The 57,671-nt window shown below is 51.1% G+C and carries 48 protein-coding genes, 1 tRNA gene and 1 riboswitch (2 of these 50 cut by a window edge); of the genes, 36 read left to right on the top strand and 13 right to left on the bottom strand.

The features are described 5' to 3' along the window. The 6 genes from ACESZP_RS09250 to ACESZP_RS09225 form a co-directional block, all read left to right on the top strand. Positions 1-2,301 carry the 3' portion of a YhgE/Pip family protein gene (locus tag ACESZP_RS09250; protein ID WP_499708841.1) on the top strand. The gene continues 543 nt to the left of window position 1, outside the view, so only the last 2,301 of its 2,844 coding nucleotides appear in the window; its start codon lies beyond the left edge, outside the window; its stop codon occupies positions 2,299-2,301. Beyond that, positions 2,298-4,499, top strand: coding sequence for a YhgE/Pip domain-containing protein (locus ACESZP_RS09245; RefSeq protein WP_499708840.1), 2,202 nt, complete (start codon positions 2,298-2,300; stop codon positions 4,497-4,499). The genes ACESZP_RS09250 and ACESZP_RS09245 overlap by 4 nt, the downstream gene beginning before the upstream one ends. A 173-nt stretch (positions 4,500-4,672) precedes the next feature. Beyond that, positions 4,673-5,341, top strand: coding sequence for an N-acetylmuramoyl-L-alanine amidase (locus tag ACESZP_RS09240; protein WP_499708846.1), 669 nt, complete (start codon positions 4,673-4,675; stop codon positions 5,339-5,341). Positions 5,342-5,489: 148 nt separating this feature from the next. Beyond that, a complete protein-coding gene (gene rpiB / locus ACESZP_RS09235; protein WP_178038516.1) occupies positions 5,490-5,924 on the top strand; it encodes a ribose 5-phosphate isomerase B in 435 nt (144 codons plus the stop codon). 31 nt (positions 5,925-5,955) lie between these two features. Further along, positions 5,956-6,585: a uracil phosphoribosyltransferase gene (upp, locus tag ACESZP_RS09230; RefSeq protein ID WP_440322620.1), complete on the top strand. Its 630-nt coding sequence runs from the start codon at positions 5,956-5,958 to the stop codon at positions 6,583-6,585. Between the two features lie 19 nt (positions 6,586-6,604). Beyond that, a complete protein-coding gene (locus ACESZP_RS09225) occupies positions 6,605-7,093 on the top strand; it encodes a deoxycytidylate deaminase (protein ID WP_178038518.1) in 489 nt (162 codons plus the stop codon). Between the two features lie 264 nt (positions 7,094-7,357). On the opposite strand, the gene ACESZP_RS09220 is transcribed toward ACESZP_RS09225, so the two are convergent. Both ACESZP_RS09220 and ACESZP_RS09215 read right to left on the bottom strand, forming a co-directional pair. Then, entirely contained in the window at positions 7,358-7,837 is a 480-nt protein-coding gene (locus ACESZP_RS09220; protein WP_499708839.1) for a ribonuclease FAU-1 family protein, read from the bottom strand. A 14-nt stretch (positions 7,838-7,851) separates the two neighbouring features. Next, entirely contained in the window at positions 7,852-8,775 is a 924-nt protein-coding gene (locus tag ACESZP_RS09215; protein WP_178038520.1) for an AraC family transcriptional regulator, read from the bottom strand. A gap of 198 nt (positions 8,776-8,973) precedes the next feature. Between ACESZP_RS09215 and ACESZP_RS09210 the strand changes: the two genes are divergently transcribed. From ACESZP_RS09210 to ACESZP_RS09190, 5 genes are all read left to right on the top strand, one after another. Further along, positions 8,974-10,776 carry an L-fucose isomerase gene (locus ACESZP_RS09210; protein WP_499708838.1) on the top strand — a complete coding sequence of 601 codons (1,803 nt, stop codon included), beginning with the start codon at positions 8,974-8,976 and terminating at the stop codon, positions 10,774-10,776. Between the two features lie 282 nt (positions 10,777-11,058). Then, a riboswitch (cyclic di-GMP riboswitch) is annotated at positions 11,059-11,142 on the top strand. Between the two features lie 461 nt (positions 11,143-11,603). Continuing rightward, positions 11,604-12,455 carry a tagatose-bisphosphate aldolase subunit GatY gene (gene gatY / locus ACESZP_RS09205; RefSeq protein ID WP_178038522.1) on the top strand — a complete coding sequence of 284 codons (852 nt, stop codon included), beginning with the start codon at positions 11,604-11,606 and terminating at the stop codon, positions 12,453-12,455. 81 nt (positions 12,456-12,536) lie between these two features. Then, complete coding sequence (locus ACESZP_RS09200; protein WP_499708837.1) at positions 12,537-14,318, top strand: hypothetical protein; 1,782 nt, start codon at positions 12,537-12,539, stop codon at positions 14,316-14,318. 245 nt (positions 14,319-14,563) lie between these two features. Next, positions 14,564-16,060 (top strand): HAMP domain-containing sensor histidine kinase, encoded by a 1,497-nt coding sequence (locus tag ACESZP_RS09195; protein ID WP_178038524.1) that lies wholly within the window; start codon positions 14,564-14,566, stop codon positions 16,058-16,060. Next, positions 16,057-16,746 (top strand): response regulator transcription factor, encoded by a 690-nt coding sequence (locus ACESZP_RS09190; RefSeq protein WP_440322624.1) that lies wholly within the window; start codon positions 16,057-16,059, stop codon positions 16,744-16,746. The genes ACESZP_RS09195 and ACESZP_RS09190 overlap by 4 nt, the downstream gene beginning before the upstream one ends. Positions 16,747-16,887: 141 nt before the next feature. Here ACESZP_RS09190 and ACESZP_RS09185 read toward each other — a convergent pair whose 3' ends face one another. From ACESZP_RS09185 to murC, 4 genes are all read right to left on the bottom strand, one after another. Next, the gene (locus ACESZP_RS09185) at positions 16,888-18,075 is read right to left on the bottom strand and encodes a ribose-phosphate pyrophosphokinase (protein WP_178039076.1); all 1,188 of its coding nucleotides are present in this window, start codon (positions 18,073-18,075) and stop codon (positions 16,888-16,890) included. Positions 18,076-18,094: 19 nt separating this feature from the next. Continuing rightward, positions 18,095-19,069: an ATP-binding protein gene (locus ACESZP_RS09180; protein ID WP_499708836.1), complete on the bottom strand. Its 975-nt coding sequence runs from the start codon at positions 19,067-19,069 to the stop codon at positions 18,095-18,097. Positions 19,070-19,083: 14 nt separating this feature from the next. Continuing rightward, positions 19,084-20,166: a DnaD domain protein gene (locus ACESZP_RS09175; RefSeq protein ID WP_499708835.1), complete on the bottom strand. Its 1,083-nt coding sequence runs from the start codon at positions 20,164-20,166 to the stop codon at positions 19,084-19,086. 338 nt (positions 20,167-20,504) lie between these two features. Further along, a complete protein-coding gene (gene murC, locus ACESZP_RS09170) occupies positions 20,505-21,884 on the bottom strand; it encodes a UDP-N-acetylmuramate--L-alanine ligase (protein ID WP_499708834.1) in 1,380 nt (459 codons plus the stop codon). Positions 21,885-22,364: 480 nt separating this feature from the next. Here murC and ACESZP_RS09165 point away from each other — a divergent pair, with 480 nt between their 5' ends. From ACESZP_RS09165 to ACESZP_RS09120, 10 genes are all read left to right on the top strand, one after another. Further along, complete coding sequence (locus ACESZP_RS09165) at positions 22,365-23,636, top strand: glucose-1-phosphate adenylyltransferase (RefSeq protein ID WP_178039080.1); 1,272 nt, start codon at positions 22,365-22,367, stop codon at positions 23,634-23,636. After that, complete coding sequence (gene glgD, locus ACESZP_RS09160) at positions 23,636-24,754, top strand: glucose-1-phosphate adenylyltransferase subunit GlgD (protein WP_178039081.1); 1,119 nt, start codon at positions 23,636-23,638, stop codon at positions 24,752-24,754. Before ACESZP_RS09165 ends, glgD begins: the two co-directional genes overlap by 1 nt. A 70-nt stretch (positions 24,755-24,824) precedes the next feature. Then, a complete protein-coding gene (gene spoVG / locus ACESZP_RS09155; protein ID WP_178039082.1) occupies positions 24,825-25,100 on the top strand; it encodes a septation regulator SpoVG in 276 nt (91 codons plus the stop codon). Positions 25,101-25,261: 161 nt separating this feature from the next. Next, on the top strand, positions 25,262-25,501 hold the full coding sequence (locus ACESZP_RS09150; RefSeq protein WP_499708833.1) for a hypothetical protein: 240 nt from the start codon (positions 25,262-25,264) through the stop codon (positions 25,499-25,501). A gap of 18 nt (positions 25,502-25,519) precedes the next feature. Beyond that, entirely contained in the window at positions 25,520-26,095 is a 576-nt protein-coding gene (gene pth / locus ACESZP_RS09145) for an aminoacyl-tRNA hydrolase (RefSeq protein ID WP_499708832.1), read from the top strand. Between the two features lie 43 nt (positions 26,096-26,138). Then, entirely contained in the window at positions 26,139-29,492 is a 3,354-nt protein-coding gene (gene mfd / locus ACESZP_RS09140) for a transcription-repair coupling factor (RefSeq protein ID WP_499708831.1), read from the top strand. Continuing rightward, complete coding sequence (locus ACESZP_RS09135) at positions 29,489-30,544, top strand: hypothetical protein (protein WP_499708830.1); 1,056 nt, start codon at positions 29,489-29,491, stop codon at positions 30,542-30,544. The genes mfd and ACESZP_RS09135 overlap by 4 nt, the downstream gene beginning before the upstream one ends. Positions 30,545-30,826: 282 nt before the next feature. Further along, positions 30,827-31,888 carry a hypothetical protein gene (locus ACESZP_RS09130; RefSeq protein ID WP_440322989.1) on the top strand — a complete coding sequence of 354 codons (1,062 nt, stop codon included), beginning with the start codon at positions 30,827-30,829 and terminating at the stop codon, positions 31,886-31,888. A gap of 7 nt (positions 31,889-31,895) precedes the next feature. Continuing rightward, positions 31,896-32,432, top strand: a complete 537-nt coding sequence (locus ACESZP_RS09125; protein WP_178039315.1) for a DUF3877 family protein — start codon at positions 31,896-31,898, stop codon at positions 32,430-32,432. 136 nt (positions 32,433-32,568) lie between these two features. Continuing rightward, a complete protein-coding gene (locus ACESZP_RS09120) occupies positions 32,569-34,548 on the top strand; it encodes a glycoside hydrolase family 25 protein (protein WP_499708829.1) in 1,980 nt (659 codons plus the stop codon). An 81-nt stretch (positions 34,549-34,629) separates the two neighbouring features. Here the strand turns inward: ACESZP_RS09120 and ACESZP_RS09115 are convergent, their stop codons facing one another. Beyond that, positions 34,630-35,817 (bottom strand): acetate/propionate family kinase, encoded by a 1,188-nt coding sequence (locus ACESZP_RS09115; RefSeq protein WP_440322991.1) that lies wholly within the window; start codon positions 35,815-35,817, stop codon positions 34,630-34,632. 201 nt (positions 35,818-36,018) lie between these two features. Here ACESZP_RS09115 and ACESZP_RS09110 point away from each other — a divergent pair, with 201 nt between their 5' ends. Beyond that, on the top strand, positions 36,019-36,990 hold the full coding sequence (locus ACESZP_RS09110; protein ID WP_499708828.1) for a 2-hydroxyacid dehydrogenase: 972 nt from the start codon (positions 36,019-36,021) through the stop codon (positions 36,988-36,990). Between the two features lie 68 nt (positions 36,991-37,058). Here the strand turns inward: ACESZP_RS09110 and ACESZP_RS09105 are convergent, their stop codons facing one another. Then, a complete protein-coding gene (locus ACESZP_RS09105; RefSeq protein ID WP_499708827.1) occupies positions 37,059-39,584 on the bottom strand; it encodes an ATP-binding protein in 2,526 nt (841 codons plus the stop codon). Between the two features lie 225 nt (positions 39,585-39,809). On the opposite strand from ACESZP_RS09105, the gene spoVT reads away from it, so the two are divergent. The 9 genes from spoVT (at position 39,810) to malQ (ending at position 47,984) form a co-directional block, all read left to right on the top strand. Further along, positions 39,810-40,358, top strand: coding sequence for a stage V sporulation protein T (gene spoVT / locus ACESZP_RS09100; RefSeq protein WP_499708826.1), 549 nt, complete (start codon positions 39,810-39,812; stop codon positions 40,356-40,358). 80 nt (positions 40,359-40,438) lie between these two features. Further along, positions 40,439-40,708 (top strand): hypothetical protein, encoded by a 270-nt coding sequence (locus ACESZP_RS09095; RefSeq protein WP_349164350.1) that lies wholly within the window; start codon positions 40,439-40,441, stop codon positions 40,706-40,708. Positions 40,709-40,899: 191 nt separating this feature from the next. Continuing rightward, positions 40,900-42,246 carry an ABC transporter substrate-binding protein gene (locus ACESZP_RS09090; protein WP_499708825.1) on the top strand — a complete coding sequence of 449 codons (1,347 nt, stop codon included), beginning with the start codon at positions 40,900-40,902 and terminating at the stop codon, positions 42,244-42,246. 90 nt (positions 42,247-42,336) lie between these two features. Then, a complete protein-coding gene (locus ACESZP_RS09085; RefSeq protein ID WP_158362550.1) occupies positions 42,337-43,188 on the top strand; it encodes a carbohydrate ABC transporter permease in 852 nt (283 codons plus the stop codon). Position 43,189: 1 nt separating this feature from the next. Then, complete coding sequence (locus ACESZP_RS09080; RefSeq protein WP_186873767.1) at positions 43,190-44,032, top strand: carbohydrate ABC transporter permease; 843 nt, start codon at positions 43,190-43,192, stop codon at positions 44,030-44,032. A gap of 8 nt (positions 44,033-44,040) precedes the next feature. After that, positions 44,041-45,051, top strand: coding sequence for a LacI family DNA-binding transcriptional regulator (locus ACESZP_RS09075; protein ID WP_499708824.1), 1,011 nt, complete (start codon positions 44,041-44,043; stop codon positions 45,049-45,051). A gap of 88 nt (positions 45,052-45,139) precedes the next feature. Beyond that, positions 45,140-46,237, top strand: coding sequence for an ABC transporter ATP-binding protein (locus ACESZP_RS09070; protein ID WP_499708823.1), 1,098 nt, complete (start codon positions 45,140-45,142; stop codon positions 46,235-46,237). Positions 46,238-46,271: 34 nt separating this feature from the next. Beyond that, positions 46,272-46,511, top strand: coding sequence for an HPr family phosphocarrier protein (locus tag ACESZP_RS09065; RefSeq protein ID WP_158362543.1), 240 nt, complete (start codon positions 46,272-46,274; stop codon positions 46,509-46,511). Positions 46,512-46,517: 6 nt separating this feature from the next. Next, the gene (gene malQ / locus ACESZP_RS09060) at positions 46,518-47,984 is read left to right on the top strand and encodes a 4-alpha-glucanotransferase (protein WP_499708822.1); all 1,467 of its coding nucleotides are present in this window, start codon (positions 46,518-46,520) and stop codon (positions 47,982-47,984) included. Between the two features lie 123 nt (positions 47,985-48,107). On the opposite strand, the gene ACESZP_RS09055 is transcribed toward malQ, so the two are convergent. Both ACESZP_RS09055 and ACESZP_RS09050 read right to left on the bottom strand, forming a co-directional pair. Beyond that, the gene (locus ACESZP_RS09055; protein ID WP_499708821.1) at positions 48,108-49,241 is read right to left on the bottom strand and encodes a type II toxin-antitoxin system HipA family toxin; all 1,134 of its coding nucleotides are present in this window, start codon (positions 49,239-49,241) and stop codon (positions 48,108-48,110) included. Further along, entirely contained in the window at positions 49,228-49,506 is a 279-nt protein-coding gene (locus tag ACESZP_RS09050) for a helix-turn-helix domain-containing protein (protein WP_178039996.1), read from the bottom strand. Before ACESZP_RS09050 ends, ACESZP_RS09055 begins: the two co-directional genes overlap by 14 nt. A gap of 81 nt (positions 49,507-49,587) precedes the next feature. On the opposite strand from ACESZP_RS09050, the gene ACESZP_RS09045 reads away from it, so the two are divergent. Continuing rightward, complete coding sequence (locus ACESZP_RS09045; protein WP_499708820.1) at positions 49,588-49,737, top strand: hypothetical protein; 150 nt, start codon at positions 49,588-49,590, stop codon at positions 49,735-49,737. Between the two features lie 36 nt (positions 49,738-49,773). Here ACESZP_RS09045 and ACESZP_RS09040 read toward each other — a convergent pair whose 3' ends face one another. Together ACESZP_RS09040 and ACESZP_RS09035 are read right to left on the bottom strand one after the other, a co-directional pair. After that, positions 49,774-51,147, bottom strand: a complete 1,374-nt coding sequence (locus ACESZP_RS09040) for a sodium-dependent transporter (RefSeq protein WP_499708819.1) — start codon at positions 51,145-51,147, stop codon at positions 49,774-49,776. A gap of 158 nt (positions 51,148-51,305) precedes the next feature. Next, positions 51,306-52,733 (bottom strand): aspartate ammonia-lyase, encoded by a 1,428-nt coding sequence (locus ACESZP_RS09035; RefSeq protein ID WP_499708818.1) that lies wholly within the window; start codon positions 52,731-52,733, stop codon positions 51,306-51,308. A 162-nt stretch (positions 52,734-52,895) separates the two neighbouring features. Between ACESZP_RS09035 and ACESZP_RS09030 the strand changes: the two genes are divergently transcribed. Then, complete coding sequence (locus ACESZP_RS09030) at positions 52,896-53,852, top strand: LysR family transcriptional regulator (protein ID WP_499708817.1); 957 nt, start codon at positions 52,896-52,898, stop codon at positions 53,850-53,852. 40 nt (positions 53,853-53,892) lie between these two features. Here ACESZP_RS09030 and ACESZP_RS09025 read toward each other — a convergent pair whose 3' ends face one another. Next, positions 53,893-55,347 carry a nicotinate phosphoribosyltransferase gene (locus tag ACESZP_RS09025; protein ID WP_499708816.1) on the bottom strand — a complete coding sequence of 485 codons (1,455 nt, stop codon included), beginning with the start codon at positions 55,345-55,347 and terminating at the stop codon, positions 53,893-53,895. Positions 55,348-55,601: 254 nt separating this feature from the next. Between ACESZP_RS09025 and ACESZP_RS09020 the strand changes: the two genes are divergently transcribed. The 3 genes from ACESZP_RS09020 to ACESZP_RS09010 form a co-directional block, all read left to right on the top strand. After that, a complete protein-coding gene (locus tag ACESZP_RS09020; protein ID WP_499708815.1) occupies positions 55,602-56,780 on the top strand; it encodes a cation diffusion facilitator family transporter in 1,179 nt (392 codons plus the stop codon). A 130-nt stretch (positions 56,781-56,910) separates the two neighbouring features. Continuing rightward, positions 56,911-56,982: transfer RNA gene (locus tag ACESZP_RS09015), tRNA-Gln, on the top strand. 130 nt (positions 56,983-57,112) lie between these two features. Next, positions 57,113-57,671, top strand: partial view of a TetR/AcrR family transcriptional regulator gene (locus ACESZP_RS09010; RefSeq protein ID WP_499708814.1) — the 5' portion only. 20 nt of this gene lie beyond the right edge of the window; only the first 559 of its 579 coding nucleotides appear in the window; its start codon is at positions 57,113-57,115; the stop codon falls past the right edge of the window.

The raw sequence follows: 57,671 nt of genomic DNA, 5'->3' as shown, positions 1-57,671 counted from the left end.
TCTCTGGCGGATGATCTGGAGACCACCAACGACAATATTCTCAGTATGATTTCCGATGCGAGAGACAATTTCCGGGAGTACCGGCAGGTGCTGGAGGATTTCCAGTCAACCATCAGCCAGGGGACGACGCAGATTCAGCACGGCAAGACGACCCTGACGAAAGCAGTAAAAGCGGCGAATGCAGGAAGCAGCGCATTGCAGGACGCGAAGGATCTGCTGAAAAGCAGCCGGAAGAATGTAAGGGCCTTTGGAAGCACGTTTGATCAGAGCCTCAGTGATGGGGAAACTTATCTGAATAATGTCTATACCACAGCTTCCGTAAAACTGGCCGGACTGGAGTCTACAGCCAATCAGGCGGTAACGGCAGTGAGTACCGGTAAGAGCCTTGCGGAAAATATGAGCAAGGATGGACAGAGCGCGGTGACACAGCTGCAGGGCGTTCTGACGCAGATGCAGGGTTTGAGGAAAAAAGGCGAGGATAAACTTGCACTCGGCAAAGCGGGACTGCAACAGATTGAAGCTGGACTGGAAGAAGCGGAAGCCGGACTGAAGCAATATGAAGCAGGTATTGCAGCGTGCGAGCAGCAGTTGGCTACCCTTGAAGAAGGAACTCCGGAGTACGAAGCAACGAAGGCATATAAGGAGCAGTTGGAAGGCGAAAAAGCAGTTGTAGAAGCGAAAAAAGCAGCTGGCGAAAAGAAAAAAGAAGAAGTATCTAAACAGGTGGAGGAGGGTCAAAAACAGCTCGATACCCTAAATAATGCGATCACCACGATTTCTGAAGTCCTGATTCCGACTCTCCAGAACGAACTGATTCCCAAGAGCGACGCCATGGCGGCCCAGCTTACCGAGCTGGACTCCAAGACCGGAAAACTCCAGACTATTATGTCAACTATCAGTACATCTAAGACTCAGATGGATACAATTCTGACTCAGGGAAAAACTACCCTGCGCAATTTCCGTTCCAGCCTGAATGGAAATCTGATGCCGGGTCTTCATTCCGCATTGGATACCGTATCCGGTGTCAGCAGCGATCTGAAGTCGGCCCTGGAGGATGCTTCCGCTACGGCGGATCAGATGCAGGGCGTTATGGATCAGCTGAGCAAAAGCCTGACAGAGGGATCTGAGGCACTGGGCAAGACCGGCGATACTCTGGCAAACCTGGATGAGCGGCTGGCAGGTATCCAGAACGATCTGGAGACACTGCGGGCGTCTGACGCATACAAGGACATTCTGGATCTGCAGGATGTGGATCCGGACGCAGTATCCAAATTTATGACTTCACCGATCGAGCTGAATACAACGACCTTCTATGAGGTAGAGGATTACGGCTCCGGTATGACCCCGTTCTATACCAATCTGGCCCTGTGGGTTGGCGGCATGGTTCTGATTGCGTTGTTGAAACAGGAGGTGGACGAGGACGAGAAGGTGAAGAAATTCACCCTGAACCAGGCTTATTTCGGACGCCAGATTCTTTTCATTATTCTGTCGGTGGTACAGTCCCTGATTATCTGTCTGGGCGATCTGTATCTTTTAAAGGTACAGTGTGTCCATCCGGGACTCTTTATCCTGACGGGAGTCATAGCGGGTCTTATTTATCTGAGCCTGATTTACGCCATTACGGCGGCATTTAAGCACATTGGCCGCGCCATCTTCGTATTTCTGGTTATCATCCAGATTCCGGGCTCCACAGGAACCTTCCCGGTGGAAATGATGGGTGGCTTCTACAAAGCCATTTACCGGCTGATGCCCTTCACTTACAGCAATACAGCGATGCGTGAGTGCATCGGTGGCATGTATTATAATACCTGGCTGAAAAATATCGGAATCCTGGCGGCATACTTACTGCTCTCCCTGTTTATCGGACTGGTGCTGCGGCCATTGCTCCTGAATCTGAACGCTCTGTTTGACCGGAAGCTGGCAGAGGCAGATCTGATTATCTATGAGGAAAATGATAAGACGACAGATCTGACGCCGGAGCTGGTGGCGAGGGCGCTTCAGAGCGACAGCGAGGCAAGAGAGGAATATACTGAACGCGCGCGGCGCTTTGAGAAGAACTATAAGAGACGGAAACGCTTCGGCTTTCTGGCTATGGCGATTGTGCCGTTGATTTTCCTGGTACTGATGTTCAGTGTAGAATCCAAGCTGGTATTCCTGGTGCTGTGGATCTGCGCACTGATTGGCCTGTCCATGTATCTGATCTGGCTGGAATATCACCATGAACGGATGCAGAAGCAGCTGAAACTGATGGGTCTCTCTGACGGAGAGCTTCTGGCAGCGATAAAGGAGGAGCAGGCATGAGAAACATCATACAGATTTTTTTGAGAGATATACGTAAAATAAAAGGAAATACCATTGCCATGATTATCATGGTGGGTATTCTGGTGGTGCCCACGCTGTATGCCTGGTTCAATATCGGCGGAAGCTGGGATCCGTATGAAAATACCTCAGATATTAAAATCGCGGTGGCCAGCGATGATGCAGGCTACCAGGGAGAACTTCTGCCGCTGGATATCAATCTGGGCGATCGGGTGTTGACCTATTTCCATGAAAATGACGAAATGGACTGGGTATTCACGGACAGCGAGGAAGCGGTCGAGGGAACCAAGTCCGGGAAATATTACGCGGCCATCGTAGTGCCGGAAAGCTTCAGCGAGGATATGATGACGCTGTTCTCGGTGAATAAGAATCTGAAAAATCCGGAGCTTCTGTACTATGCGAATGGTAAGAAGAACGCCATTGCTTCCATCGTGACGGAGAAAAAGGCAGACGCGGTACAGGGAGAGGTCAGCGAGAAATTTGTGAAGGCAATTTCCAAGGCGGCGTTAGAAGCCATGAAAACCGTGGTAAATGTGGCTGATGAGGCGGACCAGTCGGATCTGGTGGATAACCTGATCGACAATCTGGACGATATTTCTGCGGATCTGGTGGCGGCAGCAGGAACCGTGGATGCATTTGAGAGTATGGCATCCGCGACACAGACCATGCTGAGTACCACATCCACATTTCTGAAAGACACCCAGAACCGCACGGATGGCGATCTGGATTCCCTGGGCAATATCGAGGGAAGCATTAACGATGTGAAAAGTGCCATGGACGGAACGACAGACCAACTGAATGAGGCGCTGAAATCCAGCGCTGCTCTGTATAAGCAGATGGCGACAGCTGTGCAGCAGGGAATTCAGGCGGCAGCCGCCTCCAATGACATGACACAGCTTAAGAACACGTTGACAGGTCTGGACGCACAACTGGAGGCGTCGATTACATCCTACAGTGATTCCGCCACAAAGCTGACGGATGCAGCCAACAGCCTGGTATCAGCGGTAGGAACCGACGCGGGTCTCAATGCAGTGGCGGGTGACCTGAATAATACCATTATTTTGATGAAGAGTCTGCGCTCAGCGATTGCGCAGGTATCTACATCCGTAGGCAGCATGACCACCGATGCGGCAGCTGCCCAGAAAGAGCTGGACGCTTTGGTGACAAAAATGGTGAATAGCGCAGCCACCGTCCAGAAAGACTACGAGGACAACGTCAAAGGCGCTCTGGACGACCTGGCGGATTCCGTAGGAAATGCGGATTCCAAGGTTTCCTCTCTTCTGGATTCCATGGATGAGGGATTGGATGGCGTCTACAAGCTTTCTGATTCTACCGAGTCGGATCTGGCAAAGCTGGAGCGGACATTGAAGACTTCCGGAGTTATCCTGAATAAGGGCGCAGAGGATCTCACCGATCTGGCTGACCGCTTGCGTAACGAGAAGGATCGTGACAGCCTGGACACCATAGATTCTCTGCTGGACGAGGATCTGGATGTGGTGGGCAGCTTTATCTCCACGCCGGTGGAACTGACTACAGAGCATGTCTATGAGGTGGAGAACTACGGCTCTGCCATGGCTCCCTTCTACACCACCCTGGCCATCTGGGTGGGCGGCGTGGTCATGGCGGCTATGCTGAAGGCAGGCGTGAAGGAGAAAGAGCTTATCGGTCTTACAAAGGTAAGGAATTATCAGAAATATCTGGGTAGATACCTGCTGTTCCTGATTCTGGGACTTCTGCAGGCGACTCTGATTTGCCTGGGCGACCTGTATTTCCTGGGAATCCAGTGTAAGAGTCCGGTGCTCTTCATGCTGGCAGGCTGGGTGACGAGTCTGGTTTATGTAAACCTGATTTACACCCTGTGCATTTCCTTTGGCGACATCGGAAAGGCAGTCAGCGTTATCCTGATGGTTCTGCAGGTGGCAGGAACAGGCGGAAACTTCCCCATCGACTTGGCGCCGGCTTTCTTCCGGAAGCTGTACAACGCCCTGCCTTTTGTATACAGCATGAATGCCATGCGTGAGTGTGTGGCAGGCTTCTACGGCAACTACTACTGGGAACAGTTGGGTACCCTGCTCCTGTACCTGATTCCGTCACTGCTTCTCGGACTGGTTTTGAGACTGCCGATTATCAAGTGGAACGAGCATTTTGAAGAGAAGCTGGAGAGTACGAAGCTGTTTTAATGAGAGATAGAGCAGTTATGTGGCAAGAATGAACTGAATCCGTCATATATTCTAAAAACAGAATATATGGCGGATTTTTTATGGGTTTTTTTGAAAAAATACAGGATAGGAAAGGAAGGGCGGCAAGGCTGGGAGGGGTATTTCAGGGCCGGGAGCACAGGCTGGGAATCCTGATGGCGGCGCTGGTTCTTACGGCAGCCGCAGTGTGCGGGCGAAGCGGCGGCCTGCGGGAGGCAGTGTCAAAACAGGTTGCAGGAACGGATTCCCGGCTGGTGATTATCGACGCAGGTCATGGCGGCGACGATCCGGGAAAAATCGGCGTGGACGGCGTGCAGGAGAAGGACCTGAATCTGAAAATGGCGCTGGCCCTGCGGGATTTGCTGGAGCAGCAGGATGTGGCGGTGCTGATGACCAGAGAAGACGCAGGCGGCCTCTACGACGAGCGAACATCCAATAAAAAGGTACAGGATATGCGGCGGCGATGTGAGTTGATCAACAAAAAAAAACCGGCCTGCGTGGTCAGTATTCATCAGAACAGCTACCATGAAGAAAGCATTCACGGTGCGCAGGTATTCTATTACAAGACTTCAAAGGAGAGTGAGGATTTGGCGAAGATTCTTCAAAAAGAACTGGTGCGCGTGGCGGAACCTGCGAACCACCGGCAGGCCAAGGCCAATGACACTTATTATCTTCTGAAAAAGACGGAGGCACCGACAGTCATCGTGGAATGCGGGTTCTTAAGCAACTGGGAGGAGTGCGCGAAGCTCCGGAATGAGGACTATCAGGCGAAGCTTGTATGGGCCATTCAGATGGGAATTTTGAAATATCTGAATAAAAAATGATGGGGAAATAAGTTTACATAATATGGAATAAATCATATGAACAATTCGTTGCTATTCCGGTAAAAAAATGCTATAATTTACCCAGAACTATGGACTGATAGTGAAATCAGTCTGAAAAAACGAGAAGATGTCATAGGAGGACAAACAAATGATAGCATTAGGCTGCGATCACGGCGGATACGATCTGATGCAGGAAGTGATTGCCTATCTGGACAAAAATGGTCTGGAATACAAGAACTTCGGCTGTGACAACGCAAAGGACGCTGTGGATTATCCGGATTACGCAAAGGTGGTGGCAGAATCCATCCTGAGCGGAGAGTGCGACAAGGGAATTCTGATCTGTGGAACCGGCATCGGCATCTCCATTACCGCCAACCGTTATAAAGGAATCCGTGCGGCGCTGTGTACCGACTGTTTCTGCGCAGAGGCAACCAGACAGCACAATGACGCCAATATTCTGGCCATGGGTGGCCGCGTGGTTGGGCCGGGACTGGCGATTAAGATCGTGGATACGTTCCTGAACACTCCGTTCTCCGGAGCAGAGCGCCACGCCAGAAGAATCAGTAAAATCGAGCACGAATAAAATTATCATGTAGAAAAGGGAGACAAAAGAAATGTCAAAAGTAGTAGTAATGGATCACCCGCTGATTGCCCATAAAATCGGTATTATCCGCAGAAAAGAGACCGGTACCAGAGAGTTCCGTGATATGGTAAGTGAAATCGGAGCACTGATTACCTACGAGGCTACGAAGGATCTGAAGCTGCAGGACGTGGAGATTGAGACTCCGATTTGCAAGACCACCGTAAAAGAGCTGGCAGGAAAGAAGCTGGCGGTTATCCCGATTCTGCGCGCGGGCCTCGGTATGGTAGAAGGCGTTCTGACCATGATCCCGTCCGCAAAGGTAGGTCATATCGGTCTGTACAGAAATGAGGAAACTCTGGAGCCGGTAGAATACTACTGCAAGATTCCGAAGGATTGCAGCGAGAGAGATGTATTTGTGGTAGACCCCATGCTGGCTACCGGCGGCTCTGCCATCGCGGCGATCCAGATGCTGAAAAACCGTGGCGTAAAGAATATGCGTTTCCTGTGTGTTATCGCGGCTCCGGAAGGCGTAAAGAAGCTGCAGGAGGCACATCCGGACGTGGATATCTACATCGGTGCCCTTGACGAGCATCTGAACGAGAACGGATACATCGTTCCGGGTCTGGGCGACGCAGGCGACAGAATTTTTGGAACCAAGTAAATTACCGGAGGTAAGAGGCATGGGAGACAAGCGGAAGGATTACATCAGCTGGGATGAATATTTCATGGGCGTGGCGCTGCTTTCCGGGATGCGGTCCAAGGATCCCGGTACCCAGGTTGGCGCCTGCATCGTAAGCCAGGATAACAAGATTCTGTCCATGGGCTATAACGGATTCCCCAAGGGCTGCGACGATGACGATTTCCCCTGGGCGCGGACGGCGGAGACGGCCAATGAGACCAAGTACCCCTTTGTGACCCATGCGGAACTGAATGCTATTCTCAATTACCGTGGCGGCAGCCTGGAGGGCGCAAAGATTTATGTGGCCCTGTTTCCCTGCAATGAATGTGCCAAGGCCATCATTCAGGCAGGCCTGAAGACCGTCGTCTATGCCTGCGACAAATACGCGGACACCGCCGCTGTGCTGGCGTCCAAGCGTATGTTCCGGGCAGCGGGCGTGGAGCTGGTGCCCTATCGCCATACAGGACGGCAGATTACGCTGGAAGTGTAAAGAGAGTATTATAGAAAATAAGAAAACGTCGATATGTAAGAGGCTATTTTAGCTATCAAAGGCAGATTCAGAATCTGGTATTTGATAACGGGACAAAACTCTTATATATCGGCGTTTTAATTTTGCTCTATAGGAAATACCGTGTCACATTAAAGCACGAAAGACATGCTTCCTATAGAGCAAAAAAACCTCCGGGGGATGCGCACTCTTTTTTATGTCTAAAAATAATGTTGACAATAGAATGTCAGAGAAGGCTCTGGGGTTTTAGTCCTCCGGCCAATACCCCTCCAGCGCAGGCAGCAGCGCCCCATCATAAATCAGCCGCAGCAGCGCGTCCAGTTTTCGGAGAGAATCCAGAAGCTGATCCGATGTAATCAGCTTCTTCTCCACCGCCTCGGCCAGCTCATCCAGATCCACCACCTTGATGAGCCCGGAAGGATAAATCAGCACATCCGCCAGCAGATCCGTGAAGGTGAAGGTATCCGTGTCCGCGTCATACTCTGTGGCAATGATATCGCAGTACCAGCAGATTAGCTTCCCCTGATGGTCAATGAAACGACTGACTTTCCAGCCTTCCTTCAGCAGAAAACAGGACGAGCCGTGATGCAGCTCCTTTTTGGGCTTAATGGTGGTCCAGCGGGTCACCAGCAGCCGGTCGCTGCGGTGGATGACCACGTCCTTTTCCAGACGCAGGGTTTCCAGAGGGATCAGACGTTTGCGAATCAGGGTGGGATGTTGTACCATGGCGGGGCCTCCTTTTACTGATGGTTTTTTACAAGCGTAAGGGAATCGTTTTCTACATACTCCTTTTCCGCGGAGCGGCGGTTGTAATAGGTTCTCTTATATACATCCGGATCCGCCACCAGCAGGAACTCCGAGGGCGTGTATCCGGTGATTTCCTTGAACACCCGATTGAAGGTGCGGATATTGTTGAAGCCGCAGGACAGGGCTACGTCCGTGATCTTTTTACCGGTGTTCCGAAGCTGTGAAGCAGCCCGTTCTACTCGGACCAGGTTCAGATAAGTGACGAAATTGATGCCCATGAGCTTCTTAAAAGTCTTGGAGAAATGGCTGTTGCTGAAATTCATCCGGGAGGCAGCGAATTCCAGAGTAATATTGTCGGCATAATGTTCGTCCATATAGGACAGCAGATCCTGCAGATCCCCCAGCATCCGGGAGCGCCGGTCATCGGGAAGCTGCTCGGCGTCGGTCCGGGGATGACAGCGTTTTAAGAGCGCCCAGAAGGCCTGAATGGAAGAACTGACCACTTCCTGGTAAAATGGCTTTTTCTGTTCCAGCTCCCGGGAAACCGTGTCGATGAGATCTGTAAGCTGCCCGGAGAGTCCGAAGGTGTCCAGCTCTGCTTTGGTGATGAGCGGATGCATAAAACCCGGATTCTGAAAAAGTGGACCGAGAATGGATGTATCAAAGATAAGAAAATCCAGCACATTGTCCATCCCATGGGAATCGCTGTAATGGATCATCCCGCTCTCACAGACGGTCAGATCCCCGGCGTGCGCCAGAAAGGTCTGATCGGTAATGCTTAAAAGACAGGAGCCCGAGCGCACGTAGATCAGCTCAATTTCCTTATGCCAGTGGGCCAGAAATCCCACATTTTCATAACGGGAATGCCAGACCATATAGTCAGAGTCATAGTTTCGCACTTCATGGAAAGCTTTCATAATAAAAAATCTCCTGCCACGTAAAAATTCGGTCGAAAGTGATAAAAGACGTTCCTTTTATATAGAAGAAGTATAACAACTAGCACAAAAAATGTCCATATCATAACAGAAATTTACGTGCATTTTTTTATAAAATGTTATATAATGTGATCATCAGAAACGTGAAAATCTATTTTTATAAAATGGAGGGTTTAAAAAGTGGCAAAATCTAGATTAATTGGCGATTATCCTGTAATCGGTATCCGTCCGACTATCGACGGAAGAAGAGGAGCTCTTGATGTAAGAGGATCCCTGGAAGAGCAGACCATGGGTATGGCAAAAGCAGCGGCAAAGCTGTTTGAGGAGAATATCCGTTATTCCAACGGTGAGCCGGTAAAGGTGGTTATCGCAGACACCACCATCGGTCGTGTAGGCGAGGCAGCTGCCTGCGCAGACAAGTTCCGTAAAGCAGGCGTAGACATCACCCTGACCGTTACTCCCTGCTGGTGCTACGGCTCCGAGACCATGGACACCGACCCGTTGACCATCAAGGGCGTATGGGGACTGAACGCTACCGAGAGACCGGGCGCTGTATACCTGGCTTCCGTACTGGCTACCCATGCACAGAAGGGACTTCCGGCATTCGGTATCTACGGACATGACGTTCAGGATGCTGACGATGAGACCATCCCGGAGGACGTAAAGGCAAAGCTTCTCCGCTTCGGCCGCGCCGCAGTAGCAGCAGCAAGCATGAGAGGAAAATCCTACCTGCAGATTGGTTCCGTTACCATGGGTATCGGCGGATCCATCATCAGCCCGGAATTCATCGAGGAATATCTGGGAATGCGTGTGGAGTCTGTAGACGAGGTTGAAATTATCCGTCGTATGACAGAGGGTATCTACGATCATGAAGAGTTTGAGAAGGCTCTGAAGTGGGCGAAGGAGACCTGTACTATCGGCTTTGACAAGAACCCGCCTGAGCTTCAGATGACTGAGGAGCAGAAGGAAGAGCAGTTCGAGTTTGTTGTAAAAATGGCAGTTATCATCAAAGAACTGATGAACGGCTGTGATAACCTGGATCCGAAGTTCTCCGAGGAAGCTATCGGACACAACGCTCTGGCAGCAGGCTTCCAGGGACAGAGACAGTGGACAGACTTCTACCCGAACGGAGACTTCGCAGAGGCGATGCTGAACACCTCCTTCGACTGGGAAGGCGCAAGAGAGCCGTACATCCTGGCTACCGAGAACGACGTATTGAACGGACTGGGCATGCTGTTCATGAAGCTTCTGACTGGCCGCGCTCAGATGTTCGCGGACGTTCGTACCTACTGGAGCGGCGACGCAGTAAAGAGAGTTACCGGTTATGATCTGGAAGGCAAGGCAAAAGAGTCTGACGGCTTTATCCATCTGATTAACTCTGGCGCATGCTGTCTGGATGCCTGCGGCGAAGTAAAGGATGAGAATGGCAACGGCACCATGAAGCAGTGGTGGGATGTAACCGAAGAGGATCAGAAGAAGATTATGGAAGCAACCACCTGGAACGCAGCTGACAACGGCTACTTCCGTGGCGGCGGATTCTCCTCCCGTTTCCTGACCAGAGCTGAGATGCCGGCTACCATGATTCGTCTGAACCTGGTAAAGGGACTTGGACCGGTTCTGCAGATTGCAGAGGGCTGGACCATCAACCTGCCGGATGACGTATCCGATACTTTGTGGAAGAGAACAGACTACACATGGCCCTGCACATGGTTCGCACCGCGCTGCACAGGCGAGGGCGCATTCAAGACCGCTTACGATATGATGAACAACTGGGGCGCAAACCATGGCGCTATCAGCTACGGTCACATCGGCGCAGACCTGATTACCCTCTGCTCCATCTTAAGAATCCCGGTATGTATGCACAATGTTCCGGAAGAGGAGATCTTCCGTCCGGCAGCATGGAACGCATTCGGTATGAACAAAGAGGGACAGGACTTCCGTGCATGCAAGGCATACGGCCCGCTGTACAAGACTATCCGTTAATTCGAAAAGAGAAGTTACATACGGGAGCATGGAACTGCGAGGTTCCGTGCTCCTTTTGCTCTACAGGAAACACTGTGTTACGTTAAAGTGCGAAAACTATGATTCCTATAGAGCAAAAAGCCCGGAAAGGAAGCTCTATCGGTGAACGAACCTTGCTTCGAACAATAAAAAACGTATATCTGGGAAGATGACCAATTAACAGATGACGGGGAGAAAAAATTTGACAAAAATCTGACTTGCAATATGGAAGGGACTCTGCTAAAATGAACAATATTGCAAAAAGAGAATACTGGGCAAACCTGCTGAAAAGCAGGGACGCAAAGCCAAAAGGGTCTAAGGGTAAAACTATGACAGCCGGTTGCTATTGGAAGTCCGAAAAGAATTCTGATATTGTTTGGATGCTGTGATTTGTGCGCCTGTTTTGACGCCTGTTGCAGTATTTTTTATGTAATAGGAAATTCCGATGGAATCCCTATTACATAAAAACTATTATATGATAAGAGCTTTTCGAAGCTGTGTGAGCGGCATAGAAGGGTTACTTATATGAGGGGAATGTGAGAGATCACGGAAAATACGCCGGGGGCGAAAGCCTTCGGCGTATTTTCGTGTGAGCAAGGTGATAGGACAATGATTTATTCAAAACAGTCGATGGTATCTTCTGTCGCAATCGTAATCGGAACTTTGATGTAATAGAATGCGGGCTTCTGCTTTTTTTGAGATTTTTTTCCGGACAGGAAAACCCCGTTGGAGGTTGCGCTTTTTCGAGATACGGGGTATGATAGATAAGGTGAGAAAGATAACACTGAATCAGACGAGGAGGAACGATCATGTCATTTGTTACATCAGAAAAGATGCTTTTGGACGCACAGAAGGGCGGCTACGCCGTAGGCGCTTTCAATGTGGAGAATATGGAAATGGTAATGGCCGTTATCGCGGCGGCAGAGGAGCTTCGGGCGCCGCTGATGCTGCAGACTACACCGTCCACCATTAAGTACGCGGGACTGGATATGTATCTGGCAAATGTAAAGGCGGCTGCTGAGCGCGCCAGCGTTCCGGTGTGTCTGCACCTGGATCACGGCGATAGCTTTGACCTGGCTATGCGGGCGCTGCGGACCGGCTACACTTCCATCATGATTGACGGCTCCCACAATGTGTTTGAGGAAAATATAGCGGTAACCAAGGCCGTAGCAGACGCCTGCAGACCTTCCGGAATCCCGGTAGAGGCGGAGCTTGGCAAGGTCGGCGGCAAAGAGGACGATCTGGACGGCGGCGAGGGCAATGGTTATACAGATCCGCTGGAGGCAAAAGAATTCGTGGAGCGCACCGGCGTAACATCCCTGGCCGTAGCCATCGGAACCGCTCACGGTGTATACAAGGGAGTACCGAAGCTGGATTTGGACCGCCTGGCTGAGATCCGGAAAGTCGTAGATATCCCGCTGGTACTGCACGGAGCAAGCGGCCTGTCCGAGGAAGCAGTGGTAGAGAGCATCAAGCGCGGTATCTGCAAGGTCAACTTCGCCACAGAGCTTCGTATCGCCTATACCGACGGCGTGAAGGAATTCCTGGCGGCAAACCCGGACGCCTTCGATCCGAAGAAGTATGGCAAGGTAGCCATGGAGCACGTGAAAGCCATCGTGGAGACGCGTATGAAGATGTGCGGCTGCACGGACAGAGTTTAAGAGGCTGAAAAAAACGCAGGGGCTGTGTAACAGCAGCCTCTGCGTTGCGAGCATAATTGGAAATAAATGGGAGAATAGAAAGTGAACGTAGAGACCATGCAGACAGACCGCAGGCGGCAGCACCTGATTTTTATCGGCCTGTTTCTTTTATTACAGGTGATTTTCATATGGAGGAGCTTCTACGGCTTCAATACGGCGGATGAGATGTATTTTATCGGCTGTTCGGAGCGTATTTTCCGGGGAGAGAAAATTCTGATCGATGAGTGGAATCCGACCCAGCAGCTCTGTTCCTTTCTGTTACATCCCATTTACAGCCTGATCCGGACGGTCATGGGGTCTACGGAAGGAATTGTGATGGCGAGCCGGTTTGTCTATCTGGTGTACTCCGGCGTGCTGACGCTGTTCTTCTATCTGCGGTTTCAGCGGCGTGGATATGCTTCCTTCGGACCAACGTTTTTGTTCGCGATTTTCGCGCCCTTCAGCATCTGCGCCATGTCCTATAATTCCATCGAATTCGGCATCCTGCCGGTACTGCTGGCGGTGCTCTCGGCGGATATGGAGCATTCGGTGCCGGAATATATCCTGTGCGGCATTCTGATGGCGGTGATCGTGCTGGCGAATCCCTTCGCGGTGCTGATGTACGCCGGATACGGACTGATTTGCCTGATTGCCACGGTGCGCGGGCGTCGGAGAGGGACGAAGCCGGAGGGCGTGCTGCAGTTTCGGAATTTCCTGTGGATGACCCTGGGCGCAGGTATTATCCTGCTACTGTTCCTAGCCTTTATCTTCCAGCGGGGAACTTTATCAGAGATGCTGGCCAATGTGCCTCACATCGTGGGAGATTCCGAGCATCAGGAGGGGTATCTCTACAAGACCGGGCGGTATTTCCATCTGTGCTTTAAAAATTATAAATGGATGTTTGTGGGGCTTTTATTCGTGTATGGTGCGACCCTGTTTGATAAAAAGCGGTACAGCCATAGCCCTGTATATATGATTCTGGCGGCGGCGTGCGTCGTGCCTTATCTGATTTATTACGGGTTTGTTTTTGAACATATTACAGTAAATTATCAGATGCTGCCGCTGGCGTTCTGGTGCCTGGAGGCTTATTTTGTCACAGAGCATAAGGAAAAGCGGTTGTTTTATGGCTGGTATCTTCCGGCCATGTTGTTCACGATGATTGTGCAGTACGCGACCAATACGGGAATTGTGACCCTGAGCGTGGCTTACGGCATGTGCTCCTGTGTGGGACTGATTTTTGCGGCGGACTGGATGAAGGAAGAGCGACAGCGGTGGCAGTGTGCGCGGCGGGCGGACAGTGGTGGAAAGGCGGGACTGTGCCGGGCGGCGAAGCGCCGGCGGGTGGCATCGCTCTGTGTAGCCGGTGTGCTGCTGATACAGTTTGCGGGCACCTTCTGGCTGCGGATGACCTATGACTGGGGCGATGAGCGTGGCTGGCTTCTGGATACCCGGATGGAGCGCGGACCGCTGAAGGGTGTGTATACAACCCGGAGGACAGCAGAATGGTACGCGAACGTGTTGGATGAACTGGATATGCTGAAGCTCACTGCGGATGACGAATTAATGGTGGTGGGCGTGGCGCCCTGGATTTATCTCTACTCGGATGCCGCCTGCGGTAATTATTCCACCTGGCAGGTTCACGAGGGAAGTACCCAGCTCCATGATTATTACGAGCTGCACCCGGATAAATTCCCGGATGTGGTTTATATGGCCCACTGGGCGGAGGAGTTTATGGCCTGCGATTTGTCGCACCTGTTCACGGACAGAGGCTACACTATCGTGTACCGGGGAACCGGCACCGTACTCATGTCCCCGGAGCGGGCGGCAGCTTTTATGGCAGAATAAGAAAAATATGGAAAATAAACGGCAAGGGCGTCGGAGGGATCCGATGCTCTTTACTTATGGAGTGAATGTTTACAAAAAATTTAGATTTTTTTGAGAGAGTTTCGAAGCGCCCGCCGGGGGAGTATGGTATAATAAAATAGATTTATCCTGTCGGATGGCATTCGAAGGAGATTATATAAAAGCCTGGGACATTCCGTGGATATCCCAGAGAATTGTAATTATTTGTAAAATAAAGAGGGCTCATCATGAAACTGAAGACAAAACTTCTGATTACCTTTTTAATATTAATACTGGCTCCGATCATGTTCACCTCGCTGGCCTTCTTCGGCATCAGCCGCTACCAGATGAACGCGGTCAAGAAGCTCTACGGCGTGGAAAATGCCAGCTATGAGACCCTGTCCAATACGCCGGCCATGCTGAGCCGGATTACCAAGGACGCTTATACCGGAATGCAGGCGAAGTCTGAGAGCGATCCGGACGCCTTCGAGGACACCGCCTATCTGGATTCCGTGAACCTGGATCTGGAGGCCAGGTATTCCTTCCTGGTAGTGCGGAAAGACCAGGATTATATCTATGTAGGAAAGGATACGGATCAGGATCAGGAAGAACTGCTGGGCAGCCTCCCGGATTATAAGATGCAGGAATCGGATCAGGATGTGGGAATCTATATCGGCGGCGATCTGCAGGCGCTGGTGAAGCAGTTGGATTTCTCTTTTACGGATGGAGAGGAAGGAACAGCTTTTATTGTCACGTCCGTCGGCAGTATGATTCCCGAGGTGGAATCTATGGTAACGGACAGCGTGCTGGTGCTGGTCATGATTTTGATATTCACCAGCCTGATTCTGACGGCCTGGATTTATAAGAGTATCGTTACCCCTATTCACCATTTGCAGGTGGCCACTAAGAAGATTACCGACGGCAATCTGGATTTTGAGATGCCGGCAGGCGGAGACGACGAGATCGGCGAGCTCTGTACGGATTTTGAGGAAATGCGGCGGCGCCTGAAGGAATCCGCTGAGGAGAAGCTGGAGTCCGAGCGGCAGAATAAAGAACTGATCAGCAATATTTCCCATGATCTGAAGACGCCTATCACGGCGGTCAAGGGCTACGTGGAGGGCATCATGGACGGCGTGGCGGATACGCCGGAAAAGCAGGAAAAGTACATCCGTACTATTTACAATAAGGCCAATGACATGGAGCGGCTGATCAATGAGCTGACCTTCTATTCCAAGATTGATACGAACCGGATTCCGTACACCTTTGACCGGATTAATGTGAATGCTTACTTTGCGGATTGTGTAGAGGAGCTTTCCCTGGAGCTGGAGGAACAGAATATCGAGCTGGCTTATTTCAACTATGTGGATGAGGACGTGCAGGTCATCGCCGACGCGGAGCAGATCAAGCGTGTCATCAATAATATCGTCAGCAATTCCATTAAATACATTGACAAGCCCAAGGGCTACATTAATATCCGCGTGAAGGACGTGGGCGATTTCGTCCAGGTGGAAATCGAGGACAACGGCAAGGGTATTGCTACCAAGGATCTGCCGCTGATCTTCAACCGGTTCTACCGAACCGACGCGTCCCGCAATTCGTCCAAGGGCGGCAGCGGCATCGGACTGTCCATCGTGAAGAAGATCATCGAGGATCATGGCGGAAAGGTCTGGGCCACGAGTAAGGAAAATACAGGAACAGTGATGTACTTTGTTCTTAGAAAATATCAGGAGGTACCGGCAACATGAGTAAGATTTTGATTGTAGAGGATGAAGAGGCCATTGCGGATCTGGAGAAGGATTATCTGGAGCTGAGCGGCTTTGAGGTGGAGATTGCTTCGGATGGCACCAGTGGCCTGAAAAAGGCTTTGGAAGAGGAATTCCATCTGGTGATTCTGGATCTGATGCTGCCGGGCGTGGACGGTTTTGAAATCTGCCGTCAGATTCGGGAAGTGAAGAATATTCCGATTATTATGGTTTCGGCCAAAAAGGATGATATTGACAAAATCCGTGGTCTGGGTCTGGGCGCGGACGACTATATGACGAAGCCCTTCAGCCCAAGTGAATTGGTAGCCCGCGTGAAGGCTCATCTGAACCGCTACGAGCGCCTGGTGAGCAGCAATGTGAAGGAGAACAGTATCATCGAGATCCGCGGCATCAAGATCGACAAGACCGCCCGCCGGGTCTGGGTCAACGGCGAGGAGAAGAACTTCACCTCCCGTGAGTTTGATCTGTTGGCCTTCCTGGCGGAGAATCCGAACCATGTATTTACCAAGGAGGAACTGTTCCGGAAGATCTGGGATATGGATTCTGTGGGAGATATCGCGACGGTGACCGTGCATATTAAGAAGATTCGGGAGAAGATCGAGGTGAATTCGGCGAAGCCGCAGTATATTGAGACTATATGGGGCGTTGGTTACCGCTTTAAAGTCTGATAAAACGTGCCCCATATAGTCCTGCTCCGCAGGAATAAAGTGCTGCGCACGGCGATGGGGCGTTGGTTACCGATTTAAAGTCTAAATAAGATATTAAAATTGGGAGCTGCGATGCAGCTCCCTTTTGCGTACTTAGAATTATTAATGCAGCTCCCCATTCCGATACCGTGTCAGCAGCGCCTGGATTCTGTCGTAGGGATCCAGGAGGTCGCTGATGGATACGTCGTGGTTCAGGGTATCGATGAGCAGGGCGATGTACTTGCTCATGTCACAGTTTACATAATATGGGCGGCTTAAGAGCTCCGGCGTCTGGTATACCAGATTTGTGGAGAATAGTTTGGTCAGCAGGCCCTCCTCAAAGGCTTTGTCAAATTCCGCCAGTCCGTTGGTAAACAGGGCGAAGGTGCAGAAGACGAAGATACGGTTGGCTCCGCGACTCTTCAGCTCCTTCATAACCTCAATCATGCTCTCACCGGAGGAAATCATATCGTCCACGATGATCATGTCCTTGCCCTCGATATCGGAGCCCAGGAATTCATGAGCTACGATGGGATTGCGGCCATTTACCACGCGGGTGTAGTCCCGGCGCTTGTAGAACATACCCATATCGAGACCCAGCACGTTGGCCAGATAGACAGCGCGGGACATACCGCCCTCGTCCGGGCTGATGACCAGCATATGATTGCTGTCGATCTGCAGACCCGGTGTGCTGTTCAGAAGGCCCTTGACCAGCTGATAAGCCGGAGTCACGGTCTCAAAGCCGTGAAGGGGTATAGCGTTCTGGACACGGGGATCGTGCGCCTCGAAGGTGATAATGTTCTCAACGCCCATGGCAACCAGCTCCTGCAGGGCCAGCGCGCAGTCCAGAGACTCTCGGGAGCTCCGCTTATGCTGGCGGCTCTCATAGAGGTAGGGCATAATTACGGTGATACGGCGGGCTTTTCCACCGATAGCAGCGATGACGCGCTTCAGATCCTGGAAATGGTCGTCCGGGGACATGTGGTTGGTGTAATTGTACAGGTTGTAAGTCAGACTGTAATTGCACACATCCACCATCAGATAAAGGTCATTTCCGCGGACAGAAGCTTTGATGGAGCCCTTTCCTTCTCCGGAACCAAACCGGGGTGTGTAAGCCTTAATCAGATAGGAGTCACGTTCATAGCCGGTGAAGGCGATGTTGGACTTGTGCTCCAGATCGTTGCTGTGACGCCACTCGACCAGATAGTCGTTGACCTTTTTACCAAGCTCCTCACAGCTATTTAAGGGGATCAGGCCCAGAGACCCGACGGGAATAGTTTCGAGAACACGCTGGCTGCGCTGCAATAACATAATTGTTACCTCCGTAAATTTATGAGTTAGTGTTATATAATTTTTTCTTGATTCGAATATCGCTTCCGGGCAGCTGCCGGATGGTGTAGCTGCTGATGATCCGGGAAAGGGTACGCTCAGAGTAGATGCTGCGGAGCGCCTCCATATCCAGATTCGAGGAAATCAGCGTGGACTTTTTACGCAAAATCCGTTCATTGATACACAGGAAAAACTGGGATACCGTAAAGGAATTCGGCAGCTCCGTGCCCAGATCGTCGATGATCAGCAGGTCGCAGTCAAAGAGATAGGGGTAGGTCTGCTGGTAATTCTGCGCGCTACGCTCGCCTCCAAAAGCTGCTTTCGACAGCATATCGAAGAGCTGAAAGGCAGTCAGGTAGACGACGGAATGGCAGCTGTCCATGAGCTCCTTGGCAATGCAGTTGGAGAGAAAGGTCTTGCCGGTGCCCACGGCGCCCAGAAGCAGAAGATTCTGAAACTGCTTATCAAAATTCTCAATGAAGAGCCGGGCTTCCGCCACGGTGCGGCGCATGGAATCCCTGTCATCGCCATCATACCAGTTATACGAGAATGTGTCAAAGTTTTCCTGCTTTAAAACCTCATTTAAATTGGATTGATGATATAATAAATCAATTTCAGCCTGGAGAAAGCAATGGCATTTCTCCGCGCCGATGAAGCCTGTGTCCTGACAGTCCGGGCAGACGTAGACAGGCTTCAGCGCCTCCGGCGTCAGCCCGTGGGCAGAAAGAAGGGCGCTGCGCTGCTCCTGAAGGGCCTTCAGACGGCTTTTGAGCCCGTCCCTGCGGGACGGCGCGTCTTCTACCGCAGAGCGTACCAGAGCGGCCTGACAGGTTGTAATATCGGCCTCCAGAGCAGACAGTTCCGGGATATCCTTCTGAATCTGCTCCATGCGCGCTTCATACTCCTGGCGGCTCCGGGCCTGCCGGGCTGCATACATGCGCATGATGGAATCATACTGAGTGTTCATAAGAGACATAAGGCGTCCTCCGGTTATTGGTTAATGAGCTGCTTTTCCAGCTCTTTGAAATCATAGTCCCGTTCCTGAAAATTATGGAAGCGGTTGGGCGCGGCGGGCCGTTTGGGAGCCGTGGACGCGGGTTCCGTCTGAGACTTCCGGTCGCTCCGGTTTCGGTCGGCACTCTGGATATCGTTTAAGGACTTTACACCCTGCTTCTTCCAGGATGCCAGAATCTTGTCCGTGTAGGGAAAGCTTGGCTGGTGAATGGCTGCCATGGTGCGGCTGCAGGCCTCGGAAATCACTTCCAGTGAGAAACCGTAGTCCTTGAGCCATTTATCCATACAGGCGATCTCCGCGTCCACCGGATTGCGTCCGGCGATGCCGAAGGCCTTCAGAATCTTGAAATAAGCCCGGTTATAGATGGTCACCTGTTCCCTGGCCTGGGTTACGGTGGTGCAGCCGGCCTGATGCCAGGCACGGGCCGTTGCTTCTATGTAATGGATGCTTTTGTGTCCGCCTGATACGGAGTATTCCACGAGATATTCTATCAGGGACGGACTGAAGCCGAAGATATCGTGTAAATCCAGAATTTTGCTGACCTCGGTGGAGCTTAAGGGCTTGCCCAGATACTGCTCGCAGATGAAGAGGAGCTGCTGGGCTTCGTCGGGGGTCAGGGGATCCTTGGGAAGAGTGCCGGAGAGCGTCGTCGGTGATGCAGAGTCGGCGGAAATTGCAGACGGAGCGGAAGGCGTCGGCTGCGGCTTTGACCTGGTCGTGACTGCGCAATCGGCAGCAGGAAGCTCAGCCATCTTTGCCTCCGGCTCATTTACAATCTGTATCCCGGTCAGATTCTCCGCATTATCATACTGGAGCTTCAAAAGCTTCATCCGCTCCCAGTACTTCAATGCCCGGCGCACGTCGCTCTCGGTATTTTCGAATTTATTGGCAATGAGCTCAATGGAAAGCTCCTGGGTGTCTGACTTCAGGCAGCGCAGAAGATAGAGATAGATTTTCACATATTCGCCGTTGGCTTCCGGCATGTAATTGTCCAGAAAAAGATTCGACACCAGGGTATGTCCGTGGTCGCCGTCCCCCTGTAAAATAAATCCGCTCATGCTGCACTCCTGAATCAAAAAATGTTAGTGTTCACGTTCTTTTCAAGCTCCTATATTGTAGCATAGAATCAAAAAAAAGAGAACAGGCTTTTTTTAACAGGAGCCCCGCAGGGGATGTGTATAAGCAAAAATGTGGATAATGTGGATAACTTTGTGGAAAAATATTATTTGCAACCTGGAAAATGGATCCAAAAGTCCCGGAAAGCCTGTAAAACAGGCAGAAACAGCTGATTTACATAAGAAATCGCGTAATTCTTATGTAAACAGGTTGTCCACAAAAAAATCCACATACATTTCGGTGGAAAAGTACCAAAAAGCATGTGGATAATGTGGATAACTTATTTGCGAAGCAGGTCTTCGCCGATATCTATCACGTTTCCGGCACCCATAGTTATGCACAGGTCGCCGTGCATACATTTTTCCAATAAAAATTTTTCAATTTCCTCGAAGGTCGGGAAATAATAGGCGTCAGTGCCAAGTTCACGGATGCGGTCAGCCAGCTGCTTCGAGCTAATGCCCAGGGTGTCGGTCTCACGGGCCGCGTAGATGTCCGCCAGCACCACATGATCGGCCAGGGTCAACGCTTCCGCAAAGTCGTTGAAGAAGGCCTTGGTCCGGGTGTAGGTGTGGGGCTGAAACACGCACCAGATCTCCCTGTGGGGATAATGCTGTGCCGCGTGGAGGGTCGCCTTGATCTCCGTCGGATGATGGGCGTAATCGTCGATGATGGTAAAGCCGTTCATCTCGCCCTTATACTGGAACCGGCGGTCTGTGCCGGAAAAGTTCATAAGACCCTTGCGGATGATCTCAGGTGCAATGTGGAGAGAATCCGCCAGAGCGATGGAAGCCAGGGCGTTCAGCACATTGTGTGCGCCCGGTACGTTCAGATGGTACTCCTGCCCCGGTTTACCGTGCTTTATTACACGGAAGGTGGCATGAGCTGACTCGTCGTAAGTCACATGCTCCGCATGATAATCTGCTTCGGCGGTGGAGCCAAAGGTCACCACGCGGCAGGCCAGTCCATCGGTAATCTCCTGATAATTCTCAATATCGCTGTTGATGATCAGCAGGCCATTTTCCGGAAGAAGTCCCGCAAACCGGTGGAAGGAATGACGGATATCAGCCAGATCCTTGAAGAAATCCATATGGTCTTCTTCTATATTTAATATGATCCCGATGGTCGGGAAGAAATGCAGGAAGCTGTTGGTATACTCGCAGGCCTCTGTCAGGAAGGTCTCGGAGCCCCCTACCCGGATATTGCCGCCGATAGCAGGCAGAATGCCGCCCACGGAAATGGTGGGATCCGCGTCCGCGGCCAGAAGAATCGTGGAAATCATGGAAGTGGTCGTGGTTTTGCCATGGGTACCGGACACGGCAATGGCTTTTTTGTAATTGCGCATCAGCTGTCCCAGAAGCTCCGCCCGGGAAAGCATGGGGATACCCCGCTCCTTCGCTGCCATGAATTCCGGATTGTCCGGGTGAATGGCAGCCGTGTATACAACGACCTCGCAGTCTGCGGGAATATTGGAAGCCTTCTGGCCGATGCGGATCTGCGCGCCAAGCCGGGTCAGATGGTCGGTCAGCTCGGAAGCATGGCTGTCGGAGCCGGAGACCGGAAAGCTCTCCTTCAGTAAAATCTCAGCCAGGCCGCTCATGCTGATGCCGCCGATGCCGATGAAATGAATGGGTACCGGATTATGAAAATGAAGTTGATACATACTATACACATCCTCGTTTTTTTTTAAGTTTTGCTGCGGCATATCACCTTGTTTCCCAGAGATTCCCTGTCGCAATTTTTACAGCAATAGTATAGCATTAGAGCGGAAAGTTGGCAAGATTGGGCTTGCCGGAATTGTCTTTGTATGATCTGCATAACTGAGAATTGGAAATAAGAGGAAAATCATACCCTCATTTTATGAAAAGAAAGGGAAAATAATGTTATCATAGCGTTTTAATATGAATAATAAACAAGAAATTAACAGGATTTTAATACATTATAGATAATATGTCAAAGAAATTCTAAAAAAGCTGTCGCAAAATGTTTAAAATAAAATCAAAATTTTCCAATTTCATGTTCACTATTTACAAATGGTATGGTATAATATGTTAGAAACCAGTGACAGACTGGGAGGGAATTTTGTCACTGTTTGGGCAGAATGATGGGACATGAAGGAAAAATTTGGGCAAGAGGTGATTAGGTGATTAAGAAAGAAATGATAGCCATGCTGCTGGCTGGCGGTCAGGGAAGCCGTCTCGGGGTTTTAACTGCGAAAGTAGCGAAGCCCGCTGTATCTTTCGGCGGAAAGTACAGAATAATTGATTTCCCGTTGAGCAATTGCATTAATTCAGGTGTAGATACGGTCGGAGTTCTGACGCAGTATCAGCCGTTGCGTCTGAACACCCATATCGGAATTGGAATGCCGTGGGATTTGGATCGCAATGTGGGCGGCGTAACCGTACTCCCGCCATATGAAAAGAGTACAAACAGCGAATGGTATACCGGAACAGCGAATGCGATTTACCAGAATCTGGATTACATTGATACATATAATCCGGATTATGTGCTGATCCTTTCCGGAGATCACATCTATAAAATGGATTATGAAGTAATGTTGGATTTCCACAAGGAGAATAATGCCGATGTAACCATCGCGGTTATGCCGGTACCCATGGAGGAAGCCAGTCGTTTCGGCATCATGATCACCGATGACAATAACCAGATCACAGAGTTTGAAGAGAAACCCGAGCATCCCAGAAGCAATCTGGCATCCATGGGTATCTATATTTTCAGCTGGCCGATTTTACGGAACGCGCTGATTCAGCTTTCCAGCCAGCCAAACTGTGACTTCGGAAAACATATCATTCCGTATTGCCACGACAATGGAAACCGTCTGTTTGCGTTTGAATTCAACGGATACTGGAAGGATGTAGGAACCTTAGGATCCTATTGGGAAGCCAATATGGAGCTCATTGATATCATTCCGGAGTTTAACCTCTATGAAGAATTCTGGAAGATTTATACCAAGAGCGATGCAGTGCCGCCCCAGTATGTATCCGCGGAATCGAAGATCGAAAAGAGCCTGATTACCGGAGGAGCCGAGATTTACGGAGATGTATACAATTCCGTGATCGGCGCAGGCGTTACCATTGGAAAGGGAACCGTGGTGCGCGACTCCATTATTATGAAGAATACAACTATCGGTGAAAACTGTACCATTGACAAGGCTATTATCGCGGAGGAAGTCGAGATCTCCGACGGCGTAGTGATGGGAATCGGTGAAGAAGTTCCGAACAAGGTACAGCCGAAGATCTATTCCTTCGGACTGGTCACCATTGGCGAGAATTCCTACATACCGCCGAATGTAAAGATAGGAAAGAATACCGCTATCGCAGGAGATACCACGCCGGATGATTACAACGAAGGCGTACTGGCAAGCGGCGAGACATTGATAAAGGTAGGTGAACGGTAATGAGAGCGATAGGAATTGTACTTGCAGGCGGCAATAATCACAGAATGAGAGAGTTATCCAACAAGCGTGCAGTAGCGGCTATGCCCGTGGCAGGAAGCTATCGCGGTATCGACTTCGCACTCAGCAATATGTCTAACTCTCATATCCAGAGAGTCGCGGTACTGACTCAGTATAACGCGCGCTCCCTGAACGAGCACCTGAACTCCTCCAAGTGGTGGGATTTCGGAAGAAAGCAGGGCGGCCTGTATATCTTCACACCGACCATCACCGCGGACAACAGCTCCTGGTACCGTGGAACCGCGGATTCTATCTACCAGAATCTGGACTGGCTCAAGAAGAGCCATGAGCCGTACGTAGTCATCGCGTCCGGAGACGCAGTTTACAAGATGGACTACAATAAGGTACTGGAATACCACATTGAGAAGAAAGCGGACATCACTGTAGTCTGCAAGGACATGCCGGCAGACACCGACGTATCTCGCTTCGGCGTGCTGAAGACCGATGAAGAAGGCCGGATTACCGAATTCGAGGAGAAGCCGGTGGAGACCCAGGAAAGCACCATTTCCTGCGGTATCTATGTCATCCGCAGAAGACAGCTGATCGAACTCATAGAGAAATGTGCCCAGGAAGATCGCTACGATTTCGTACGTGACATCCTGATTCGTTATAAGAACCTGAAGAGAATATTTGCATACCGCACCACAGACTACTGGAGCAACATCGCGTCCGTAGAGTCCTACTACGAGACCAACATGGACTTCCTGAAAGCGGATGTCCGCAAATACTTCTTCAAGACCTATCCGGATGTATACTCCAAGGTGCTGGATCTTCCTCCGGCCAAGTATAATCCGGGGGCAGACGTGAAGAACTCCCTGGTATCCAGCGGATGTATCATCAACGGAGCTGTAGAAAATTCCATTTTATTTAAGAAAGTGTTCGTGGGGAATAACTGTGTGATTAAGAACTCCATTATTCTCAACGAAGTGTATATCGGCGATAATACTTACATAGAGAACTGCATCGTTGAAAGCCGCGATACAATTCGTGCTAACTCCCGTTACGTAGGAGAGCATGGGGTTAAGATAGTCGTCGAGAAAAATGAGCGTTACGTGCTGTAACGACGGACGGCCCACAAAGCACTGATAAGACAAACTGACCTGAAAAGGGCAGAAGAAAGGGGCAGGAAGTATGCAGATTACAGATGTACGCGTACGGAAGGTGTCAAAAGAAGGTAAGATGAAGGCCGTCGTTTCGATCACCATTGATGATGAATTTGTGGTTCATGATATCAAGGTTATCGAGGGCGAAAAAGGACTGTTTATCGCGATGCCGAGCAGAAAAGCGTCAGACGGAGAGTATCGGGATATTGCACATCCCATCAATTCCGGGACCAGAGATCATATTCAGGGGATCATTCTGGATAAGTATGAGGCTGCGCTGGTAGAGGCGGAAGAAGAAGCTTAGGTGATAAAGAGAACGATATAATGTAGGGGGGAAGGCGTCGTCCGGAAGGGGCGGCGCCTTTTATGTTGGGGACGGACGCGAGGCGGGATGGAGAGCTGCGATTGGCCGGGGGCGGGCGGCATTTGCCGCCTCGCCCCTTGCCAACGTCGCAAAACTCCTGTATGATAGGAAAAGACCCCATCGACCTAAACAACCCGGAAGCACTCGCGGCCACAGGCCGCGGTGCTTCCCCGGTAGTTCACATAACCAGCTCTGTGGGGTTCGGAAAATCAGGGTGTCCGGCTCTTCCCGGACTGTGTGCGCCTGGGGGCGGACAGGCAGAGCCTGTCCGATCCAGACGCACGCTGTCCGCGAAGCGTCCGAACACACGATTTCCGAACCCCACAGAGCGTCCGTCATAGAAAAAGGAGAACCCCACCATGTACATCATCGCCGGCCTTGGCAACCCCACCCAGCAGTACGATCACACCCGCCACAACATCGGCTTTGACACGATCACGTATCTCGCCGACCGCTACCACATCACGATGAACACCAAAAAATTCCAGGCCATCTGCGGCACCGGCGTCATCGAGGGCCAGAAGGTCCTGCTTCTGAAGCCCCAGACCTACATGAACCTGAGCGGCAACAGCATCGGCGAAGCTGTGAACTTCTACAAACTGGATCCCGCCACTGAAGTCATTGTCATCTACGACGACATTGCCCTGGAGCCCGGTTACATCCGCGTCCGCAAAAAAGGCAGCGCCGGTGGCCATAACGGCATCAAGGATATTATCGCTCACCTGGGCACCCAGGAATTTCAGCGTATTCGCGTGGGCGTGGGCGAAAAGCCGAAAGACTACGACCTGGCTGCCTACGTCCTGGGTCATTTCGCAGCAGAAGACCGCAAAAAAGTCGAGGAAGCCATTGTCCAGGCTGCGGACGCCGTAGAACTGATGGTACAGGATCGCGCCGATGAGGCCATGAACCTGTATAATAAGAAAAAACACGAATAGATCATAACAGAGAGAAACAGCGAAACAAAAACAGAGGTGCGGCATGCAAGCATTCATCAAGCCCTTTTGGCAGCTCGGCGCGTACGACCAGATAGCCGAAAAGCTGAAAAAAAACAAGGGAGTCCTCTGGCTCTCCGGCTGCGTAGATTCCCAGAAGGTACACGCAGCCTGCGCCCTGTGGCAGGGCTATTCCCAGAGGCTGATCGTCACATACAGCGAGCAGAAAGCAAAGGAAATCTATGAGGATTGCCGGTACTTTGACCGGAAGGCCGTGCTCTATCAGGCAAAGGATTTCCTCTTTTTTCATGCGGATATGCAGGGCAATCTGCTGGTGCAGCAGAGAGTCCGGGCCTTACAGGCTTTATTGACCCAGGAGGAAGTGACGGTTATCACTACTTTTGACGGTCTGATGGATCGTCTGCGTCCTCTGAAAAAAGTGGAAGATTCGATTTTATGTATCGGCCAGGACAGCATTGTCCAGATCGACGCCCTGGCGGAAAAGCTGGGCCGCCTGGGCTACGAGCGGGAGATTCAGGTGGAAGCGCCGGGCCAGTTCGCGGTGCGCGGCGGCATCGTGGACATCTTTGCGTTGACGGAGGACGCTCCCTGGCGCATCGAGTTCTGGGACGACGAGGTAGATTCCATCCGAAGCTTCGATGTGGAAAGCCAGCGCTCCATGGAAAATCTGGAAGAAATCACCATTTATCCGGCGGCGGAACCGATCCCCCATGAAAAGGAGGAGACGGTTAGCTTTCTGGATTATTTTGCACCCGGGAAATCCCTGATTTTTCTGGATGAGCCTACCCGGATTCTGGAAAAGGGTCAGTCGGTGGAAAAGGAATTTGAAGAAAGCATGGCCAACCGCGCGGCTAAAGGTGAAGCATTGCCGGAGGAGGCGCGGCTTCTGTACAGCAGCGAAGAGATCACCGTCCGCCTGAACCGCAGAAACTGTGTGGCCTTAAGCCTGCTGGAGCAGAAAGCACCGGAATGGGAGCAGACAGGCCGCTATCAGATCGACGCTCGCTCCATCAATCCCTACAACAGCAGCTTCCCGACTTTGGTTAAAGATCTGAAACGGTGGAAAAAGGAAAAATATTCCATTATCCTCATGTGCGCGTCCGGAACCCGGGCCAAACGGCTGGCTGCGGATCTTCAGGATGAGGAGCTGAACAGTTTTTACAGTGAAGATCCGGATCGCGTTGTACAGCCATCAGAGATTATGGTGGTGCATGGCAGCCTTCACAGAGGCTACGAATACCCCATGCTCCGTTTTGCCGTACTCTCCGAGACCGATATCTTTGGCCGGGAAAAGAAGAAACGGAAAAAGCAGAAGACCTACGAGGGCCAGAAGATCCAGAGCTTCTCCGATATCAAACCCGGCGATTACGTGGTGCATGAAAACCACGGCCTCGGCATCTACCGCGGCATTGAGAAGGTAGAAGTCGATAAGGTTATGAAGGATTATATCAAAATCGAGTATGCAAAGGGCGGCAACCTCTATATTCTGGCAACCCAGCTGGAAATGATTCAGAAATACGCCGGATCCGACGCCAAAAAACCCAAGCTGAACCGTCTGGGCGGCAGCGAGTGGACCCGCACCAAGTCGAAGGTCCGGGGAGCCGTACAGGAGGTGGCCCGCGATCTGGTGCTGCTCTACGCGGCCCGTCAGGAGAAGCAGGGCTTTGTCTACGGCCCGGATACAGTCTGGCAGACCGAGTTTGAAGAGCTGTTTCCCTTTGAGGAGACCGAGGATCAGCAGCAGGCCATCGAAGCCACCAAGCGGGATATGGAAAGCACGAAAATTATGGATCGCCTGATCTGCGGCGACGTGGGTTACGGCAAAACCGAGATCGCCATCCGTGCCGCCTTCAAGGCCGTGCAGGAGAATAAGCAGGTGGTTTATCTGGTGCCGACCACAATATTGGCCCAGCAGCATTATAATACCTTCATCCAGCGAATGAAGGATTTCCCGGTGCGCATCGATCTGTTGTCCCGATTCCGGACGCCGGGCGAGATTAAGAAATCCATTGCCGACCTGAAAAAGGGTCTGGTGGATATCGTCATCGGCACCCATCGGGTGCTGTCCGCCGACGTGGAATTCAAGGATCTGGGACTTCTGATTATCGACGAGGAGCAGCGCTTCGGCGTGGCCCACAAAGAAAAAATCAAGAAGCTGAAGGAAAATGTGGACGTCCTGACCCTGACCGCCACGCCGATTCCGCGTACCCTGCACATGAGTCTCATCGGCATCCGGGACATGAGCGTGCTGGAGGAAGCGCCCCAGGATCGTCTGCCCATCCAGACCTATGTGATGGAATATGACAGTGAAATGGTTCGGGCTGCCATCAGCCGGGAGCTGTCCCGGGGCGGCCAGGTATATTATGTATACAATCGTGTAAATAACATTGCCGAGGTGGCGGCCCAGGTGGCCGAGCTGGTACCGGAGGCCACCGTGGCCTTTGCCCACGGCCAGATGAAAGAGCACGAGCTGGAGCGTATCATGTTTGATTTCATCAGTGGGGAAATCGACGTACTGGTGTCCACCACCATCATTGAGACCGGGCTGGATATCTCCAACGCCAACACCATGATTATCCACGATGCGGATAATCTGGGTCTGTCCCAGCTCTATCAGCTCCGTGGCCGCGTTGGCCGTTCCAATCGTACATCCTATGCTTTCCTGATGTATAAGCGGGATAAGATGCTCAAAGAAGTGGCGGAGAAACGTCTGGGCGCCATCCGGGAATTTACCGAGCTGGGCAGCGGCTTCAAAATCGCCATGCGGGATCTGGAGATCCGGGGTGCGGGTAATCTTCTGGGTGAGCAGCAGCATGGCCATATGGAGGCTGTCGGCTACGATCTGTATTGTAAGATGCTGAACGAGGCCGTCAGGCGGGAAAAGGGTCTCAGTTGGGAGGAGGACGAATTCCAGACTCTGGTGGATATGGATATCGACGCCTATATCCCAACCACCTATATTCGCAGCGAAAGCCAGAAGCTGGATATCTACAAGCGTATCGCCGGTATCGAGACCTTCGAAGAGAGTGAAGACATGCAGGATGAGCTCCTGGACCGTTTCGGCGATCTTCCGAAGGCCGTACAGAATCTTCTTGCCGTAGCCTGTCTGAAAATCAGGGCTCACAACGTATATGTTAAGGAGATAGTTGAGAAACCTGATGAGATACGGCTGGCTCTGTATGAAAAGGCAAAGCTGAATCCGGCGGCTTTCCCGGAATTTCTCGCCCGCTTCAACGGACGGATGAAATTCATCAAGGGAGAGAAACCGGCGTTCTGCTACCGCCGTCAGAAGAACAGCCGCGGCGAGGAGGCGGATCCCCTGAAGCTGGCGGAGAGCATCCTCGACAAAATGCAGGATTTGCTGGAGGAGCGTACATGAGAAAAAGGTTAAAGAAGCTGGGAATCCTTATGATGCTGGCAGCTGTGGCTCTGGCCGGGTGCGGTAAAAAGGAGGCGGGAGTCCCCCGGGTCCTTGAGCAGGAGAGCGGAACCACCCTGGCCACTCTGGGCGACGAACCTATTTACCTGGAGGAAGCCCTGTTCTATACCAGGATGCTGCAGGAGCAGTGGGAATATGTCTACTATGAAAGCTTCGGGGAAACTATGTGGCAGCAGGAGGCGGACGACAGTGGTCAGACCCTGGAGGAGCTTTTGAAAAGCAGCGTGCTGGATACCCTGACGGAGCTCCATCTGCTCTGCGCCCACGCGGGAGAATACGGCGTGAGCCTGACCGACGGGGAGCAGGAGGAGATCGCCCGCCGGGCACAGAATTTTATGGAAAATAATACAAAGGCGGTGCTGGAGGCGGCAGGCGCGGATCGGGAAAGCGTGGAGCGTTATCTTGCCCGGAATGAGCTGGCCGGAAAGGTGGCGGAAGCCATCCGGGCGGATTATGAGCCGGAGATAAGCGAAGAAGAGGCACAGGTGGGCAGATTGACCTACGCGCTGTTTTCTAATACGGGACTTTATGATGTGGAGGGTAATTTCACGCCATTTACAGAGGAGGAGTTAGCCAAAATTCAGCAGGAGGCGGATGACTTCGCAGCGCTGGCGGCGGATTTGGGCGATATTTCCGCTGCAGGCGAACAATTTCCCCACACGGTTATCGACGTGTATTTTAATGAGGACACTGACGGAGGAGCCCACCCGGATGTGGCGGGGAAGGCCCGGGAGCTGCCGGTGGGCGGCGTGTCCGGTGTGATTGCCACCGACGAGGGCTGGTATGTGGTGCAGCATGTTTCAGATCTGGATGCGGACGCCACGTCGGATCGGCTGGAGGAACTGAAAGAATCCGCAAAGCAGGAATATTTACAGAATCTGGAAGATTCCTGGGCGAAGGAAACGCCGCTAAAAGTGGATGAAAATGTCTGGGAGACGGTGCAAATCGACGGCTTGATCACCGAGATTGGCGGAGACGGAAGCCACGAATGATACGCAGCTGTGAAAAGAGCGTGAAATCTCGCAGGAAACGCAAGAAAGCCTTGCCCACAGCGGAAAAAGCGTCTATAATAAACCCAGAATGTTACTGTTCCCTTTCTTCACAGTAATACGCTTGCGATGTACAGAAATCGCATCTTATGCGATTTCGCGCTGAAGAGCTCGGGATTTTCGCACATTTTGTACGGAAACACCTGGCGGAATGATATAAGTGGACAGTAGTTTTAGAATACTCCGTTTTTCAGAGAAGAAGCGGGCAGGAAAGGATTTACGGAAATGATGAAAAAAGGAATCGCAGTTCTGGCAGCAGGTCTGATGCTTGCAGGCTCACTGACAGGATGTGGAAAAGGCAATACACTGGACGGTACGCAGACTGTGGCAGTGATGGATGAGACGACCAATGTGCCGCTGGCAGAGGTAAGCTTTCTGCTTCGTTATCAGCAGGCGCAGATGGAATCCTACTACGGGGCCATGCTTGGCATGACCAATGTGTATGGACAGGATCTGTCCGGTACCGGAACCGTATACGGCGAGACAGCGAAGCAGAGCCTGATGGAGCAGTTTAACCAGATGTATGTACTGGAAGCAGAGGCGGCAAATTACGGCGTAGAGCTGACAGACGACGAGAAGACCGCTATTTCCGATGCGGCTGCCCAGTTCATGAAGGATAATTCCGCAGGCGTGCAGAAGACCCTGGGCGTAACCGAGGCGGATGTGGAGCATGTGCTGACCCTGATGACTATCCAGGAGAAGATGTACGCGCCGCTGACCGAAGATGTGGATACTGAGGTTTCCGATGAGGAAGCGGCTCAGAAGCGCATTGTCTATGTATACATGTCTACTGCAGGTACTGAGACGGATGAGGATGGCAATACGGTTGACCTGACTGATGAGGAGAAGGCCGCAAAGAAGCAGGAGCTTCAGGACATTCTGGACGCGGCAGCAGAGAGTGGAGATCTGAAGGCAGCAGTAGACGCAGCTAATGAGAATCGCGATGAGAATTCCCAGCTTTCAGCCAGCGAGACCACTTACGGCGCGGACAGTACCACACCGGCAGAAGAGGTTCGTACAGCGGCAGACGCGCTGAAGGACGGCGAACTGGCTCCGATTATCGAGACAGATACCGGATATTATGCGGTACAGATGGTCAGCACCTTTGATGAGGAAGCGACCGCCAATAAGAAAGATTCCATCGTAACCGAGCGTAAGAATACCCTGTATCAGGAAAAATGCGCGGATCTGGAAGAACAGCATTCTTTTGATATCAAGGATGACGTACTGGCAGAGCTGACCTTTGATCGGATTTATACACTGAACACCGGAAGTACGGAGGAATAAAATCATTATGGGAAAAGAGAGACTGGAACAGAATCTCATTGACCAGATGAAAGAGGCCCAGCTGAAGCTTGGGTTTGAAGAGGAGACCATGAGGCTTTACTACCCCGTGGCCTCCTTGAATCTTTTACTGGGAACAAATTGTGAGACAGCGAAGGAAATGGTAGCGGAACTTACGGATTTATTTGCGGATGGAACGGGCGTGCTGGGGGCTATGAGCTTCCGGGTAAGTGCAGGACGTATCGAGGTCAGTGTACCGCCGGCGGGAGCTCGCTATGTGCATGAGCATATGGGTGATGTGGCATTCTTAAAGGCCATTATCGACCTGTTTTCCAATCCCCACGACAAGAGTGTGGAGGATGTGAAGAAGGTCTTCGGACAGTTTGGAGCTTATATCTGCGAGGAGATGCCGGAGGGCTCTGATTTCGACGAGGCCCTGCATTTTGAAGATCCGTCCATAGACGAGTATTATTACTGCGTAAAAGAAGAGATGGGCCATCTCATTTACCATCGCTTTCTGAAAGAGGATTACCAGAAATTGTTGTAATAATTTTGTAAAAATTTCAGCTGCGGCGGTTGAAAACCGCAGATAGAGGTGTTATATTATAGAAGACAATGACTGCCAGTCGAGGGCAGCAGAAATATAGCCCGGGAAATGGGCCATAGACGAATGAGGAGGCATTATGAAAGCGAAACGAGTGGGGGCATTACTGCTCTCTGCAGTTCTGACTGTGTCGCTGCTTAGCGGCTGCAGCTCCAGAAGTCAGGTAACTGAGGATATGATTCCGACCGTTACAGATTTACAGGAGGATTCCGGCGAAGAAGTGGCAGAGGCCAGCGTCATAGGACTTTCCATGAACAAGTCCTATGTGGCGGAGCTGACCCGTCTGGATGGAGATAACACCGAGAAGGCGAAGGTATCCGCAAAGGAGATCCAGGTCGTGCTGAAGGCGACCTCTCTTGACAAGGATCTGAAGGTACAGATTGTCAACAAGGCGACCGGAAAGGTTATTGCCGGAACTGCGTTTGAGGTGACAGTCAAGGATTCTGAAAATAAGACAGAGAGCTATACAGATAAGGATAAGGACGGCATCATTTACGTGAAGTCCATGACTCCCGGAAAATGCAAGATTTCCATGAAGGCGTCCGGAGGTTACGCGGCACCGGCTGATATTACAGCCGACGTTAAGGCCAATATCGAGTATAAGGCCGTGGATGTCAGCGCGGAGATCAAGAGTGAGAGCCAGATCAATGTGGCAAAAGAGGATACCAATACTTCCGGCAATGACAGCGCAGGTACTGCCCAGACCCTGAAGGATACGGTAGAATACGTGGCTTCCACCAAGACGGAGCCGAAGCAGAAGGTAGATCAGTGGGGACAGCCGGTATATTCCAAGCAGAAGCTGGATAAGTACGGTACACCCATGTACGCGAAGATTATCTCAGAGCCGGCGTCTGATCATGTGGACAACAATAACGATAATAGGTGTGATCGCTGTGGCGCGGATATGACTCCGGCGCATACGCATACATATGAAAAAGAAGTTACCAAAGAACCGACCTGTACCGAGAAGGGTACTTATCGTCTGGTTTGCAAGGCAGATGGTGATGTGAAGGAAGAGGGCGAGATCGACGCGCTGGGCCACACAGAGCCGGATGCAGATGGAAAATGCACCCGTTGCGGCGCGCAGCTCACAGAGAAGCCGACCACCCCGGATCCCGGCGACAGTGGTAATTCCGGCGAGAACACCGGTAATAACAATGGCAGCGAGGGCAGCACAGAGACTCAGAAGATAGAAGCGCCGACCGCAGGCGTCGTAGTCCGCGGCCTGATGTTCCTGAAAGCAGCGCCCACAGACAAGATTGTCTACGATACCAGCAGCGCTCCGGTCTATGATACCAGCAGCGCTCCGGTCTATGAGGACGGAACAAACGGTGTGAAATATACCGGCTGGCAGACCATCGACGGCGCAACCTACTATTTTGATAAGAATGGTAATAAAGTTACCGGAACCCAGGTTATCCAGGGTATCCAGTACACCTTCAGCAGTGAGGGCGTCCGCTCCGGCACCATCGGAATCGACGTATCCAAGTACCAGAGCAGCATCAACTGGCAGAAGGTAAAGAACGCTGGCATCAACTTCGCGATTATCCGCTGTGGCTATCGTGGCTATGGATCCGGTGTCCTGGTACAGGATCCGAAGTTTGCGTCCCATATCTCCGGCGCCAAGGCAGCAGGCCTGCGCGTAGGTATCTATTTCTTCAGCCAGGCTATCACTGAGGCTGAGGCCGTAGAGGAAGCAAGTATGGCCGTGAAGCTGGCAAATCAGTACGGCATCAATATGCCGATTGCCATCGACAGCGAGTACGCGGCAGGCGGACGTGGCCGTGCGGACGGACTTTCCAAGGCCGACAGAACCAAGATTACCGTGGCATTCTGCAACACCGTAGCCAACTCCGGTTACAGACCGATGGTATATGCAAGCAAGAGCTGGTTCTCTTCTCACCTGGATGTATCCAAGTTCGGCAGCTACCGCATCTGGGTAGCGCACTACGCAGACAAGTGCGGCTACGGCGGACGCTACGATATCTGGCAGAACACCTCCAAGGGCTCCGTAGACGGCGTACCGGGTAATGTGGATATGAATATCAGTTCCATCTAAATACAGAGATATAATGAATAAAAGGGAAAGGGCCCCGTCCAGTGGACGGGGCCCTTTCGAGGGGAATGTAAACGGACCGTATTAGGCCCTGAGATAGGCGAATGTTTTTCTTGCTACCCCCAGCTCTTCATTGGCTGGGATAACGTGTATGGTGACCGGGGAATCTGTACGGGAAATCACAGTATTCGCTCCGGTGCAGCTCTGATTTTTTTCATCATCCAGCAAGATACCCATATGCTTTAACTGATGACAGACTGCTTCGCGGATGCGGGTACCGTGTTCTCCGATGCCGCCGGTGAAGACCAGATGGTCGAGACCACCAAGCTCCGCGTAGTACGCGCCGATATGACGGACGATGCCGTTGCAGAAGACGTCAATGGCGAGCCGGGCGCGCTCATTTCCGGCGTCGGCAGCTTCCTGGACGTCTCTCAGGTCATTGCTGACGCCGGAGATACCAAGGAGTCCTCCACGCTTCGTCAGGCCATCCAGAACCTGGTCCAGAGAAAGCCCTTTCTTCTGCAGGAACGGAACGATAAATGGGTCGATGTCGCCGCAGCGGTTGGACTGAATTACGCCCACCTGCAGGGAGATACCGAAGCTGGTATCAACGCTCTTGCCGTCGTCGATGGCACACAGCGAACCGCTGCCGCCCAGGTGACAGGAGATAGCCTTGCCGGTGGAGCCATACATATCGGTAAGCGTCTCAGCCACATAGCTATGGGAAGCGCCGTGATATCCCAGGCGCTGGATGCCATATTCTTCATACCACTCCCAGGGAATGCCATAGATACGTCGTTCCAGCGGGATAGTCTGATGGAAAGCTGTCTCAAAAGCACCCACCAGCATAGCGTCGGGTGTCAGCTTCTGAAACTGGAGGATAGCCTCCAGATAAGGTTTATTGTGGGCCGGCGCTACCACCATGTAGTCCTCCATGCCCTGAAGAACTTCCGGGGTCAGCTCATGGATACCGTAATGGTCTTTGGAGAGAACTGTCTTGAAGCCCACGCGCGTGAGCTCGGACAGATCCGATAAAACACCGTTCTCTTTATCGAGAATCCGATCGAGAAAGAGCTGAATTCCTTCCGTATAAGTTGGAACATGAAGATTCTCCTGAAAAACGCGGAACCCATCCGGTTTGGAAAAATGGAAAATCGCAGTATCCGTGCCTACGCGCTCCACCTTTCCTTCCGCGAGCACTTCTTCCTCAGGCATGTTGAATAGCTTGAATTTGAGAGACGTACTCCCTGCGTTACAGACTAAAACCCTCATGAAACTCCTCCACCCCAAATTGTTCGTTAAAAAATACACAATATTGTTAAAAAAATATCATTTCCGGTATTGTCAAATCAGGATTCACCTGTTATTTTATTAGTATAACAAAAACCAAATGTATACACAATATTAAAAAGCAGTGGGCGAGGGAAAATTTGTAATAAATATTCCCCCGCGGCCTGGACAGGAGGAAATATTATGATTAAAATGGCGTTTTTCGATGCAAAACCTTATGAAATTGAGGCTTTCAGAAAATGGAACAGCGATGGAGAAATTGATATCCGTTACATGGAGCATAAGCTCAATGCCCAGACCGTGGACTCCGCGAAGGGCTGCGACGTGGTGTGTGCCTTTGTAAATGATACCATTGACGCGGAGGTGCTGGACGAGCTGAAGGCTCTGGGCGTGAAGCTGGTGGCTATGCGCTGCGCAGGCTATAATAATCTGGATTTGAAAGCCCTGGGCAACCTGAAGGCAGTCCGCGTACCGGCTTATTCTCCCCATGCGGTAGCAGAGCATGCCATGGCGCTTCTGCTGACCCTGAACCGTAAGACTCATAAGGCTTACAACCGTACCCGAGAGTTTAACTTCAGCTTAAACGGACTGACCGGCGTAGACCTGTACGGCAAGACTGTCGGCGTTGTGGGAACCGGACGGATCGGCCGCATGTTCATCGACATCTGCCGCGGCTTCGGCATGAAAGTCATTGCCTATGATATGTATCCGGTGGAGGGCATCGACTATGTGGATCTGGACACCCTGTTCCGTGAGAGCGATTTTATCTCCCTGCACTGCCCGCTGACCGACGAGACTCATCACATGGTAGACGAGAAGCGCTTCGCCATCATGAAAGACAGCGCCATCCTGATCAACACTTCCCGCGGCGCCCTGGTAGACAGTGTAGCCCTGGTAGAGGCTCTGTGGAACAAGCAGCTGCGCGCCGTAGGCCTGGACGTATACGAGGAAGAGGCTAACTACTTTTTCGAGGACTGCTCCGGGGAAATCGTGGACGACGCAACCTTGCAGCTTCTGGTATCCATGCCGAACGTGCTGCTGACTTCCCATCAGGCATTCCTGACCGAGGAAGCGCTTTCCAACATCGCGGAAACGACCCTGAACAATGTGAAGGAATTCTTCCATAACAACAACCTGGTGAATGAAATCAAATAAGATTTCGAAGATAGAAAGACCGGATGCATTCTCATCAGAGAAATGCTTCCGGTCATTTTATGATTGGATCAGCCAAACACAGTCTGTAGTGTCTGGTACAATTTATCAATATCAATCGGCTTGGACAGATGCGCGTTCATGCCGGCGTCCAGGCTCTGCTGTACGTCGTCGGCGAAGGCATTGGCTGTCATAGCGATGATGGGAATCGTCTGCCCAAGAGGATTGGAGCTGTTGCGGATGGTCCGTGTAGCCTCGTATCCGTTCATGACCGGCATCTGGATATCCATGAGAATCAGATCGTAATCGCCGGGACGGGCAGAAGCGAAGGCGTCGCAGAGTTCCTTTCCGTTTGGATAGATATCGCAGGAGACATGCCACAGCTCCAGAATGGACTTGAGGATTTCCGCATTTAACGCATTGTCTTCGGCACATAAGAGCTTCATCCCTGCAAGACGGGCGGAAGCGTCGGCACTATCTGGTGCGCCGGGCTTACTTCCTGCCATCGTTTCTTCGTTAATCCGAAATTCCAGAAAAACATCAAAGCAGGTTCCCTTGCCGAGGGTACTGTCTATCTGAATTGCGCCGCCCATCATATCCACAAGACTCTTAGTAATCGCCATGCCGAGGCCGGTACCGGACACCTTATTGGTGACGGAATCCTCCGCGCGTACAAAGGGTTCATAGATATGCTCGAGAAAATCTGCTTCTATACCGATACCATTATCCTTTATGGTAAACTGGTAACGGGCATAGGAATGGAGCGTGCGGGGAAGCTCGCGGATGTGAAAGTCGATGGAGCCGCCCTCCGGAGTGTATTTCACAGCGTTACTCAGGATATTTACGAGAATCTGGCGAAGCTTGGTAGGATCACCTTCGATATGCTCATGCAGGATTTCATCCTTATAAATGGAAAAAGTCTGCTTCTTCTGGACTGCCTGAGGACGGATAAGCATTTCAATCTGCTCAATCTGTTCGGAGAGGTTGAGGGGTTCCGGATGCAGATGGGTCTGTCCGCTTTCGATTTTGCTCATGTCGAGGATATCATTGATGATTCCAAGCATATACTGGCTGGAAGACTGAATCTTGCGGGCATATTCTTCCGTTTTTGCCGGGTCGTGGGCGGCGTGCAGAAGGAGGCTGGAGATTCCCATAATGGCGTTCATGGGCGTCCGTATGTCGTGGGACATATTGGACAGGAAAGCACTTTTGATCTGGTTGGCAGTATTGGCGGCCTGAAGGGCTGCTTCGATATCCGCCCGAATCTCCTGTTCATGGGTACGGTTGGAAAATTCAAAGATCAGCAGGTTATTCTGCCCGTCGAGAATGTGAAAGACAGATTTCTGGAACAGGGAGGGCGCGGAAGCGCCGGGCGTCCGAATCTGACACTCCATGACACGGGAACCGCCGTTTGGCATCTGCATCAGATCTTCGATGGGAAAGTCTAACGTTTCCGGGGAAGGCTCCAGCTCCTGAATCGCGAAGAGCGGATGAGCGCTGGTGTGGGAGATGCCGAAGACACGCTCAATATTGGGGCTGACATACACGGTCTGTCTTTGGCTGACATCAATCATAATATAGACATTATCCAGATTCTGAAGCATGATATCGGACATAATGTCGCGCCAGAAGAGCTCCTGATTTTTCTGGGAAATGGTCTGCTGATAGGACATAAACATGAAAATGACAGCCAGCGCCAGAATCACGACGCAGGTGAAGCCCACCATCAGAGTGGTGGTTTTCTGGACGATCAGCATATCACTGTCGATGATATCCGCCGGAATCATGGAGACAAGGAGCCAGTCTGAGAAATCGGTGGGCTGATATACAAGATAGTATTTTTCTCCATTTAAAAGATAACTGCACTGGCCAAAAGTGTTGGCCGCCCAGTCTGCCTGCACCTTCTGATAGGTAGCATGGGAAAATTCCGCGTCAGCCAGATAATTCAGCAGATTCTTACCGATGGGCTTGGTGGGAGAATCAGAAAAGATAATATTTCCGCTCAGATCTGTAATATAGCAGGTTGCCTGTCCGCGGAAAGCGGACACACCAAGAGCCGCGTTCAGGGCGTCCGAGCTGTAGGATACGGCGAGCGCGTCATAGGAGAAGCCGTTATAGGTACCGGTATCGACCGGAATAGCGAAAAGCATAAAAGATTCTTGATTCTGAGTGTCCGCATCTACGATAACCTTTTCCTGCTTACTGATAAGCTTGCCCCATGCGGATCCGAAGGACATGGTACCGGCTGCGCCATCGGGCGTACACCATTCGCCGGCAGTGTTTATAAAGTAGAAATCAGTGAATTTCCAGGAGAGCTTCCAATCGTCAACGAAAGAGACAATGGTCTCAGGAGCATCTGCGTTACTGTCGATATAATCTTCAGACATGGCAAGCAGATCCCACTGCTCATTTACAATCTGGGAGAGCTTATTGTTCACCTGAGAGTAAACTTCGCGGAGATTGGTGGTACTGGTCAGATAAATGCGGTTGTCCACACGGCTCATATAGTCCCGCAGAATAAAAATGACTGCGGCTGCTGTCAGTAGAATCGCGGTGAATAGCAGAAGCAGGTATTGTTTTTTCCTGTTTTTGTCCATATAAAAAGAGCCCTTTCCGGGGAAATGGTATCGGTGGTGTTTACATGGAGTATAACAGGAAATTACAGGAAAAACAATGTCTTTTTCCGGAAAAAGAAAGACATTGCCTGACAAAATGTGACAATGAAATTTGGCGGTTGTGCAATAAAAATTTCTGTATATTTTTGCTGGATTTCCACATAATAACTCCAAAGCTTAATGTTTGCAATGGAGGAAAATCTTATTATGAAAGCAACGGGAATTGTGCGGCGGATAGACGATCTGGGCAGAGTGGTAATTCCGAAAGAGATACGAAGGACGCTGCGTATCCGGGAGGGCGATCCGCTGGAAATTTTTACGGATCGGGAAGGGGAAATTATTCTGAAGAAATATTCGCCCATCGGCGAGCTTGGGACCTTCGCGAAGGAGTACGCGGACAGTCTGGGGCAGGTGGCGGGCGTGATGGTCTGCATCTGCGATCGTGATGCAGTCATCGCGGCGGCGGGCGGCGCGAAAAAGGATTATCTGGGAAAATCCATCAGCCCGGGACTGGAAAAGCTGATAGAAGCCCGGGAAAATCAGCAGACAGAGACGGGCGATAAAAAGCTGGTGCGCATTGTGGAAGATGATCCGGAGGAACCGGCAGCCGAAACGATCTGCCCGATTATCGCAGAGGGCGACGCCATTGGCGCAGTACTCCTGTTTACCCGGGATCCGAAGCAGAAAATGGGCGAAACCGAGCGGAAGCTTGCCCAGGCAGCCGCGAATTTTCTGGGGCGGCAGATGGAGAATTAGACAATTTATGTTTAAAATAATTGACGTTATGCCGGTTTCTGTTTAAAATATGAAACAATAGAGAATGGGAGGCATAAAGTATGTATTACGTACCCGAAGGAACCAAAGAATGCGGATTCTATGAATGTAAAAAATGTGGCAACCGCTTTTTATCCCTGCAGACCATGCAGCGGATCCCATGCCCGGACTGCGCGATGGATATCGATTATGAGATCGGGCCGGACGAATCTATGGAAGACATGATGGATACGGCAGAGCTGATCGATAAGCTGGAGGGTGAGGAAGAGATAGAAAGAATGGATGGACTCTTAAGCCTGGCAGTCACCGGCGGTGATTGTGAGTGGATCTAGTGAAAAAATGCACAAAAAGTAGACCTAATAATCTGTAAAACTGACGAAAAAAGCAAGGAGTGGAAAAAACTTCTTGCTTTTTTTCGTGAAAGAGACTATGATAGAGGCATAAGAACTGGAAACGTTTCCAATGAAACGTTTCCAAAACGGATTCCAACAAGGAATTCCACCATGAACGGGAGGAAATCATTATGAACAAGAAACTCTTAGCCCTGACACTGAGCGGCGCTCTGGCAGTTTCCATGCTGGCAGGCTGCGGCGGATCTTCCAACGGAGGAGACACCTCTACATCTACAGACACTAAGGCAGATACCACAGAAGCAAGCGGAGCAGAAGGCTCTGTATACTATCTGAATTTCAAACCGGAGCAGGATCAGCAGTGGCAGGATCTGGCGAAGGCTTATACCGATGAGACAGGCGTACCGGTAACCGTTGTAACAGCGGCATCCGGTAACTATGAGACCACTCTGATGAGTGAGATGGGAAAGAGCGGCGCTCCGACCCTGTTCCAGGTAAACGGACCGGTGGGTCTGGCGAACTGGAAGGATTACTGCTACGATCTGGCAGGCTCCGATATCTACGGACAGCTGACCAGCGATAACTACGCGCTGAAGGAAGACGACACCGTATACGGCATCGCATATGTAATCGAGTCCTACGGACTGATTGTAAATAAGACACTGCTGGAGAAGGCAGGCTACACTATCGACGATATCCAGTCTTTCGCGGATCTGAAAAAGGTAGCCGAGGATATCACGGCACGCTCCTCTGAGCTTGGCTTTGCGGCATTTACCTCTGCAGGTATGGACGGCTCCTCTGACTGGAGATTCAAGACCCATCTGGCAAACCTGCCGATTTACTTTGAGTATCAGACCGATGGTATCAGCAGCACAGACGCCATCAAGGGAACCTACCTGGACAACTACCGCGATATGTGGGATCTGTACATCAACAACAGCACCTGCGATCCGAAGGAGCTTTCCGCTAAGACCGGCGACGACTCCAGAAACGAGTTCCTGGCAGGCGACGCAGTCTTCTTCCAGAATGGTTCCTGGGAGTACGCGAACCTGACAGGCGACGGCGGTTATACCGATGACGACCTGGCTATGATTCCGATTTATATCGGCGCTGGCGACGAGGCAAATCAGGGTCTCTGCACCGGTACAGAGAATTATTGGTGTGTGAACAACCAGGCAGACGAGGCAGATATTAAGGCAACTCTGGACTTCATGAACTGGTGTGTAACCTCTGAGCTGGGAACCAAGACCATGGCTGATGAGATGGGCTTCGTTATTCCGTTCAAGGGCGCGCAGGAATCCAAGAACCTGTTTGTAAAGCAGGACGCAGAGTACACCGCAGAAGGCAAGACTCCGGTATCCTGGAACTTCACTACCATGCCCTCTGAGGAGTGGAAGAACGGCGTAGGCCAGGCTCTGACCGCATACGCAGCAGACCAGACCGACGAAAACTGGGCAGGCGTTGTATCCGCATTCGTTGACGGATGGGCAACCGAGTACCAGATGGCAAACGGCCAGTAAAAAAAGAAAGAAACCATTTTTAGGGGCGGGCAGTTCATACTTGCCTGCCCTTTTTCTACTCAATTTTAACTCAGAAAGGAGTGCAGAATCATGGAAAAAGCGATCAAACGTTGGTCGCCCCTTTTTGTACTGCCTACGCTTCTGGCTTTTACGATTGGATTTATCATTCCCTTCTTTGAGGGACTGTATCTGTCCTTCTGCCAGTTCACGACAGTAAAAAACGCGAAATTTACAGGTTTTGGAAACTATAAAAAAATCTTTTCCGACCTTACATTTTTAAGCTCCTTTAAGTTTACCGTGCTCTTCGCGGTGGCCTCCATTGTGCTGATTAACGTCATTGCCTTTGCGCTGGCGCTGCTTCTGACACGGAAGCTTAAGGGCACCAATATTTTCCGTACGATCTTCTTTATGCCGAACCTGATCGGCGGTATCGTGCTGGGATATATCTGGCAGATTCTGATCAACTGTGTACTCTCTATCGTGGGACAGCCGCTTCTGGCGTTGAACAGCTCCGCGGGCTACTGGGGACTGATTATTCTCATGTGCTGGCAGCAGATTGGTTACATGATGATCATCTATATCGCGGGATTGCAGAATGTCTCCGATGACCTGCTGGAGGCAGCCCAGATCGACGGAGCGACGCCCTGGCAGACTTTATGGAAGGTGAAGCTTCCTATGGTTATGCCGTCCATTACCATCTGTGTATTCCTGACACTGACCAACTCCTTCAAGCTCTTTGACCAGAACCTGGCATTGACCGGAGGAGATCCGAACCATATGACAGAGATGCTGGCGCTGAATATCTATCAGACCTTCTACGCAAGGGCAGGAGCCCAGTGGAAGGGTCTCGGCCAGGCCAAGGCCGTACTGTTCTGCCTGCTGGTTATCGTAATTTCCGTGCTCCAGCTGCGGGCTACACGTAAGAGGGAGGTGCAGCAGTAAGATGAGAAAGAAAAAACAGATACAGGATACGGTCATGGTAGTGTTTCTGAGTATTCTGGCGCTGCTGTATGTCTATCCGATCGTCATGATTCTCTTTAATTCCGTAAAGAGGGAGACGGCGATTACCACATCCGGCGCGTTCACTCTGCCGACGGCGGACACCTTCGCAGGCCTGGCGAACTACGCCAACGCGATTGCCTCCAAGGGCTTTTTACAGAGCTTGGGCTACAGCCTTCTGATTACCATCACCTCTGTGGCGGCGATTCTTATCTGCTGCTCCATGTGCGCCTGGTACATCACCCGGGTAAAGGGAAAGCTGTCAAAGATTCTGTATTACCTGTTTGTATTTTCCATGGTCGTACCCTTCCAGATGGTGATGTTCACCCTGTCCCAGACAGCGGATTCCTTAAACCTTAACAAGCCCTGGAATATCTGGATTATCTACCTGGGCTTCGGAGCGGGCCTGGCAGTTTTCATGTTCGCGGGCTTTATGAAATCCATTCCCCTGGAGGTAGAGGAAGCGTCCATGATCGACGGCTGCAATCCGCTGCAGACCTTCTTCCTGATTGTACTTCCCATGCTGAAGCCGACCCTGGTATCCGTAGGAATCCTGGAGGCCATGTGGGTATGGAACGATTACCTTCTGCCGACCCTGGTACTGGATATTAAGAATTATAAGACCATTCCTATGTTGATCCAGTATTTCCGCGGAAGTTATGGTAAAGTAGAGATGGGCCCCATGATGGCAAGCATTATGTTAACCGTAATTCCCATTGTTATCGTATATCTGCTGGGCCAGAAACACATTATCAAAGGAGTGGCTGCGGGAGCAGTTAAGGGATAAACATACAGATGACAATCAAAGACATTGCGAAGGAGTCCGGATACGCGGTGGGCACGGTGTCCCGTGTACTCAATAATCATCCGGATGTATCGGAAAAAGCGCGAAAGACCATTATGGCAGTGGTGGAAAAGCACCATTTCAAATTAAACAGCAACGCCAAGCACTTGAAGCAGCAGGCCAGCAGCGGAATCGCGATTATCGTGAAGGGTTCCCAGAATATGCTGTTCGCATCCATCGTGGAGCGGCTGCAACGGCTTATAAGTGAGAAAAAGTATGCTTCCTTCATTTACTATATCGGTGAGGAGGAAAACGAGGTGGAGCGGGCCGAAAGGGTATGCCTGGAGCGGCATCCCTTGGGGATTCTCTTTCTGGGAAGCGACCTGGAGTTCTTCAAAGAGCGGTTTGACCGGCTGGAGATTCCCTGTGTGCTGGTTACCAACTCGGCGGCGGAGCTGGGCTTTGACAATCTCTCCAGTGTCAGTACAGACGACGAGGCAGGCGCTCAGGCAGCGGTAGCGCATCTTCTAAAGCTGGGTCACCGGAACATCGGTATCCTGGGCGGCTATATGGAGAAGTCCCATGCGGCCCATACCCGGTACAAGGGCTGTGAAAAGGCCTTTGCGGAGCAGGGCATGAAGCTGGAGCCCGGTCGGCAGTACCGTTCGGCGTTCTTTTCCATGGAGGAGGGCTATCACGCCATGGAGCAGCTGTTTGAGCAAATGCCGGATCTGACGGCGGTATTTGCCATGGCAGATGTACTGGCAGTGGGCGCTATCCGCGCTATCCGGGACCGGGGACTTCGGGTACCGGAGGACGTTTCCGTGATAGGCTTTGACGGAATCGAACTTGGAAATTATCTTTCTCCGCGGCTCACCACGGTGCGCCAGGCCCGAGAAAGGATAGCCGACCGGAGCTTGGAAATTCTGCTCTCGGATATTGCGGGAGAGCGTCCGGCGGTGCATGAGCTTCTTCCCTTCGATATCGTGGAGGGAGAGAGCGCGGCGAAAATCGCCCGCTAAGACAGAACAGAAGATAAGATGGGTAACGGTGAAGATATGGAATAATTACGGTGTGCGCTCCGGGCGGACACGGTAAGGAGGAAGAAAAATGGCAGATATTACATTTAAGCATGTGGTGAAAACCTATGACAATAAAAATACAGTGGTTCCGGATTTGAATCTGGAAATTCACGACAAGGAATTTATCGTGCTAGTCGGTCCGTCCGGTTGCGGAAAGTCCACGACTCTCCGCATGATTGCGGGTCTGGAGGAGATTAGTTCAGGCGACCTGTACATCGGCGACAGAAGAGTGAACGATGTGGCGCCCAAGGATCGGGATATCGCGATGGTATTCCAGAGCTATGCCCTGTATCCCCATATGACGGTATACAAAAATATGTCCTTTGCCCTGGAGCTTCATGGCACGCCCAAGGACGAGATTGACAAAAAGGTACGTGAGGCAGCCGAGATTCTGGGTCTGACGGAGTATCTGGACCGGAAGCCCAAGGCGCTGTCCGGCGGACAGAGACAGCGTGTGGCACTGGGCCGCGCCATGGTGCGGAACCCTGCGGTATTCCTGCTTGACGAGCCCCTGTCCAACCTGGACGCCAAGCTCCGTACCGAGATGAGAAGCCAGATCGCCGCGTTACATAAGCGTCTGCAGACCACCTTCGTATATGTAACCCACGATCAGACTGAGGCGATGACCATGGGCGACCGTATCGTAGTCATGAAGGACGGTATTATTCAGCAGGTAGATACGCCCCAGAACCTGTACAATTATCCCTGCAACAAGTTTGTGGCAGGCTTTATCGGTTCTCCCCAGATGAACTTTGTGAACGTGAAGGTGGAGAAGGATGCTGCCGGAACCGTACTGGTATTTGGCGATTACCAGATTCCTGTGAATAAGCCGGAGTTGGAGGCTTATGTGGGCAAAGAGGTTATCATGGGCATCCGCCCGGAGGACATTCACGCGGAAGAGTCCTTCCTGGCTATCTCCGACGCTTCCAATATTGAGGCGAAGGTAGATCTGGCGGAAATGATGGGCTCTGAGATTTATCTGTATCTGACCTGCTTCGGACAGAAGCTGGTAGCCAGAGTGCCGTCCCGCACCGGAATCCGCGCAGAGGACATGGCGAAGCTGGCTCTGGATGTGAACAAAATTCATGTCTTTGACGCGGAGACGGAAGCCATCATCTGTCATTAGGATTAAAAATCGGGCAGTTAGGAGGAAAATCACGATGACGAAATATACCGTTTTATTGAACAGCATTGAAAAAATAAAAAACTTTGTAAATACCATTACCCGCTATCCCTATGATTTTGATCTGGTGTCGGGACGCTATACCATTGACGCCAAATCCATTATGGGTATCTTTTCCCTAGATTTGACCCACCCGCTGGATCTCTGTGCCTATACGGACGGGGATGAAAAGCTTCAGGAGGATCTGAAACCCTATCTTGTGGAAAAAGGAGCGTGATGGCCGGTGAGAAGCAGTGGAATTTTGATGCACCTCTCTTCCCTGCCGAGTCCCTACGGAATCGGCAGCATGGGAAAACCGGCGCGGGAATTCATTGATTTTCTGAAGGCGGCAGGTCAGGGCTACTGGCAGCTGCTTCCCATCTGTCCCACCAGCTACGGGGATTCTCCCTACCAGTCCTTTTCTACCTACGCGGGCAATCCTTACTTTATCGATCTGGAGCTGCTTGAGGCAGACGGACTTCTGGAATGGCAGGAGTATGGAGAGGTGGATTGGGAAAGCGTGCCGGAGAAGGTCAATTATGGAGCCCTGTACGAAAAGCGTTACCCGATTCTGCGGAAGGCCGCAGAGCGGTTCCTTACGCGGATTCCTTCGGATTATCCGGAATTCTGTGCGAACAATGATTACTGGCTGGGAGATTACGCCCGCTTCATGGCCATGAAGCACGCCCATGGAGGAGCGTCCTGGCAGGAGTGGGAAGCCCTTTCGACAGAGGAAATCGAGCTTCGGTACGCGGAGGAGATCCGCTTCTGGAAGGTGCTTCAGTACCTGTTCTTCCGGCAATGGGAGGAGCTTCGCACTTATGCCAATGAGCAGGGCGTCCGTCTGATTGGAGATCTGCCCATCTATGTGTCTCTGGACAGCGTGGACGTGTGGGCACATCCAGAGTTGTTCCAGTTGGACGAGAACCGGAACCCGAGGGAAGTGGCCGGCTGTCCGCCGGACGGCTTTTCCGCAGACGGACAGCTCTGGGGAAATCCCCTCTTTGATTGGGGATATATGGAAAAAAACGATTATGACTGGTGGGTCAGACGGATTCAGTATCTCTGCAAGGTTTATGACATCCTGCGGATCGATCATTTCCGGGGCTTTGATTCCTACTATGCGATTCCTTATGGAAACACAACGGCCCGGGGCGGGCATTGGAAGCAGGGACCGGGAATCGCTCTGTTCCGGGCAGTGGAGGATCAGATTGGGCCGCAGCGGATCATTGCAGAGAATTTAGGTTATCTGACCGAGTCGGTCCACCAGCTTCTGAAGGACAGCGGCTTTCCGGGAATGAAGGTACTGGAATTTGCCTTCGACAGCCGGGACGGAGGCGGCAGCGCCTATCTGCCGGAGAATTATCCGGAGCATTGCGTGGCCTATGTGGGAACCCATGACAACGATACGGCGCTGGGCTGGCTGAAGACGGCCCCGGCGGAGGATGTGGCCTACGCCAGGGAATATCTCCATGAGACAGAGGATGAGGCGACGGCCCGGGCTATGCTCGCTGCCATCTGGAACAGCCGGGCAGAGCTTGCCATCGTCCAGGCGCAGGATATCCTGGGACTGGGAAGCGAAGCCCGCATGAATACGCCATCCACGGTGGGCGAAAACTGGCGCTGGAGAGCGAAAGAGGGAAGCTTTACGCCAGAGCTGGCTGCAGAACTTCGAGAGAAGATGGAAGCCTGTGGGCGGTTGGAAAAATAAAAAAGTACAGATGATACGGATGTAAAAAACGCGACATGGCAAACGCTGTGTCCTGTTTTTTGCATCCAATTATTTACAAAAGATAGAAAAGTTGCAAAATAAGAAGAAAAACGGTTGGAAAAGTTACAAAACATATGCCCCAAGCATTTCTTTTACGCAGATATCAATTTCAGATGCAATGGTTTTACACAAATTAGCTTTCAGACCGGCAGCAGTTCCGACAGCAACCAATTCTTTCAGGCCGGGATTTCGCCCGTTGCCATCGACGGTCGTAGTGTGCTCGCCGTAGTAAGTATTACTGTAGGTCAGGTCGTAGGCCGGACTCAGCCGCCAGGAATCGGTGGTATCGTCGTAAAGATAGGTAAAATTCTTTGAATGATCGTCCCGGTTGTGGGCGAAGACATTGAAGCACATGCGGCGATACATATTTTCCAGATCCTGAGGATTATCACGGGTCAAAATCTTCGTCAGCTTCATCAGACTGTGGTAATCAAGGCTTGGCTGCTCAAAATCCAGTTCCAGAAGAGCAGCAGCTGTCAGCATATGGATACGTTTTTCACCGGAGAAAGTCATGACGCGATCAAAGCGTTTCGTCCCGAAATAGCCTTTACATACATCAGAAGAAAATAAGCGGAACGGACTTACGGTAATGCCGCATTGCTTCGCGCACAGAGCGTACTGATATTCCATAAATCCGGCGTCCGGGCCGTTCACATGGGCGGGAAACTTGATAATCCAGGATTCACCGTCGATTTGCGTCATGATTTTAGGCCGTGCGCCGCCGCTGGTTCCGCCCAGACGGTATAATTCATCCAGCTTATCGGAAAATTCGGTATTCAGGATCTTCTGACATTGCCGGGCCAGAACGTCCAGGTTATCCAGTTCCGGTTCCGCGCAAAGATCATACTGCGGCTGATAGGTAAGCGCGCCCATTCCGGAAGAACCTACAATAGCGAGACGGTCGAGAACCGTGAGACGATCCGCATTTTCCCCTTGCTGTTTTAATAAACGCTGGAGCAGAAGGCGCCCCCAGGCGTCCGGCAGGCTGTCGGCAAATACGCCGAATAGTCCACCAAAATAATCTTTGGATGGAAGAAAAACCTGGCGCTTCAGCGGAAGCGAAAAGGGACTGACGGGAAAGCCGGTCTCCAGCCATTCCTCAGAATATTCAAATGCGGCCTTATGTGCGCTTGTCAGGGCAAGGGTGCCTACCAGCCTTTCGTCATAAAGTACCTGAATGACTTTATTTGTTTTCATTGATAACCTCCTGAATGTTCCGATAGGGAACCTCGGTAAAAAGCTGTCTCAAATCGTCTGCCATATCCAGTGCCATGGCAATCCTGGTCAATGAGAGAAGTGAGATTTGTCCGGTGGTTTCAAAGCGTTTCACAGAGCCGAAGCTGACGCCGCTGATCTGCGCCAGTTTTTCCTGAGAAATAGAGCGGCGCTTTCGGATAAGGCGCACCCGGTCGGCAATTTTTTTGTCCAGTTCTTCGGCGGTTTCCCAGATGTATTCGTTCATGAAAGAACCCCTTTTATAATAGATAATATATTATCTAAAAATGAATAAAATAAGTAAAATTATATAATATATTATACATAAATGGATGAACATATTCAAGAAATAAAAGATGGAATGACGACAAAAAGTTCTATAAATAGCAGAGAGAATTTATTTGCTGAGATATATAAAAGAAAGGCGGAATTTGCCTGCGCAAATAGAAAAAGAGGTGTCACAAATAGCCTGTTTTGACTATTTGTAACACCTCTTCTAAGATATCGGATAGGACTACATCGAAATCCACCCAAAGGCGTTTGCCACGGAGCTGAGCAGGATAATGACTGCAAAGACCGGTCCGAGATACTGGATCATGACGCGGAAAATCTTCTTTCTCTTAAAAGACTGTTCCCCGTGGAGCACTTCTTCTTCAATTCCCTTTACGCCGATGACTCTGGACACCAGAAGGCAGGTAGCGACTGCTGCGATGGGCATCATTACAGAGTTGGTCAGGAAATCAAAGAAATCCAGAAACTGCATACCGATGATTTTCACAGCAGCCAGGGGACCGTAGCTCAGGGAGGACAGGGTTCCCAGAGCGAGCATAATGATACCGATCATGACAGTGGCCTTTTTGCGGCCCCAGCCAAGCTCGTCCTCGAAGGTGGACACCGCGCTTTCGGTCAGGGCGATGGAGCTGGTCATAGCTGCGAAGAGTACCAGCAGGAAGAACAGGACACCCACGACAGTTCCCATCCCCATGCTGTCGAAGACCCTTGGGATGGTGATGAACATCAGCGCCGGTTCGGCTTGCAGCGTATCCGGATCTCCGCCGGAGAAGGCGAATACTGCCGGAATAATCATCAGGCCCGCCATAATCGCGATGGCTGTATCGAAAATCTCCACATTTTTCGTGGACTCTTCAATGGAAACATCTTTCTTCATGTAGGAGCCGAAGGTCACCAGAATACCCATGGCGATGGACAGGGAGTAAAACATCTGTCCCATGGCCGCTACTACGGTCATCCAGGAAAAATTCTCCAGATTCGGTACCAGGAAATACTTCACGCCAGCCAGAGCCCCCGGTCTGGTTATGGAGTAAACGGCGATGATGACAGATAATACTACCAGAATCGGCATCATAATCTTGGATACCCGCTCAATTCCGTTGCGGACGCCTGCGTAGATAATCAGCAGGGTACACAGAGAAAATACGATGAAGCAAAGCTCTGTGGAGACGCCATTGGAAATAAAGGCGGAGAAATAACCGTCCGCAGCCAGGGCATGTCCGTGTCCTGTGAGATATTCCACTAGGTATTTGATTACCCAGCCGCCGATGACGGAATAGTAAGGAACGATCAGAATCGGAATAATCGCGTTGATCCAACCGCCGAAGGACAGCCATTTAGATTTGCCAAAGGTATGATAAGCACCCACCGGACTTTTTTTCGTCATGCGGCCAATGGCAGTCTCCGCCACGATCATGGTATAACCGAAGGTCAGCGCCAGAATGATGTAGACCAGCAGAAAAATACCGCCGCCGTATTTGGCCGCCAGATACGGAAAACGCCAGATGTTGCCCAGGCCTACGGAGGCGCCGGCTGCGGAGAGTACAAAGCCCAGTTTTCCCGAAAAAGAGCTTCTTTTGTGATTGTGTGAATTCATTGGTAAATCCCCCATTTACTGATTGGTATATAGGAAATAAGTGTACCACAAAGGGAATGAAAAAGCAATCAAAGACCGACGTCCGCGGAAGATGGCAGTGAACGCAGGCGTCGGTCTTGTGATTAGAAAATGATCATGTAAAAGTGGCTATGTAAAAATCAGTCCTTCTTCAGCAGCTCCTTACCGGAGATACCCGGCTCAGTCATCTGTACCGGATTCAGAATCTCGTCAAGCTCTTCCTCTGTCAGAAGCTTCTCCTTCAGAATCAGCTCACGGACGGAATCGCCGGATTTCATGGCTCTCTTGGCGATATCGGCGGCCTTCTGGTAGCCCACATGGGGGCAGATGGCAGTGATAATACCCACGCTGTTTTCTACCAGATAACGGCAGCGCTCCTCATTGGCAGTGATTCCAATGACGCAGTTGTCTACGAAGGTCTCTACGGCGTAAGCCAGGGTATCGATGGACTGGAACAGGCAGTAGAAGATGATAGGCTCGAAAGCGTTCAGCTCCAGCTGGCCTGCCTCAGCAGCCATGGTGATGGTCATGTCATTTCCGATGACATTGAAGGCAACCTGGTTCACTACCTCAGGAATAACCGGGTTTACCTTGCCCGGCATGATGGAAGAACCATTCTGCTTTGCCGGAAGGTTAATCTCATGGAAGCCTGCGCGGGGACCGGAGGACATGAGACGAAGGTCATTGGCAATCTTGGATAAGGTAACGGCGCAGGCCTTGATAGCGCCGGATACGGATACGAACGGGTCAAGGTTCTGGGTGGAATCAATCAGGTCGAAGGCCTGGATAAAGTCCATACCGGATACCTCAGACAGATTCGGAACGATACGCTTTAAGTAAGCTTCGTCTGCGTTGATACCGGTACCGATGGCAGTACCGCCCATGTTCAGGGAACGCATCTCGTCCATGGCGATGTCCATACGGCGGATATCACGCATAACTGCGACAGAGTATGCCTTGAATTCCTGTCCCAGACGGATGGGAACCGCATCCTGCATCTGGGTACGTCCCATCTTGATGACATGGTCAAATTCCTCTGACTTTGCGGAAAACGCGTCGTGAAGACGAAGAAGCTCTTTCTTCAGATTCTGCAGCAGCCGCAGGGAAGTCATCTTACCTGCAGTGGGGATGACGTCGTTGGTGGACTGGCCGCAGTTTACATGGTCGTTGGGGTGTACGATGGAGTAATCGCCCTTCTGGCCGCCCAGAAGCTCGATGGCGCGGTTGGCGATGACTTCATTTGCATTCATATTGATAGAGGTTCCGGCGCCGCCCTGAATCGGGTCAACGATGAAGTCCTCGTGATGCTGACCGGCCAGAATCTCGTCGCAGGCCTTCACGATGGCGTCTGCCCGCTTCTTATCCAACAGGTTAATCTCGCAGTTGGTGATGGCAGCGGCCTTCTTAATATAAGCCAGGCTGTTGATAATCTCCGGATGCATATTCAGTCCGGTGATATGGAAATTTTCTGCGGCACGCAAGGACTGGACGCCGTAGTACACGTCTTCGGGGACGTCTTTGGTACCGATGGAATCTTTTTCAACTCTATATTCTGTCTTGTCGCTCATAATCCTTCTCCTTCAGTAAATAACGTAATTTTTAAACCTGATTTTTGCGCGCTTTTCAAATTTCATTGTTGAACTTATTATAGCAACCTGCTACAATATAAGCAAATACATATATTTCTATAATCTATATAACTTTAAAATTATGTTATGGGGAGGAAAATCATGTTCCGCGGAATGGAATACGTCTATGCAGTTTATCAGGAAAAAAGTATCTCCCGGGCGGCTGAGCGCCTGTGTATTTCCCAGCCGTCCCTAAGTGCCAATATTAAAAGAATTGAAGGAAAAGTGGGATATCCGCTTTTCGATCGGAGCACCAAGCCCCTGTCCCTGACCGAATGCGGCGAGCGATACATCCGCTCCGTGGAGCAGATCATGGCCATTGAAAATGAATTCTCCGACTACGTAAACGATTGGGGCGACCTGAAAACCGGTAATCTGGTGCTGGGTGGCAGCAGCCTCTTTGCATCCTGGGTATTGCCCGGCCTCATCGGTCGATTTTCCGTCCGTTACCCTAAGGTACATGTGGAGTTGATAGAGGAGAGCACCGCCGAGCTGGCCCGCCTCCTGCAGCAGGGCCGAATTGACATGATGCTGGACAACTGTAAGCTGGATCCGAAGCTCTTCGACCATGCCGTCTACCGGGAAGAGACCCTGTTCCTGGCCGTTCCTTACAAGTTTCCGGCCATCCGGGAAGCCAGCCCCTACATCGTCTCCCGGGAAATGATCGTGACCGGTGGCTGGAAAGACGAGTCGGTGAAGCCTGTCCCGCTGAAGCTCTTTGCCCAGGAACCCTTCGTTATGCTGAAACCTGAAAACGACACCCGCAAGCGCGCCGTTGAAATTTTACAGACCGCCGGCATCACCCCCGACATTTCTCTGGAGCTGGATCAGCAGCTCACATCCTACCATGTTGTCTGCTCCGGCTTAGGGATAGCTTTCGTCAGCGACACTCTGATAAGTGAAGTCCCTGCCCGCCCTGATGTGGTCTACTTCAAGCTTCCGGAGGGCCGCCGTAGCAGAAGCTTACGCTTCTACTGGAAAGCCGGCCGCTATCAGACCCGAGCCATGCAAGAATTCTTGAAACTAACAACCACCACCCCTACCCACCCCCAAAATTAAAACGGGAGGGCTGTGCCCTCCCGTTGTCGTCCGTTATATACTACTTACCCTGGCTCATCTGATCCAGCAGCCCCGTCTTAATCCGAAACAGCTTATCCGACAGATCCACATAAACCTGATGCGGATTGGTAAGTCTTCTTGTCTCATCCCAGAGCGTCTCCTGCTCCTTCTTACAGTAATCCCGGATTTCCATAACGCTCGGAGAAGTGTACACACACTCGCCCTTCAGGAACACCGGAACCAGCAGCTCCCGTACATGGTAGGTGCCGCCTTTTAAGGTGGTCTTCTTCCAGGTTTCTATGGAATCGAAGATCAGCAGATCCTTGTCCGCGTCATAAGACTCATCAGCCAGCGCAATCAGATCCGCGCGAATCTTGCCGGTCTCATTGTCATAGAGACGGAACACCGTCTTATTGCCCGGATTCGTAATCTTCTCAGAATTTTCGGAAAGCTTAATCTTCGGAATAAACTCTCCATTTTCATCCTGTACAGCCGCCAGCTTGTATACGCCGCCGAAAGCCGGGCAGTCGCTGGAGGTAATCATATTGGTGCCGACACCCCAGGAGGTGATGGCCGCGCCCTGATCCTTCAGGCTGTTGATCAGGTACTCATCCAGATCGCTGGAAGCGGAAATAACCGCATCCGGGAAACCGGCCTCGTCCAGCATCTTGCGGGCTTTCTTGGACATATAAGCCAGGTCACCGCTGTCCAGACGGATACCGTAGAAGGTAAGCGGAATACCGGCTTCGCGCATCTCTGTAAATACGCGGATAGCGTTGGGGACGCCGGATTTTAGAGTGTCGTAGGTATCCACCAGAAGAATGCAGGCATCCGGATACAGCTCGGAATACTTCTTAAATGCGGTATACTCATCCGGGAAGCTCATAATCCAGCTGTGCGCGTGGGTACCCTTAACCGGCACGTCGAAAAGCTGTCCGGTCAGCACATTGGAGGTGCCGATACAGCCGCCGATCATGGCAGCGCGGGCTCCGTAGATACCGGCGTCCGGACCCTGTGCTCTGCGAAGACCAAACTCCATGATACCGTCGCCCTTAGCCGCGTATACGACCCGGGCGCACTTGGTAGCAATCAGGCTCTGGTGGTTGATGATATTCAGAATAGCAGTCTCCACTAACTGTGCTTCCATAATCGGGGCGATAACCTTTACCAGCGGCTCACGCGGAAATACAACCGTTCCCTCGGGAATCGCGTAGATATCGCCGGAGAAATGGAAATTGCTCAGATAATCCAGAAAATCCTCATCAAAAAGCTTCAGGCTTCTCAGATAGACAATATCATCCTTATCAAAGGTCAGATTCTTAATGTAATCAATAACCTGGTCAAGACCAGCCGCAATGGCAAATCCGTTTCCGGAGGGATTTTTCCGGTAAAAGGCATCGAAAATAACCGTTTCATTGGTGTGATTCTTGAAATATCCCTGCATCATGGTCAGCTCATAGAGGTCGGTCAGCAGAGTCAGTTTCATCGTACTCATAATAAGTTTGCGCTCCTTCGCAGTTCCGGACAGCGCCGTTTAATGAACGGACAACTGTCTTGTCATTAAATTAGATGTTATCAAGATAGCACATTTACAAAAAAATAACAAGATCCACTTCCATTTTTCGTAGAAATAATATATGATAGAGAGAATAGCATCAGAGAGCAGCGAAAGCTGCCTTCTGGTGCTATTGCTGTATATGGAGAGTTAGTGATCGGCAACAGCCGTTCGAAAAATGGGGGCAATGAAATATGACTGAATTACTGGTAAAAACATTTGTAAAAGATTATCAAAATACAGAGGAAGCGAAGGTTCGGACGGCCTACGGTGTGCTGGCCAGTCTGGTTGGCATCGTCTGCAACCTGCTTCTGTTTGGGGGAAAGCTGGCTGTGGGACTGGTGCTTCACAGTGTGTCCGTTATGGCGGACGCCTTCAATAACCTGTCCGACGCTGCTTCATCCGTCATCGGTTTCATCGGTGTAAAAATGGCAGAGAAGCCTGCGGATGAGGAGCATCCATTCGGCCATGGCCGCATCGAATATATTGCGGCGCTGATTGTATCATTTTTGGTCATTGAGGTAGGCTTTACTTTCTTCAAAAACGCCATTGCGAAAATCCGGACGCCGGAGGAATTAAGCTTCAATCTGATTTCCATGGGCATTCTGCTGGCGTCCGTGGCTGTGAAGCTTTGGCTCAGCTTTTTTAATAAGAAGCTGGGGAAACGGATCAACTCCACTGTGATGCAGGCGACAGCCACAGACGCGTTGGGGGATGTGGTAACAACGCTGGCGACGATAGGTTCGATCCTTTTCTTTTATTTTACAAAGATTAATATCGATGGTTATGTGGGCCTGGCGGTATCCCTGCTTGTCATGTGGGCCGGCGTCGGTATTGCGAAGGATACGCTGGAGCCGCTGATTGGCCAGTCGGTGGATCCAAAGCTGTACCGGGAGATTTCAGAATTTGTGGAAAGCTATGACGGCATTCTGGGCAGCCATGATCTGATTGTACACAATTATGGTCCGACGAAAAGTCTGGCATCCATCCATGCGGAGGTGCCGAACAATGTGGATATCGAGACATCCCATGAGATCATTGACCGGATCGAGCGGGACGCGGCAAAGAAGCTGGGAATCTTTCTGGTGATTCATATGGATCCGGTGGAGACTGCGGACGCGCAGGTGGCAGAAGTGAAGGCAGAGGTGCAGGAAGTGCTTCATCAGATGGATGAACGTCTGAGCCTGCATGATTTTCGTATGGTGGATGGAGAAAAGTGGATTAATCTGATCTTTGACGTGGTTGTCCCTTTTTCCTATGGGGAAAATGATCGGCCAAAGCTTCGGGAAGCTATCGAAGAAGAAGTGAGATCCCTAGACGAACGCTACCATTGCGTCATTACGTTTGACAGTGGTTTCGTGGCGGAGGAATAGTCCATCCGCCGCCCGATTTCCGGCGTTCCGCAAAAGGCCGAAAAAAGGTCGAAAAAAAATCGAAAAAAATGAAAAAAGTGCTTGCATTCTATAAAATACTATGGTATCATAACATTCGTCGCTAAGACATAGGGCTATCGCCAAACGGTAAGGCAACGGACTCTGACTCCGTCATTTCAAGGTTCGAATCCTTGTAGCCCTGGTAAGAGGAATCTCTTATGAGATTCCTTTTTTTGTGTTTGAGAACATTGCGATATAAAAAAAGCTATGATAAAATGAAAATCTGAAGTATATCATCAGTCCATTATTTTATATAAAGGCGGAAGAAAGCTTTGCGTACAGTAAACGAAGAGGCCCGGCGGGCGAGAAAAATAGAATTGATGGAAAAGGCCTACGATTGTTATGCGGAAAATGGCCTGACGGGTGTGGGAATCAAGACAGTAGCGGAGGCCTGCGGATGTAATTCCGCTACGCTGTATCAGTATTTTGAGAATCTGGACGATCTGATTATACAGTCTACCGGATACTGTATGGCGAAGGTGGAGGATGATTTCATGGCGAAAGCGCCCACCGATCCGATGGAGTTGATGCATTTCATCGATGAGATTCCCTACTGGACAGCAAAAAAGCACGGGAAGAAATACCGGCTGATGTACCAGGTCTACACGCATCCGAAGTATATCGAACACGGCAAGCAGTTCTTCAAAGGAGTAAGCAGGCGTTATATGGAGTATGCCATAAGTCTGGAGGCGAAGCTTGGGATTCCCTGCGAGGTGCTGACGCCGCTGATCTTTATTCTGATCCGCGCCAGCGTGCATTACGCAATGTTTGAAGATGAGTATTATCTGAAGAGCCAGCTGGAGGTGCTGAAGCAGAGTATCGTGATGTTTA

Source organism: Candidatus Dorea massiliensis AP6 (assembly GCF_964245105.1).
In the GTDB taxonomy this organism is placed as follows: domain Bacteria; phylum Bacillota; class Clostridia; order Lachnospirales; family Lachnospiraceae; genus Laedolimicola; species Laedolimicola intestinihominis.
This window is presented reverse-complemented; position numbering and strand designations above follow the sequence as displayed.

Excerpts from the sequence above, each read along its gene's own strand:
- ACESZP_RS09245 (WP_499708840.1), top strand. The coding sequence starts at position 2,298 with ATGAGAAACATCATACAGATTTTTTTGAGAGATATACGTAAAATAAAA.
- ACESZP_RS09240 (WP_499708846.1), top strand. The coding sequence starts at position 4,673 with ATGGCGGCGCTGGTTCTTACGGCAGCCGCAGTGTGCGGGCGAAGCGGC.
- rpiB (WP_178038516.1), top strand. The coding sequence starts at position 5,490 with ATGATAGCATTAGGCTGCGATCACGGCGGATACGATCTGATGCAGGAA.
- upp (WP_440322620.1), top strand. The coding sequence starts at position 5,956 with ATGTCAAAAGTAGTAGTAATGGATCACCCGCTGATTGCCCATAAAATC.
- ACESZP_RS09225 (WP_178038518.1), top strand. The coding sequence starts at position 6,605 with ATGGGAGACAAGCGGAAGGATTACATCAGCTGGGATGAATATTTCATG.
- ACESZP_RS09220 (WP_499708839.1), bottom strand. The coding sequence starts at position 7,837 with ATGGTACAACATCCCACCCTGATTCGCAAACGTCTGATCCCTCTGGAA.
- ACESZP_RS09215 (WP_178038520.1), bottom strand. The coding sequence starts at position 8,775 with ATGAAAGCTTTCCATGAAGTGCGAAACTATGACTCTGACTATATGGTC.
- gatY (WP_178038522.1), top strand. The coding sequence starts at position 11,604 with ATGTCATTTGTTACATCAGAAAAGATGCTTTTGGACGCACAGAAGGGC.
- ACESZP_RS09195 (WP_178038524.1), top strand. The coding sequence starts at position 14,564 with ATGAAACTGAAGACAAAACTTCTGATTACCTTTTTAATATTAATACTG.
- ACESZP_RS09190 (WP_440322624.1), top strand. The coding sequence starts at position 16,057 with ATGAGTAAGATTTTGATTGTAGAGGATGAAGAGGCCATTGCGGATCTG.
- ACESZP_RS09185 (WP_178039076.1), bottom strand. The coding sequence starts at position 18,075 with ATGTTATTGCAGCGCAGCCAGCGTGTTCTCGAAACTATTCCCGTCGGG.
- ACESZP_RS09180 (WP_499708836.1), bottom strand. The coding sequence starts at position 19,069 with ATGTCTCTTATGAACACTCAGTATGATTCCATCATGCGCATGTATGCA.
- ACESZP_RS09175 (WP_499708835.1), bottom strand. The coding sequence starts at position 20,166 with ATGAGCGGATTTATTTTACAGGGGGACGGCGACCACGGACATACCCTG.
- murC (WP_499708834.1), bottom strand. The coding sequence starts at position 21,884 with ATGTATCAACTTCATTTTCATAATCCGGTACCCATTCATTTCATCGGC.
- glgD (WP_178039081.1), top strand. The coding sequence starts at position 23,636 with ATGAGAGCGATAGGAATTGTACTTGCAGGCGGCAATAATCACAGAATG.
- spoVG (WP_178039082.1), top strand. The coding sequence starts at position 24,825 with ATGCAGATTACAGATGTACGCGTACGGAAGGTGTCAAAAGAAGGTAAG.
- ACESZP_RS09150 (WP_499708833.1), top strand. The coding sequence starts at position 25,262 with ATGATAGGAAAAGACCCCATCGACCTAAACAACCCGGAAGCACTCGCG.
- pth (WP_499708832.1), top strand. The coding sequence starts at position 25,520 with ATGTACATCATCGCCGGCCTTGGCAACCCCACCCAGCAGTACGATCAC.
- mfd (WP_499708831.1), top strand. The coding sequence starts at position 26,139 with ATGCAAGCATTCATCAAGCCCTTTTGGCAGCTCGGCGCGTACGACCAG.
- ACESZP_RS09135 (WP_499708830.1), top strand. The coding sequence starts at position 29,489 with ATGAGAAAAAGGTTAAAGAAGCTGGGAATCCTTATGATGCTGGCAGCT.
- ACESZP_RS09130 (WP_440322989.1), top strand. The coding sequence starts at position 30,827 with ATGATGAAAAAAGGAATCGCAGTTCTGGCAGCAGGTCTGATGCTTGCA.
- ACESZP_RS09125 (WP_178039315.1), top strand. The coding sequence starts at position 31,896 with ATGGGAAAAGAGAGACTGGAACAGAATCTCATTGACCAGATGAAAGAG.
- ACESZP_RS09120 (WP_499708829.1), top strand. The coding sequence starts at position 32,569 with ATGAAAGCGAAACGAGTGGGGGCATTACTGCTCTCTGCAGTTCTGACT.
- ACESZP_RS09115 (WP_440322991.1), bottom strand. The coding sequence starts at position 35,817 with ATGAGGGTTTTAGTCTGTAACGCAGGGAGTACGTCTCTCAAATTCAAG.
- ACESZP_RS09110 (WP_499708828.1), top strand. The coding sequence starts at position 36,019 with ATGATTAAAATGGCGTTTTTCGATGCAAAACCTTATGAAATTGAGGCT.
- ACESZP_RS09105 (WP_499708827.1), bottom strand. The coding sequence starts at position 39,584 with ATGGACAAAAACAGGAAAAAACAATACCTGCTTCTGCTATTCACCGCG.
- spoVT (WP_499708826.1), top strand. The coding sequence starts at position 39,810 with ATGAAAGCAACGGGAATTGTGCGGCGGATAGACGATCTGGGCAGAGTG.
- ACESZP_RS09095 (WP_349164350.1), top strand. The coding sequence starts at position 40,439 with ATGTATTACGTACCCGAAGGAACCAAAGAATGCGGATTCTATGAATGT.
- ACESZP_RS09090 (WP_499708825.1), top strand. The coding sequence starts at position 40,900 with ATGAACAAGAAACTCTTAGCCCTGACACTGAGCGGCGCTCTGGCAGTT.
- ACESZP_RS09085 (WP_158362550.1), top strand. The coding sequence starts at position 42,337 with ATGGAAAAAGCGATCAAACGTTGGTCGCCCCTTTTTGTACTGCCTACG.
- ACESZP_RS09080 (WP_186873767.1), top strand. The coding sequence starts at position 43,190 with ATGAGAAAGAAAAAACAGATACAGGATACGGTCATGGTAGTGTTTCTG.
- ACESZP_RS09075 (WP_499708824.1), top strand. The coding sequence starts at position 44,041 with ATGACAATCAAAGACATTGCGAAGGAGTCCGGATACGCGGTGGGCACG.
- ACESZP_RS09070 (WP_499708823.1), top strand. The coding sequence starts at position 45,140 with ATGGCAGATATTACATTTAAGCATGTGGTGAAAACCTATGACAATAAA.
- ACESZP_RS09065 (WP_158362543.1), top strand. The coding sequence starts at position 46,272 with ATGACGAAATATACCGTTTTATTGAACAGCATTGAAAAAATAAAAAAC.
- ACESZP_RS09055 (WP_499708821.1), bottom strand. The coding sequence starts at position 49,241 with ATGAAAACAAATAAAGTCATTCAGGTACTTTATGACGAAAGGCTGGTA.
- ACESZP_RS09050 (WP_178039996.1), bottom strand. The coding sequence starts at position 49,506 with ATGAACGAATACATCTGGGAAACCGCCGAAGAACTGGACAAAAAAATT.
- ACESZP_RS09045 (WP_499708820.1), top strand. The coding sequence starts at position 49,588 with ATGGATGAACATATTCAAGAAATAAAAGATGGAATGACGACAAAAAGT.
- ACESZP_RS09040 (WP_499708819.1), bottom strand. The coding sequence starts at position 51,147 with ATGAATTCACACAATCACAAAAGAAGCTCTTTTTCGGGAAAACTGGGC.
- ACESZP_RS09035 (WP_499708818.1), bottom strand. The coding sequence starts at position 52,733 with ATGAGCGACAAGACAGAATATAGAGTTGAAAAAGATTCCATCGGTACC.
- ACESZP_RS09030 (WP_499708817.1), top strand. The coding sequence starts at position 52,896 with ATGTTCCGCGGAATGGAATACGTCTATGCAGTTTATCAGGAAAAAAGT.
- ACESZP_RS09025 (WP_499708816.1), bottom strand. The coding sequence starts at position 55,347 with ATGAGTACGATGAAACTGACTCTGCTGACCGACCTCTATGAGCTGACC.
- ACESZP_RS09020 (WP_499708815.1), top strand. The coding sequence starts at position 55,602 with ATGACTGAATTACTGGTAAAAACATTTGTAAAAGATTATCAAAATACA.